This window comes from Parasutterella muris (assembly GCF_009767915.1).
Classification (GTDB): domain Bacteria; phylum Pseudomonadota; class Gammaproteobacteria; order Burkholderiales; family Burkholderiaceae_F; genus Parasutterella; species Parasutterella muris.
In genome coordinates this window covers 1-47,041 of the sequence record NZ_WSRP01000020.1, presented here as the reverse complement: position 1 = coordinate 47,041, position 47,041 = coordinate 1, and the positions used below count along the sequence as shown (strand labels likewise).

At 45.1% G+C, this 47,041-nt stretch carries 54 protein-coding genes and 1 pseudogene; 26 read left to right on the top strand and 29 right to left on the bottom strand.

Going from position 1 to position 47,041, the window contains the following annotated elements; all coding sequences use genetic code 11:
• From E5987_RS07495 to E5987_RS07480, 4 genes are all read right to left on the bottom strand, one after another.
• Window positions 1-1,144, bottom strand: a 1,144-nt coding sequence (locus E5987_RS07495) for an LPD3 domain-containing protein (RefSeq protein ID WP_160335483.1), incomplete at its 3' end; no start/stop codon positions are given.
• Window positions 1,141-4,536, bottom strand: a complete 3,396-nt coding sequence (locus E5987_RS07490; RefSeq protein WP_160335482.1) for an LPD1 domain-containing protein — start codon at window positions 4,534-4,536, stop codon at window positions 1,141-1,143. The genes E5987_RS07495 and E5987_RS07490, both read right to left, overlap by 4 nt.
• Window positions 4,537-4,538: 2 nt before the next feature.
• Complete coding sequence (locus E5987_RS07485; RefSeq protein WP_160335481.1) at window positions 4,539-5,054, bottom strand: hypothetical protein; 516 nt, start codon at window positions 5,052-5,054, stop codon at window positions 4,539-4,541.
• Between the two features lies 1 nt (window position 5,055).
• Window positions 5,056-7,752, bottom strand: a complete 2,697-nt coding sequence (locus E5987_RS07480) for a hypothetical protein (RefSeq protein ID WP_160335480.1) — start codon at window positions 7,750-7,752, stop codon at window positions 5,056-5,058.
• A gap of 95 nt (window positions 7,753-7,847) precedes the next feature.
• Between E5987_RS07480 and E5987_RS07475 the strand changes: the two genes are divergently transcribed.
• Window positions 7,848-8,162: a transcriptional regulator gene (locus E5987_RS07475; RefSeq protein WP_160335479.1), complete on the top strand. Its 315-nt coding sequence runs from the start codon at window positions 7,848-7,850 to the stop codon at window positions 8,160-8,162.
• Window positions 8,155-8,454, top strand: coding sequence for a helix-turn-helix domain-containing protein (locus tag E5987_RS07470; protein WP_202074582.1), 300 nt, complete (start codon window positions 8,155-8,157; stop codon window positions 8,452-8,454). The genes E5987_RS07475 and E5987_RS07470 overlap by 8 nt, the downstream gene beginning before the upstream one ends.
• Before the next feature lie 4 nt (window positions 8,455-8,458).
• On the opposite strand, the gene virB10 is transcribed toward E5987_RS07470, so the two are convergent.
• Genes virB10 through E5987_RS07455 form a run of 3 tightly spaced genes read right to left on the bottom strand, consistent with a single transcriptional unit; the run spans window position 8,459 to window position 11,217 of the window.
• The gene (virB10, locus tag E5987_RS07465) at window positions 8,459-9,643 is read right to left on the bottom strand and encodes a type IV secretion system protein VirB10 (RefSeq protein ID WP_160335478.1); all 1,185 of its coding nucleotides are present in this window, start codon (window positions 9,641-9,643) and stop codon (window positions 8,459-8,461) included.
• Window positions 9,644-10,489 carry a TrbG/VirB9 family P-type conjugative transfer protein gene (locus E5987_RS07460; RefSeq protein WP_237178763.1) on the bottom strand — a complete coding sequence of 282 codons (846 nt, stop codon included), beginning with the start codon at window positions 10,487-10,489 and terminating at the stop codon, window positions 9,644-9,646.
• Window positions 10,486-11,217, bottom strand: a complete 732-nt coding sequence (locus tag E5987_RS07455; protein WP_160335477.1) for a VirB8 family type IV secretion system protein — start codon at window positions 11,215-11,217, stop codon at window positions 10,486-10,488. The genes E5987_RS07460 and E5987_RS07455 overlap by 4 nt, the downstream gene beginning before the upstream one ends.
• Window positions 11,218-11,283: 66 nt before the next feature.
• On the opposite strand from E5987_RS07455, the gene E5987_RS07450 reads away from it, so the two are divergent.
• The 4 genes from E5987_RS07450 (at window position 11,284) to E5987_RS07435 (ending at window position 12,833) form a co-directional block, all read left to right on the top strand.
• On the top strand, window positions 11,284-11,556 hold the full coding sequence (locus E5987_RS07450) for an AbrB/MazE/SpoVT family DNA-binding domain-containing protein (RefSeq protein WP_160335476.1): 273 nt from the start codon (window positions 11,284-11,286) through the stop codon (window positions 11,554-11,556).
• A complete protein-coding gene (locus E5987_RS07445) occupies window positions 11,553-11,906 on the top strand; it encodes a type II toxin-antitoxin system PemK/MazF family toxin (RefSeq protein WP_160335475.1) in 354 nt (117 codons plus the stop codon). The genes E5987_RS07450 and E5987_RS07445 overlap by 4 nt, the downstream gene beginning before the upstream one ends.
• 266 nt (window positions 11,907-12,172) lie before the next feature.
• Window positions 12,173-12,556, top strand: coding sequence for a type II toxin-antitoxin system RelE/ParE family toxin (locus E5987_RS07440; protein WP_160335474.1), 384 nt, complete (start codon window positions 12,173-12,175; stop codon window positions 12,554-12,556).
• Complete coding sequence (locus E5987_RS07435) at window positions 12,543-12,833, top strand: helix-turn-helix domain-containing protein (RefSeq protein WP_160335473.1); 291 nt, start codon at window positions 12,543-12,545, stop codon at window positions 12,831-12,833. Before E5987_RS07440 ends, E5987_RS07435 begins: the two co-directional genes overlap by 14 nt.
• Before the next feature lie 75 nt (window positions 12,834-12,908).
• Here the strand turns inward: E5987_RS07435 and E5987_RS07430 are convergent, their stop codons facing one another.
• Together E5987_RS07430 and E5987_RS07425 are read right to left on the bottom strand one after the other, a co-directional pair.
• Complete coding sequence (locus E5987_RS07430; protein WP_160335472.1) at window positions 12,909-14,483, bottom strand: TrbL/VirB6 family protein; 1,575 nt, start codon at window positions 14,481-14,483, stop codon at window positions 12,909-12,911.
• Between the two features lie 9 nt (window positions 14,484-14,492).
• Window positions 14,493-15,212: a TrbJ/VirB5 family protein gene (locus E5987_RS07425; protein WP_160335471.1), complete on the bottom strand. Its 720-nt coding sequence runs from the start codon at window positions 15,210-15,212 to the stop codon at window positions 14,493-14,495.
• A 49-nt stretch (window positions 15,213-15,261) separates the two neighbouring features.
• On the opposite strand from E5987_RS07425, the gene E5987_RS07420 reads away from it, so the two are divergent.
• Together E5987_RS07420 and E5987_RS07415 are read left to right on the top strand one after the other, a co-directional pair.
• Window positions 15,262-15,525: a type II toxin-antitoxin system RelB/DinJ family antitoxin gene (locus tag E5987_RS07420; protein WP_160335470.1), complete on the top strand. Its 264-nt coding sequence runs from the start codon at window positions 15,262-15,264 to the stop codon at window positions 15,523-15,525.
• A complete protein-coding gene (locus tag E5987_RS07415) occupies window positions 15,525-15,791 on the top strand; it encodes a type II toxin-antitoxin system RelE/ParE family toxin (protein WP_160335469.1) in 267 nt (88 codons plus the stop codon). Before E5987_RS07420 ends, E5987_RS07415 begins: the two co-directional genes overlap by 1 nt.
• 14 nt (window positions 15,792-15,805) lie before the next feature.
• Here the strand turns inward: E5987_RS07415 and E5987_RS07410 are convergent, their stop codons facing one another.
• From E5987_RS07410 to E5987_RS07395, 4 genes are read right to left on the bottom strand one after another with little or no spacing between them, the layout of a single operon-like run.
• Entirely contained in the window at window positions 15,806-18,268 is a 2,463-nt protein-coding gene (locus E5987_RS07410) for a VirB4 family type IV secretion/conjugal transfer ATPase (RefSeq protein WP_160335468.1), read from the bottom strand.
• Window positions 18,261-18,590, bottom strand: coding sequence for a VirB3 family type IV secretion system protein (locus E5987_RS13485; RefSeq protein WP_160335467.1), 330 nt, complete (start codon window positions 18,588-18,590; stop codon window positions 18,261-18,263). Before E5987_RS13485 ends, E5987_RS07410 begins: the two co-directional genes overlap by 8 nt.
• A complete protein-coding gene (locus E5987_RS07400; protein ID WP_160335466.1) occupies window positions 18,591-18,872 on the bottom strand; it encodes a TrbC/VirB2 family protein in 282 nt (93 codons plus the stop codon).
• A 35-nt stretch (window positions 18,873-18,907) separates the two neighbouring features.
• Window positions 18,908-19,570, bottom strand: a complete 663-nt coding sequence (locus tag E5987_RS07395; RefSeq protein WP_160335465.1) for a lytic transglycosylase domain-containing protein — start codon at window positions 19,568-19,570, stop codon at window positions 18,908-18,910.
• Between E5987_RS07395 and E5987_RS13480 the strand changes: the two genes are divergently transcribed.
• Genes E5987_RS13480 through E5987_RS07380 form a run of 3 tightly spaced genes read left to right on the top strand, consistent with a single transcriptional unit; the run spans window position 19,518 to window position 20,470 of the window.
• Window positions 19,518-19,814 (top strand): type II toxin-antitoxin system HicA family toxin, encoded by a 297-nt coding sequence (locus E5987_RS13480; protein ID WP_363325334.1) that lies wholly within the window; start codon window positions 19,518-19,520, stop codon window positions 19,812-19,814. The two genes, E5987_RS07395 and E5987_RS13480, sit on opposite strands and share 53 nt — an antisense overlap.
• Window positions 19,811-20,149: a type II toxin-antitoxin system HicB family antitoxin gene (locus E5987_RS07385; RefSeq protein WP_160335463.1), complete on the top strand. Its 339-nt coding sequence runs from the start codon at window positions 19,811-19,813 to the stop codon at window positions 20,147-20,149. Before E5987_RS13480 ends, E5987_RS07385 begins: the two co-directional genes overlap by 4 nt.
• Window positions 20,150-20,173: 24 nt before the next feature.
• The gene (locus tag E5987_RS07380; protein ID WP_160335462.1) at window positions 20,174-20,470 is read left to right on the top strand and encodes an addiction module antidote protein; all 297 of its coding nucleotides are present in this window, start codon (window positions 20,174-20,176) and stop codon (window positions 20,468-20,470) included.
• 4 nt (window positions 20,471-20,474) lie between these two features.
• Here E5987_RS07380 and E5987_RS07375 read toward each other — a convergent pair whose 3' ends face one another.
• Entirely contained in the window at window positions 20,475-20,852 is a 378-nt protein-coding gene (locus tag E5987_RS07375; protein ID WP_160335461.1) for a hypothetical protein, read from the bottom strand.
• 71 nt (window positions 20,853-20,923) lie between these two features.
• On the opposite strand from E5987_RS07375, the gene E5987_RS07370 reads away from it, so the two are divergent.
• Both E5987_RS07370 and E5987_RS07365 read left to right on the top strand, forming a co-directional pair.
• Window positions 20,924-21,190 carry a type II toxin-antitoxin system RelB/DinJ family antitoxin gene (locus E5987_RS07370; RefSeq protein WP_160335460.1) on the top strand — a complete coding sequence of 89 codons (267 nt, stop codon included), beginning with the start codon at window positions 20,924-20,926 and terminating at the stop codon, window positions 21,188-21,190.
• Window positions 21,184-21,465, top strand: coding sequence for a type II toxin-antitoxin system YafQ family toxin (locus E5987_RS07365; protein WP_160335459.1), 282 nt, complete (start codon window positions 21,184-21,186; stop codon window positions 21,463-21,465). The genes E5987_RS07370 and E5987_RS07365 overlap by 7 nt, the downstream gene beginning before the upstream one ends.
• Window positions 21,466-21,554: 89 nt before the next feature.
• On the opposite strand, the gene E5987_RS07360 is transcribed toward E5987_RS07365, so the two are convergent.
• From E5987_RS07360 to E5987_RS07335, 7 genes and pseudogenes are all read right to left on the bottom strand, one after another.
• Window positions 21,555-29,468, bottom strand: coding sequence for an autotransporter outer membrane beta-barrel domain-containing protein (locus E5987_RS07360; protein WP_237178762.1), 7,914 nt, complete (start codon window positions 29,466-29,468; stop codon window positions 21,555-21,557).
• Window positions 29,469-29,501: 33 nt separating this feature from the next.
• Window positions 29,502-29,627 (bottom strand): annotated as a pseudogene (locus E5987_RS13475) (ESPR domain-containing protein); the annotation flags it as partial.
• A 209-nt stretch (window positions 29,628-29,836) separates the two neighbouring features.
• The gene (locus tag E5987_RS07355) at window positions 29,837-30,097 is read right to left on the bottom strand and encodes a hypothetical protein (protein WP_160335457.1); all 261 of its coding nucleotides are present in this window, start codon (window positions 30,095-30,097) and stop codon (window positions 29,837-29,839) included.
• 62 nt (window positions 30,098-30,159) lie between these two features.
• Window positions 30,160-30,447 (bottom strand): hypothetical protein, encoded by a 288-nt coding sequence (locus tag E5987_RS07350; RefSeq protein WP_160335456.1) that lies wholly within the window; start codon window positions 30,445-30,447, stop codon window positions 30,160-30,162.
• Window positions 30,444-30,659, bottom strand: a complete 216-nt coding sequence (locus E5987_RS07345; RefSeq protein ID WP_160335455.1) for a hypothetical protein — start codon at window positions 30,657-30,659, stop codon at window positions 30,444-30,446. Before E5987_RS07345 ends, E5987_RS07350 begins: the two co-directional genes overlap by 4 nt.
• A 223-nt stretch (window positions 30,660-30,882) precedes the next feature.
• Window positions 30,883-31,248: a hypothetical protein gene (locus E5987_RS07340; RefSeq protein ID WP_160335454.1), complete on the bottom strand. Its 366-nt coding sequence runs from the start codon at window positions 31,246-31,248 to the stop codon at window positions 30,883-30,885.
• An 11-nt stretch (window positions 31,249-31,259) separates the two neighbouring features.
• On the bottom strand, window positions 31,260-31,985 hold the full coding sequence (locus E5987_RS07335) for a TrbM/KikA/MpfK family conjugal transfer protein (protein ID WP_160335453.1): 726 nt from the start codon (window positions 31,983-31,985) through the stop codon (window positions 31,260-31,262).
• A 98-nt stretch (window positions 31,986-32,083) separates the two neighbouring features.
• Between E5987_RS07335 and E5987_RS07330 the strand changes: the two genes are divergently transcribed.
• On the top strand, window positions 32,084-32,554 hold the full coding sequence (locus E5987_RS07330) for a hypothetical protein (protein WP_160335452.1): 471 nt from the start codon (window positions 32,084-32,086) through the stop codon (window positions 32,552-32,554).
• 123 nt (window positions 32,555-32,677) lie between these two features.
• On the opposite strand, the gene E5987_RS07325 is transcribed toward E5987_RS07330, so the two are convergent.
• Both E5987_RS07325 and E5987_RS07320 read right to left on the bottom strand, forming a co-directional pair.
• Window positions 32,678-33,016 (bottom strand): hypothetical protein, encoded by a 339-nt coding sequence (locus E5987_RS07325; protein ID WP_160335451.1) that lies wholly within the window; start codon window positions 33,014-33,016, stop codon window positions 32,678-32,680.
• 4 nt (window positions 33,017-33,020) lie between these two features.
• On the bottom strand, window positions 33,021-33,206 hold the full coding sequence (locus tag E5987_RS07320) for a hypothetical protein (RefSeq protein ID WP_160335450.1): 186 nt from the start codon (window positions 33,204-33,206) through the stop codon (window positions 33,021-33,023).
• An 86-nt stretch (window positions 33,207-33,292) separates the two neighbouring features.
• On the opposite strand from E5987_RS07320, the gene E5987_RS07315 reads away from it, so the two are divergent.
• On the top strand, window positions 33,293-33,622 hold the full coding sequence (locus tag E5987_RS07315) for a hypothetical protein (RefSeq protein WP_160335449.1): 330 nt from the start codon (window positions 33,293-33,295) through the stop codon (window positions 33,620-33,622).
• A 700-nt stretch (window positions 33,623-34,322) separates the two neighbouring features.
• On the opposite strand, the gene E5987_RS07310 is transcribed toward E5987_RS07315, so the two are convergent.
• Genes E5987_RS07310 through E5987_RS07300 form a run of 3 tightly spaced genes read right to left on the bottom strand, consistent with a single transcriptional unit; the run spans window position 34,323 to window position 35,271 of the window.
• Window positions 34,323-34,709 (bottom strand): hypothetical protein, encoded by a 387-nt coding sequence (locus E5987_RS07310; protein ID WP_160335448.1) that lies wholly within the window; start codon window positions 34,707-34,709, stop codon window positions 34,323-34,325.
• Window positions 34,710-34,739: 30 nt separating this feature from the next.
• Window positions 34,740-35,027 carry a helix-turn-helix transcriptional regulator gene (locus tag E5987_RS07305; RefSeq protein ID WP_160335447.1) on the bottom strand — a complete coding sequence of 96 codons (288 nt, stop codon included), beginning with the start codon at window positions 35,025-35,027 and terminating at the stop codon, window positions 34,740-34,742.
• Window positions 35,020-35,271 (bottom strand): transcriptional regulator, encoded by a 252-nt coding sequence (locus E5987_RS07300; protein WP_160335446.1) that lies wholly within the window; start codon window positions 35,269-35,271, stop codon window positions 35,020-35,022. Before E5987_RS07300 ends, E5987_RS07305 begins: the two co-directional genes overlap by 8 nt.
• 148 nt (window positions 35,272-35,419) lie before the next feature.
• Between E5987_RS07300 and E5987_RS07295 the strand changes: the two genes are divergently transcribed.
• A complete protein-coding gene (locus E5987_RS07295; protein ID WP_160335445.1) occupies window positions 35,420-36,133 on the top strand; it encodes a hypothetical protein in 714 nt (237 codons plus the stop codon).
• A gap of 30 nt (window positions 36,134-36,163) precedes the next feature.
• Here the strand turns inward: E5987_RS07295 and E5987_RS07290 are convergent, their stop codons facing one another.
• Window positions 36,164-36,457, bottom strand: a complete 294-nt coding sequence (locus E5987_RS07290; RefSeq protein ID WP_160335444.1) for a hypothetical protein — start codon at window positions 36,455-36,457, stop codon at window positions 36,164-36,166.
• A gap of 108 nt (window positions 36,458-36,565) precedes the next feature.
• Here E5987_RS07290 and E5987_RS07285 point away from each other — a divergent pair, with 108 nt between their 5' ends.
• Genes E5987_RS07285 through E5987_RS07245 form a run of 10 tightly spaced genes read left to right on the top strand, consistent with a single transcriptional unit; the run spans window position 36,566 to window position 44,214 of the window.
• The gene (locus E5987_RS07285; RefSeq protein WP_160335443.1) at window positions 36,566-37,831 is read left to right on the top strand and encodes a hypothetical protein; all 1,266 of its coding nucleotides are present in this window, start codon (window positions 36,566-36,568) and stop codon (window positions 37,829-37,831) included.
• A 14-nt stretch (window positions 37,832-37,845) separates the two neighbouring features.
• The gene (locus E5987_RS07280; protein WP_160335442.1) at window positions 37,846-38,595 is read left to right on the top strand and encodes an ATP-binding protein; all 750 of its coding nucleotides are present in this window, start codon (window positions 37,846-37,848) and stop codon (window positions 38,593-38,595) included.
• Entirely contained in the window at window positions 38,592-39,554 is a 963-nt protein-coding gene (locus tag E5987_RS12935; protein ID WP_202074581.1) for a hypothetical protein, read from the top strand. The genes E5987_RS07280 and E5987_RS12935 overlap by 4 nt, the downstream gene beginning before the upstream one ends.
• Entirely contained in the window at window positions 39,542-39,829 is a 288-nt protein-coding gene (locus E5987_RS07275) for a hypothetical protein (protein ID WP_160335441.1), read from the top strand. Before E5987_RS12935 ends, E5987_RS07275 begins: the two co-directional genes overlap by 13 nt.
• Entirely contained in the window at window positions 39,826-40,452 is a 627-nt protein-coding gene (locus tag E5987_RS07270) for a hypothetical protein (RefSeq protein WP_160335440.1), read from the top strand. The genes E5987_RS07275 and E5987_RS07270 overlap by 4 nt, the downstream gene beginning before the upstream one ends.
• Window positions 40,453-40,476: 24 nt before the next feature.
• On the top strand, window positions 40,477-41,343 hold the full coding sequence (locus tag E5987_RS07265) for a ParA family protein (protein ID WP_160335439.1): 867 nt from the start codon (window positions 40,477-40,479) through the stop codon (window positions 41,341-41,343).
• Window positions 41,340-42,509 (top strand): ParB/RepB/Spo0J family partition protein, encoded by a 1,170-nt coding sequence (locus tag E5987_RS07260; RefSeq protein ID WP_160335438.1) that lies wholly within the window; start codon window positions 41,340-41,342, stop codon window positions 42,507-42,509. The genes E5987_RS07265 and E5987_RS07260 overlap by 4 nt, the downstream gene beginning before the upstream one ends.
• A gap of 46 nt (window positions 42,510-42,555) precedes the next feature.
• Window positions 42,556-43,122, top strand: coding sequence for a plasmid mobilization relaxosome protein MobC (locus E5987_RS07255; protein ID WP_160335437.1), 567 nt, complete (start codon window positions 42,556-42,558; stop codon window positions 43,120-43,122).
• Complete coding sequence (locus E5987_RS07250) at window positions 43,119-43,529, top strand: hypothetical protein (protein ID WP_160335436.1); 411 nt, start codon at window positions 43,119-43,121, stop codon at window positions 43,527-43,529. The genes E5987_RS07255 and E5987_RS07250 overlap by 4 nt, the downstream gene beginning before the upstream one ends.
• Window positions 43,522-44,214 (top strand): nucleotidyl transferase AbiEii/AbiGii toxin family protein, encoded by a 693-nt coding sequence (locus E5987_RS07245; RefSeq protein WP_237178761.1) that lies wholly within the window; start codon window positions 43,522-43,524, stop codon window positions 44,212-44,214. Before E5987_RS07250 ends, E5987_RS07245 begins: the two co-directional genes overlap by 8 nt.
• Window positions 44,215-44,285: 71 nt before the next feature.
• Here the strand turns inward: E5987_RS07245 and E5987_RS07240 are convergent, their stop codons facing one another.
• Together E5987_RS07240 and E5987_RS12930 are read right to left on the bottom strand one after the other, a co-directional pair.
• A complete protein-coding gene (locus E5987_RS07240) occupies window positions 44,286-46,412 on the bottom strand; it encodes an N-6 DNA methylase (RefSeq protein WP_202074580.1) in 2,127 nt (708 codons plus the stop codon).
• A complete protein-coding gene (locus E5987_RS12930) occupies window positions 46,366-46,905 on the bottom strand; it encodes a VRR-NUC domain-containing protein (protein WP_202074579.1) in 540 nt (179 codons plus the stop codon). The genes E5987_RS07240 and E5987_RS12930 overlap by 47 nt, the downstream gene beginning before the upstream one ends.
• Between the last annotated feature and the right edge of the window lie 136 nt (window positions 46,906-47,041).

Genomic DNA, 47,041 nt, shown 5'->3' with positions numbered 1-47,041 from the left:
CCTGAGGCAGGGGTTTCCCGGCTTGTTCCAACTCGGAGAATCTTTTGTAAAGCGATCGGATTTCGGCATCCGCGTCGGAGATCTTTGAATATTTTTTTGACAAAGCTTGTATATGAAGCCGTAATATTTTCTGTCCGTTTTCGCTCAAACAGGACTGAAAATTACCTTTGTCAACCGCCTGACTTGCTTCTTCAAAAACACTACGAGCAACTGGGTTTAGCTTTGGGTAGGATGCTTTGTTGGAAATGATTTTTTCCAAGCTCTTTTTGTCTGTTGTAAGGCCCTTCGTACTGATCCAAAAATCATCCGCAGAAATTTCAAAATTTAAGAATAGGAGCTGTCTATTTCTCTCGGAAAGAGAAAACTTATTCTTCTCCAATAAATGCCCATACTCATGTATGAAAGAGCGGAAGAGAAAACGATTTACATACAGCTGTCTAACATCACTTTGGTAAACACCATCCGGCTGGAACTCTTCCGAAGGAATCTTGTCAAAAAAATTTCTTCCGTCTGCTCTCTGATATCCCTGTAGTAGGTTCCCTAGGGATACTGAAGATGTTTCTTCATTTAAAATGTCTTTATAGCGTTCGTTGGTTGGTTGACCGGTTTTTTGCAAAGTGCTTTTCGAAGCCACCTCTTGGACCGGGGGTTCCCAAACGGACGCTTTTTCATATTCCTTGATGTTGATGCCATCTATAGAATGGATCATTTTCCTTTCGTGTTCTTTCTCAATGTAGTCACGAACAGTGAGCTCAACCCGATACAAAGTGTTTTCCACTCTAGTCGGAACAGCAAAAATATGAATCGCTTGAACTTTTTCATTTTCATGCAGTACATCAGCGTGAGATTCAATTAAAACTGCTGAGGATGCGATTACCTGTGCACTTTTAAATATTGCCTTTACAACAGGAGAGGAAATATCTTTCCGAAATAAAGTTTTCTTTGCATCGCTTCTTGATGCTTGAAGAAGAAATCCAGTGTCTTTGTTTATGACCCCAATAGAGAGGCATGAACTTAATCTGTCGATTACCTCCTTTTTTGACTTTATGTGACACTCAGGCTCAATCGAAAGTACAGGAATCTGTTCATTAGGATCAGCTTTTTGCGTGCCAAATACCCAATCCTTTTCACCGATAATTGTCATCTTTCATGCTCCTTGTTCTTTGAAAGTTTCGGTGCCTGAGGCAGGGGTTTCCCGGCTTGTTCCAACTCGGAGAATCTTTTGTAAAGCGATCGGATTTCGGCATCCGCGTCGGAAATCTTTGAATATTTCGTGCTCAGAGTTTTCACGTGCTCTGCCAGAACTTCCTTGCCTTTTTTGCTTAATTCGTACTGTTTCGGCAGTTTTGCGAGTTCCTTTACGTTGGCCTTCGCAATAGTGGCAATGTCAAGCGAAGTGAGTTTGCTCGAATCACGAACACCGTGTTTGACCAGCCAGACATTGACGGTTGATTTGAACTCATTGAAAAGGCGAATTACTGCTGGAGCTGTTGAATGTTGTTTTGCGGCCTCTTCAACCAGGTAGCCGCAAACTTCTTCTTTGTAGTCAACGTGGTGAGGAGAAATTTTGCTCTCCTGAAGCCGCTCGCTCACTCGCTTCATGAGCGGCTCACCCTTCTTGAGACCGGCTTCATATAGGCTCACTGCCGTTTTGATCAGGTTTTGTGTTTGATCGCGCAACTCTGAATCATTTGCCATGTGAACGCCGATTTCATGCAGCATTACCGCGCAGGCGCTTTCCCGGGTCAGATTGTCTGCAATCAAATATGTTTTGTGGTTAACCGGATCATGGAATCCAAGGACATGATGATCCTGAGGCAATGAAATCGATGACATGCCGCACTTGGCTTTTTGTTCAACCATTGCAGCAGAAAGCGCTTCTTTTTCTGTCTGCGCCAGGTAAAAGCGATCGCTGTCAACGAGACTGATAAGTCCTTCTTTCCCGAACGCCTCAACTAGTGCATCGCGAATGTCACTTTTCTTCGTGAAAATCGGTTCGGACTTCGATTTTGAGTAGAGGGCAATGCCTTTTTCGGTTTCCCGTGTTTTCAGTACTTTAAAAAGGCGCTCAAATTTGGAGGCGACTGTTTGAACGTCCTTTCCGTCCAGATACGGATAAAAACCGGCGTTTCCAAACGTTTTCTCAGAAAATGTATCGTTCGTGAGGAAGTCGTTTCTGACGTTCATCTCTTTGCTTCTTACCGACACAAAGGCCTCGAAGCTTCTGGCAGCTTCTTCGATCTTGGAGTGCCAGTAGTCATTTTTCCTAAGCATTCGTCGGTGCATATCTGAGTTTCTGATGCTGTTGATCGTATCGGCCCATGCGTCATGCAGCACTTCTCTGACAACTCCGTTGTCTCCGCGTTCTCTAAGGATCAAGTCACTGTTTCGCAGCGACACCGGAATAACTCTTTCGGGCCAATTTGAGCGTTCTTTGCGCTTGAATTCAAAATCGACGCTTGATCTTTCGCCGCAATTCAATTGCTCAAGCTCTCTGCGGATTTTCGCATCGGTTTTAAGCATGAACTCAATTTCTGTAGCGGCGCTCTGAGGAGCGTCAGCAGCAAACACCTTGGCTGCTTTTTCTGTGATTCTTTTCTTTGCGGTTTCGGACAGGAAATAGTCGATCCTGGAATCGGCCAAATCACTCATGAAGGATTTTTGCTGTAATTTGGTTTCGTAGTTTGTTCGTGCGATGTAGTGGTCCAGTGCATGGAACCATTCATGAGCCAAGCTTGAGTAACCCTTGGTTTTAGTGAGGTTAATGATTCGATTTTCCGGCTCATAGTGCGCTGATGCACTGCCAAAGCCTCTTGAACCGAAGCACAGTCCCAACTCTCCGTCCAGGGCAACCGCTTTGGGAGGAATGCTCAAAATCTTGGAGAGATCATAAAGTGCATCATATGCATTGTTGAGCATCCATTGGCGCTCTCTGCCGTTTTTTCCTTGTTTCACCCAGTTGCCGAATTCGACGCCTCTGAAACCGAAGGTGTTCATGAACATGTCGGGCGTTGCATCTTTGCCGTTTCGCCAATCTGGACCGATTCTCTCGCGAATGGGAGAACCGTTTCTCCAATCTTTTTCAGTTTTCGAGTATTCAGTTCTTAATTCTCGGTATTTGCTTTCGAGCTCAACCCTGTGGTTCTTGCAATAAGACCAGAAAGCCTCGTCCGATTCAAAAGAAATCTGCTCTGTAAGCTGAAGTTCAATGGAGCCTTGCTTGCCGTAGATTTCATAGGTGTTTGTATCGCGTCTGCCGCGTCCGAACAATTGAATCGGAAGTTCCGGTTTGGATTTTGGTTTTCCCTGTGAGGCTTTGTCGGCAGTTTTCTCCCAATCCGCAAAAGTAACGCTGAGCTGCTTTTCGATATTTTTTTCAAATTCCTCCGCAGTATTGCCAACAGCAACAGCGTAATAATCAAGAACCACTCCTTTGTGAGTCTTTAGACTCAGAAGATTGTCCTCTGGATTCGTGGCTCCGGGAAGGATGCACTGAAATTTGAAGGAATTAATGTCGGTTCCGTCTGATAAATTCAGACGGTTCCATTTGCAAACATCTTTGGCATCGTTGAGATGACTCGAATTAAAGAACCTCCAGTATTTCGGATTGATGTGTGAAAACGTTTCATATTTGTCACGTGCGTTGTAGAAGCTGTCGAAGGCCTCAGTTTCAGCTTCCGGTGCAAGCTTTCCGGTGACGACCTGCCGATGCAGATTGATGGCGGCTGCCGCCGTCTTCAGATAGCTTCGATACGGGTATGACCCCTTCTTAGGCCGTCTTTCGCCCAGAGATTCACGAACCAACCAGAGACAGGCTGCAGCTTTGGGATTTTTCTTGTGCAGCTCAATGATCGATTCTTTTGGCCAAACTTTTTCAAGTGAGTTCGATGCAAGCCGCTTTTCCAAATCGCCTGCCGGGTCATATGGCAGCTCTTGATCCGCACTTTTGCCTGCGCCTCTGCCTTTGCGCGTGTTGTTTAAATCCTCTCCGAAATCTTCTAGCTTTAGAGAACCGTCTTTATTGTGTTTGAGGGTGTCTCTGTGATTAAAAAACGCAGTGTCAGCTTCGTATGACAGATTGAAAAGTTTGCTTGCGTAATCGTTTGGCAAAGAAAGTTCTGATGTAGGGAGCTTCACAAATCCTACAAAATGAACAATCTCGCTAAGCATGCTCAAACGGGCAGCCTGCTCAAGAAGTCGTTCTCCTTCTCCGTCCAAAGACTTACCATTTTGGTAAGTTTTCCGCTTTGCTTCGTATAGCTGTTCAGGTTGTCTTAGAGAGTTCCCATTTTCTGTTTCCAACTGCTTAAGCAGCCCGGGAATTTCAAATGCTTTTAGAATTTTTTCACCGTCGATCTCTTTAACCGCAGGAGCGTTTTGCTTGACCCATTGATAAATCGGATGTGTGCTGAAATCGTCGTTGATGCGTTGGTTGTTTTCTTCATGAATTTTTTCGGTCTTCGCAGTATCTTCAGTGCGTTGAACTTCAGAAGCAAAGAAGAAGTCGAAACCTAGCTGTTCAGCAATGAGTGACATTTTCACCTCTCTCGGTTGATTTCTTTTGCCGGTGCTTCTTTTTCCGAGGCTTTCAATTGAATTCCACGGCGACTGGCATCAACAAACACGTCAGCAAGTTTTGATCGGAACGACTCAACGAGCTTCGGATGCTCCTTGAATTCCTTCTGATTGACATGCGCCTGGAAAACCTTTTCAAACGTTTCTCGGTTTTCTGCACTCATGCCGGAAATTTTTTCTTGAGTTGCGCGTCTTTGCTCTTCCTCTTTGACAGCCTCTTTGTTGATAAAAACTGCCGGAACAACTTCGCCCTGCATACCGGAAATGCTGCATCTTCCGAAATCAGGTGATTCGAGTCTGTTCTCGTCAAAACTAACGAATTCGTATTTTTCAAGGAACTGATCAATTTTCTGGACTTCGGCTTCGGAAACACTGTCGCCGAGGCTGTCCGGCCCATAGACTATGTAAGGAATGTATTGGGGAGAGATGGAGCTATCAAAGCTGAATTTTTCAAGCTGTTCCGAGTATTCGATCGTCATTTTATTTCTCCTTTTCTCTTGCCGGCTGCTTCATCTGAACCACTGTGGCGTTGCGGCTTGGAGCATCAATCGCAAAGCGATTGAGACAAACCACCTGACCGTTGGCCTGAGCCTGTTCAAACAACTGATGAAGGTTGGTTTTCAGGCTTGAAAGCAGTTTGGGGTTGTTTTGAAACTCGCTCTTTTCGGCATAGCTTTTGACAAGAACGTCAAATGCCTGCTGATTGGCTCTGTTGAGGCCGCCTGACGTGTCTTTTTCTTCGGCTAGAAGCTCTTGCTCATTGAAATGTTCTTTGGCAGGTTCAAAAATTCGGTTGACCGCGATTTCCCTCAGAGTTGTTTCGCCTCTGTGGAAATCTAATTGGATGCAATCTCCTTGGTCGGCTTTTTCACTCAACTCTTTTGCGACCTCTTTAACCTCCTGCTCGAAGAATTTTTCGACGTTTGGATTTGAAAAATCCTCCTCACGCAGAAGCTTTTCACTGATGAACCGATCCTTAACCAGATCGGAGATTTCTCTATCCATTGCCAGGTGTTCAACCTCGGTGCCAACGAGATTAGAACAGTCAATGTCCACGGAAAATTTGTTGTCACCATGACGAGTGAAATCAACAACCGGCGAGTATTCCTGATCGTAGGGATCAATACGGATTCTCAGATCGGCGCAGCGAATCTCGGCATTAAGAAGAAAAAGCGGAACGATATCGAGCTGCTTTTTTGCAAATTCCGGTGAATATTTTTTTTCAAAATGGTCATACAGCTGAAATTCCGCATTCTGAGTCATGAGCTCAAACGTTTCAGCGGGCTTTTTGAGGTTAATGCTGTTGTAGTCTCTCGGCAAAACAAATTGCTCAGGAATAACCTGTTGAACAACTTTCAGGTCTTCAGCATCCAGGCCTTCCGTACTCAGAGGTTTGTTGTTAACAACCCGAATCTCCTCAGTACCCCAACGTTGAATGTCGTCAATGAATTTTTTTTGATTCGACAGAATGTACTCTGTTTCATTTCGGCAAAGTTCTTTTATTTTCTGTGCGCAGTTGCGCAGATAAGTGTGTTCCACGCACTCTGTTAAAGTCTCTGCTTTCGGAGGAAGGATCAGTTCAATTGGATTAGTGAAATCAGTCCTCAGCTGTCGGTTGAGATTGTCGGCCTCACACGTAAGGATTCGCTTTAAGGGCTCTGCATCAAACTGTGAGCATGCAGGCTCCATACTCCGAAATTTCTCTGCAAGGCGCGGCAGATTTTTACTTGAAAATAAAGCCTCAATCTTTTGACATTCATTTGGTAAATAACAAATTTCCTTCACCTGGAAAACAAAACCGCCTTTTTCTTTGTCAAAACGAGCTTGATTGATTGATAACGTTTCGTTGCCCAAGTAGAACGGATTGTGTCCTTCCGGACGCAAACCGTTCTGTTCCTTTTGGGCGACAACCAGCTTCATGTTCCCCAGATGCGCTGTGATTTGGTAGTCCTTAATCAGTTTTTCAATATCAACGGCTTGTTTTTCGCCATTTTTTGTCGCAGTCTGAGTGATGGAGGCGTTGATTTTGTCAATCGCATTATGAGTGGAGGAAACAAGCTTTGCCCCGTCCTCAATCGACGCCTGCCCGAAGGCGTTTTTGATAGCTGCCTGTGTCCGGGACGAAAACTCTTTTAAAAAGTCGGCATTCAGATCAAAGTGAAGAGAAAAATATCCGATGGGCACGTCATTTTCATTCATTGCCGGCTCGGCAGCCGGAGCGGCTTTCAAACCAATGTCAAAGATATCCTTCGGGATTTCCTTTCCGTTGGCCTGTGCCTGTTCAAAAAGCAGATGAAGATGCGTTTTTAAACTTGAAAGAAGTTTCGGATTCTGACGGAACTCATCCTGCTCGGCATACCTGCTGATGAGTTCCTCGTAAGAATTCTGATTGATTTCATTCAATTTGTTTTCGGTTTTTTCTGACATAAGTTCATTTTTGTGTTTGCTGAAGAACTCTCTGGCAGGTTCAAAAATTCGATTGGAAACGGCCTCCGAGAGTGAAAATTCGTTGTTGTGCAGTTTCAGACTGAACTCCGGCTGAGCTGCTCTCTCTAAGTGCTCTCTGATGGGCGCTTTCACATGCTCCTGCCAAAATGCTTTGATCTTTTCGTTTGAAAAATCGTCGAAATCCAACAGATTTCTCACTAAAAATCCGTCTCGGACTCGCTCTTCCAGGTCTCTCCAATTCATCAGTTCGTCTCGATCCTGATCATGCAGTTTCTGTGTATTCAGAGTGAGCGCAAATTCGTTCCCGATCTTCTCAAAGGACTTGACAGGAGACTCCTTTGCATTGAGAGGAAAGCGGACACGCAAGTCGGCACATTTGACGAAGGCGTTTGCACCGAAATCAGGAATCTCGCTGAGCTTCTCGGAAATCTCATCTTCACTGACCGATTTGCCTTTGAGGAAATCTTCAAATCGAAGTTCCGCGGCCTGGGTCATTTTTTCAAGTGCCTCGGCAGCAGCTCTTGCGTCAAACTGCTGCGGAAGGACGAATTCGGAGGGAACGATTTCATCCAGCGCGTTCTGCTCTTCTTCTGTCAAGGAGCTTGCCCAGGCGTTGTAGTAGTTGTCCTCAACCACAAACACCGGCCCAATGGTAGTGTTCAAAGAAATTTCATCCTGTCTGGACAGAATGTCATCTGAAAATTTGATGAATTCGTCTTTTTCCGTCATTGTTTGTTTACTCCTATGGGCTTTGCTGAGTCGATAACGCTATTGACAACGTTCGTAAAAGAGGAATATGCTTCTACTACATTGTGGGAGTTGTTATGCTTTATACGGTCTGTGAAACACCTATTTTTTGCCAGCGGGCAAAGGATGTTTGGACAGATGCTGAACGCGAACAGTTCATTGTTTGGATTGCTTCCAATCCGTTGAGCGGAGATGTCATACCGGGCACCGGAGGCCTCAGAAAAGTTCGCTGGAATGCCAAAGGACACGGAAGGCGAGGTGGCGCCAGAGTTATTTATTACAACGTGCTTGAAGACGGCGAAATTTACCTGCTTATGGTTTACTCGAAGAGTAAATTTGATGATCTTCCGCCAGCTCTCTATAAATCCTTGATGGAGGTTATTAATGAGTGAAATGAAATATTCTTCAGATATTGAAGTTAACCGGTTCGCTGAAGACCTTCTCTTATCCGTTAAACAGATGAAGGCTCGGAAGGCTGAAAGAAGAACTTTTGTAATTCCCGTTGTTGAAACTCGCAATAAGACCGGTTTGACACAGGAAAAATTTGCACAGTTGTTGGGAGTTTCCGTCAAAACACTGGCGGCGTGGGAGCAAGGAGTGCGGACTCCTTCAGGCGCCGCAAGAACGTTGCTGAAGATTGCCGAAAAGTACCCGAAAATTGTGAAGGAAGCAGCATCAGCGTAGCAAGTCATGGCTGTTCTCCGTTCTTTATAGGATTCAGTCGATACACCGTGGAGAAATCGACATCACGCGCGACAAAAATTCCCACGCGCTCGCCTTGATTCTTTGTCAGCGTCGGCGGAATGTTTCCGCTCTGGCGCATCGCCTCACGGATTATTTCTTTCATGCCGTCTTCCGAATTTTGGTAGTAATTCACGCCGCCGTTGTTCTCGCTTTGTTTGGTCATGCCAAACTCAAACGCGTCCTGAACCAATGTGAAAAGGAGGGCATTGCCAAAACGAGCCCACCAGTGGAAATCTATGTCTCCGGCCATGCCGGCTCCTCCGAGCGAATCGGTTGCCGGACTGTCCAAATTGATTCGCACGCCTTTAGGCGTTTGAATCTGGGTCCAAAGCACGAAAATTCGATTGAGGCCGTTTTCAACTGCCCCTTTGTATTCGCCGATTGCTTTAGAACCTCTTTCCAGAAGCAGCACTTTTCCGTTTGCTGAATAAATGTCTCTGGGCAAAACGCAGCTCGTCATCCCGGGAACTGTTGTATCCAGCTTCGTTTCCAAGATGCAGTCAATGAATGTGCCTTTGGCCAGAAGAAGATTTCTATCTGGCATCATGGCCGCACGGGTTGCAGGCGTCGAGACGGATGAAAGCAGGTTGCCGAGCTTTCCTCCGCCCCCTTGACCTGAGTTGTAGCCTTCCTCTCGGAAGCTCGCAGCAAGACCCTTGGTTTCGGTATCGCTCGCAATCGAGCTGGCTTGACCCATCATCGGAGCCATGTTCCGCTTTTCTTCCAAAGTCGGTTCCTTTTTCTCTTCTTTCATCGCTATCGCCCGATCCGGAACGCTCAGCGGAACGATTTGAGGCTCTGGCTGCTGAAGCTGAACCGGCTGCGGTTCAGACTCCTTAATGACGGGCTTAGGCTCCTCAATCGGCTGAATTTCCGAGAGAGGAAGCAGCGTCAAAGATTTTGACGAAAAACCTCGTTCAACCTGCGGTTTGTCATCCGGCTTTGAGTTGGTTTTGTTTTTTTGGTAAAACCCAAAACCAATAACGATTAAAAGAACCAGAATCAGAAGCAGTGCAGAGAAAGTTCCGACTCTAGAGTTGTTTTGCTTTCGAGCTGCGACGCTTGGAATCCCAAGACTCTCTGTCTTCTCGGCTTCGGTTCCATTCGGTTTGTTTGTCGTGTCTGTCATTTAATTCACCTGCTTTATCAGTTCTCGTTTGAGCCCGGGCAGTGAAACGCCGGAATCACTGCTTTGACCGCCGCCTGTGAAGGCCTCGTTGTAAATTCCGACGACGGCAAACCCGGCGCGCAGCCTGAGTTCTTTGTAAACGCCGTGAATAACGAGCCAATCTCCCTTTACGTGACTGTTCAGCAGCGTTTCCACGTTGTTTTCAGCCACCCTGTAGACCGCAGGAAAATCTGTCTGGCGATCAAATTTCAGATATGTAAAGAGTCCGTCGTCATAAACCTCAAGCGGTGCAATTTCACGGCTCAGTTCTGACGACCCAAAGTTTTCGGTGTAACTTCTGTTAATTGCCTTGCTTTCTGCTGCGGCTTCAGGAGTTGTTTTGTCATCCAGTAAGGAGTCGATGACTTTTTTGCGGGCTTCTTCCTGAGCTTTTGCAGCTTCTTCCGCCGGGTAGCTGAATGCAAGACTGTATGTGGCGGACGGGCGGTTGCCCACAAGCCTCACATCAAAAAAGTAGGTGTGCTTGTTGGTAACCACAACAAGGTTCGTTGTGCCGTTGAAAGCTTTTGGCTTTAGAAAGAAGTGGTTCTCTCTTGCCATGAACTCCCAAGCAGTGGAGTACCCAGAACCGTAGTCCAAGACCTTTTCACCGGGGGAAAAAATGATTGTGGTGATAACACCGTTTACCGCATTTACAGGATAGACTTGGCCTTCTTTGTATTCAGTGTGCTGGATTCGGCGGTCCAGGCTGCTGACCTGAGTTTTTTCAAGAGCAAGAGCGTCGCACTCAAAAAACGTGAGAAATGCGGCGGGAAGCATCAGAGAGAGGAGCATTTTTTTCATCATTGTGCACCTCCCATGATGGGATCAACACGCCAAGAAGTGACTGTGAATCCCAGCGGATTGATAAGGCGCTGCGACTCACTCATTTCAAAGGTGGGGTTGTACTCGTAGCCGATCGTTGCACGCCAAGAATTTTTTGCCTCTTCCTGATTTGTGTACGTGTCGAGAAGGCGCTTGGTGAATCGGACGGTGGCAATGCCGTTGCCATTGGGAACGACAGATTCAATTTCGCAGACGATTTTCTTTTTGTCCTTGAGCAGGTTTTGAATAGATTTTTTGTTGTCTACTCCGTATTGGTTGTCGTACGGCGAAAAAACCTCGGGTACGCTCATCAGACGAACTCTGGCGTGATCGTTTTCGAGTGTTCGATAGTCGTAGCTTTCTCGACTTAAGGTGTAGAGGTTCAGCCAGTACTTATCCATCATCTCGTCAACCGGAATGTTTTGAGGGTCGCGAATGTCAATGACTCGTGTTGTTCCGGTTGATTTATCGAGCTCAACAATGAATGGATAGCTTTCCTTTTTGAGCGCAATCACGATTGCAACAATGGACACCAAAACCAACACAAGAGTGAGGATTTTGGCGACGTTCCAACCAAGCCTGGCCTGCTTCTCCTTCAGAGCGAGGCGCTCGGCGGTCCAATCCAATGCTTCCGCATACTTGTAGTCCTGAGCGTTCTTTTCCTGAGGTTTAGCCTCAATCTTGGGACTTGATTTCTTTCTTAAAAACATATTTTTTCCTAATATTGATATAATTTTTGTTAACTTTTAAATAACTTTTTGAGTTAAGAGGTACTTATGGCAACACTCGCATTGCGAAAGGTTGGAGGTTCTGTTGTCCTCACACTCCCGAAAACGCTGCTGGATCTGCTGAATGCAAAAGCCGGGGACAACGTTGAATACACGTTTGATAATGGGAAGCTCGTCATTGACTCAAAGCCAAAGCGCAGAAAACTTCCGAAATATGACTTGAACCAGCTGCTTGAAGAACACAAGCAAATCATGCCCTTGCTTGAAGAAGAGTATGCGGCGTGGGATCGAATGAAACCCGTTGGGACTGAAATGTTATGAACAAAGTTCTTCAGCAAGGCGACATAATTCGCATAGGCTTTGATCCCTCGATGGGACAGGAACAGCAGGGTGTACGTCCTGCTTTCGTTGTCAGCGTTCGACAGGTTAATGCTCTTTCTAATCGAGTTATTGTTGCCGCCATTAGCAATGGGGCTGCGTTTAATCGTGAACATGGCCTCACGGTCCCACTCATTGGAACCGGACTTCAGACATCCGGAGTCATTATTTGTGATCAAATCCGAACGATGGATGTCAAAGCTAGAAGGGCTGCTTTTGTTGAATCCGCTCCTCAATACATCGTCGATGAAGTTCTTGGCAAACTTGCTCTCATCCTTGGAATAGACGAGTAGGTTCTTCATTGCCCTGACTCCTTATTTCCATCCTCGTAACCGAATCGGAAATTTGTCTTGGTTTGATGTCCTGCTCGTGCGGCGGCAACCTTCAGTCGGTTTTCCTCTGAACGCTGTTGAGCAAAGGCCTCAATTGAAACCTTTTGGCCGGTTGGCTGTGGCGGCTTCGGGGCGCCGCATCCGAGCAAAGAAACACAAAGGATTACAGGTAGAATCAATTTGAGCTTCGTGGTACATTCCAATATCGCATTTTTGATATAATTTTCATGGATAAAGTTAAAACTTCTCTTATTGAGGCAGAAAAAGGTTCGCAACTCTTTGAGATTGAGTTTGCTAACCAAAAAGCATTGGACGAGCTTGTGATGTTGCCTACAGCGATTCGCGCTAAATGTTTCTATCTTTTGGAACGAATGAAGGTGGATGGTCCGAATCTCGGTGAGCCCTTTACAAAAAAGATTGCTGGAACCGGCTCCCTGTTTGAAATTCGTGCTAAAGCCCTTGAGGGGATTGGCAGATGTATTTACTGCGTTTGCGTTCAGAAAAGGATTGTTATTTTGCATTCTTTCGTGAAGAAAACACAAAAGACGCCTGCGAAAAACCTCGAAATTGCGCTTAAAAGGTATAAGGAGTTTATCAATGACAATTATTAAATCTTTTAACCAGGTACTGTCTGAGCAGAGAAAAGACCCGGAGTTTGAAAAGGCATATAAAGAAGCTGATCGCGAATATATTTCTTTCAAGAATGTAGTGAAAGCCAGAGAGTGCGTTGGTTTAACACAAGGTGAAGTTGCCGTCTTGATGGGAACAACGCAATCAGCTGTTGCTCGGCTTGAACGCAATTTAGCTTCAGGGATTCTTCCGTCACATAATTCACTTACCCGATACGCAAAAGCCCTCGGTAAAAGAGTTGTGGTTAACTTTTTGTAATTTGGATTATTTAACATTTCCTTCTCCCTTTTGTTTTGAGTTCTTCAAAATTTCGTCGGCGGCCTTTTCATTGGCCTAAGCGCGGATTTCTTGCTGCTGTTCCACTTGCTCGGCTTCTGTTGGTACAGATTGGGAAGCAGATGTGCCGGATGCTGATTGAGGCACTTCAGCCTCCGGAGCCTTGTGTTCAGACGCGCTGAAATCGGACTTGTAGTCGAACTGTGAGTGATCAGTGCTGAAATTAGAATCTTTATCCATTGCACTCGAAACACCTGAAACTCCGGCGGCTCCTGCTGCGCCTACAGCCCCGGCAGCGCCGACTGCTCCACTGGCCCCTGTCGCTCCCACTTCCCCTGTTGGTCCTGTCGTACCCGGTGCGCCTGCCGCCCCGGACGCGCTTTGAGAACCGCTTGCTCCGGCTGAAGGAGCGGACGACTCTCCAAATGCACCGGGAACGCCGACCGATGCGGCGTTTCGTGCCGCTTGAGCTTCCTCTTGAGGTGTCTGCTGCTGAGAGGGCGGCGCTGTTGTTGCCCCGTTTGTTTCTCCATTTGCATGGTCAAAGCCGAAAAGACGAGCCGCAGAGCCCAATGAATAGCCCATAGCTGCGGAGGCAAAAGACCCGGTGTTCGTCAATCCTCCCGAGCCAAGAATGTTTCGTGCTTTCTCCCGCAGCTCGTCATTGTGAGTTGCCGCTCCATAGCCGAGAATCGCTCCGCCGGTAGCTGCCGCCATGGTTCTACCGACACTTGAGAACATGCCTGCAACGCTTGCGGCCTGAAGCGCAACACCGCCCGTAATGCCGGAGGCAAAGGACGGAATCGATTTGACAACCGTCGCAACCGCAAGAACGATGACGGAAAACGTCGCAAGTTTTAGCGATAGAGTGGAAAAATTCTTAGCAGCTTGAGCTTCTTCAGCCGCCAAAGTTAACTCATCAATATTGGTGGTAAAAATTCCATCCAATAAGCAAAGCATCCCGGCAATTGCAACCAGAGTGAAAACCCAACAAATGATTGCCCTGAGCCAGCCGTCGAACCAGCTGCGTGTTGCTGGGAACATCAGGGTGCAAATAAACAGCGGTCCAAAGGAGAGCCCCATCACAAGAAATATCTCGTACAGCATGAGATAACCGACCGCGAAAAACATGAAGTAGATCGACACAAAAAAGATGAGCACGAGCATCGCTAGCACAAACGCAATCAGCGCCATTGAGTCTCCAAAAACACCCCAGCTCAATTTGCTCCAGATGTTTTGGATCGCAGAGACTCCTTTCATGAATGACTCCCAAGTCATATCAACTATCGACCAACAGTTATTCAGGTCTGCGAAACCTGATGCGCTTGAAAGTGCACCGAGAAGCATGCCTTCAACGCCGTAGACCGCCGGAATGACATAGGTTGCGAAATTCCCTGCATTCAAGGCAAAAAACGCAATCAGCACGATCTTTGCGCATTGAGTTACCAAATCAGGAATTGCACCCTCAATTCGCCCCGTCATCAGCAGATACGCACGGATCATGAAATAGAGAAGAACGCCGGTGTAGACGACAATCGCAATTTCTGAGGCGATTTGCCCGGAGGCAGCCTCTGCAAAATTAGTCAGGCTGCTTCGGATGCCTTCACCAAAAGTCGCGAAAACCCCGCTCATATTTGCTCCTTATCGCATCTTTATCGGTTTCAGGGCGTTTTTCACATCTTCCTGAGTCAGCTCAGGAAAGATTTGCTTCATCGCCTCTTGCCGAGCCTGTTCCTTGACGATCTCAGCTTGTTGATTCATTTGAGCCTGTTGGAACTCAGCGGCAAGTTTCGAGGACGAAAGAGCAACCTGCTCAGCCTGAATGCGGGCGGAAAGATCGGCAATCGCTTTGGCGTCTGTTGCGCTGTTGATCTGCTGCATTAAAAGTTCGACTTTTTCCAGCCTCTGAGTCACAGTTTTTTGAGTTTCTTCAAGAATTGCCTGCTGTTCAGCGACAAAACTTTGACTCTTAAGGCAGTTTTCTTTGACTTCCCCCGTATAGTTCTCGCAAGCCTGACCAAGGTTCAGCCTGTCAAAAACTTCTTTGCCGAGAGAACTCAAAGAACCGGTTCCGCGCACAATCGCGTTCAAGCGAAGCTGAGCGTCCAGCGGAATCAAATTCCTCAGTTTTGAGTCGTAATGGATCATTCCGAGTCCGCGATTGCCCGTGATGGCATTCAGCTGACTGACGGCAGTGTTGTACTGCGCCTGTAGCTGCGAATACATTTGTTGCAGCTGAGTCAATTGCTGGACCATTTGTGCAATAGCTGCGGCGTCAACCGTTGGAATGCCGCTGGCAAATGCCCCGGAAGTCAATCCGGCAGAAAGAACCGCTGCGAGTAATAATTTCTTGTATTTCATTTATCTTCCTTTATAATGTGTAGTAACATTGTTATAACGGAGGTCAAAAATGCCCACGACTGCTAGTAATGACTCAATCCGAATTCGAGTTAATAAAGAACTCAAGAAGGAAGCCTCAGAACTTTTAAGCTCCATGGGTTTAAATTTCTCTGATTTTTTTCGCATTTCTCTTCTCAAATTAGTCAATGAAAAGAAAATGCCTTTTTCAATCGACGTTCCAAACCAAGAAACGATTCGGGCAATGCAAGCTACTGAAAATGGGGACGTGACATACCACGAGGTGTCTTCATACTTTAAAAATCGAGGCAAGTAATGCTCCGCTTTGGAACGACCAGGCTTTTTGATAAGGATTTGGATTTGATGGAGAAACGCGGGAAGGACATTGGAAAATTGGAGCGCATCCTTCAGTCCCTTATCTGTGAAGAGGCTCTGTCTTATCAATTGCGTGATCATCCGCTTAAGGGCAATTGGAGAGGTTATCGGGAACTGCACATGGAACCTGACTGGCTTTTGATCTATAAGAAAACTGACAAAGAAATCATTGCGGTGCGTACCGGAACTCATTCCGATCTTTTTTGATTGGTTTTCTTTACTCATACTTCTTCCTTCGGCTGCGCAGGCAGCGTTTTCTCACCGAAAAAATACGGAATCCACGTGTTCGGTTCAGTTCCGACGAGCTCAAACAGCTTTTCCCCAAAGGCTGTCGTTCCTGCTGAGCCGCTTAAAACCTTCAGCGCCTTTCGGAAGTTCCCCAAGTCGTGCCTCAGCAGAACAGAAACGGAGCCCTGCTTAACCAGCATCATTCGGCTCTGTCGATCCAGGCCTTTGATCAAATTGAACTCGTCCTTCGTCGTTTTGAATCCCTCGACATAATCCCGTTCGTTCGCGTCCGGGTTCGGCAGGTAGATTTTTGTTGCCGTGTTGTCGATGAAGGCGCTTCCTCTCTCATTTTTGAGAATGTCCTCGGGGCTTTGAGAGGCGAAAACGAATATCCCGTTTTGCTTACGAATCGTTTTCAATTTGTCAAAGGCGTACTTCTCGGTGGCAGGGTCTGCCAAATACTTCCAGAACTCGTCCATGACAATGATCGTTCGCCGCTTGTCCTTCATCACCTGCGACTCGATCAGATACAAAATAATTTCAGTGAATGCACCGCGGCATTCTTCATTTTCAAGAAAATCCGTTCCGTCGATTCCGAAATTTTTAAATTCGTTCAGATCGAGCGTGTTCTCCTCGTTGTCAAAGCACCATGCCAGGGCTCCTGTTGTGATCCATTTGTTTAAGCGAATCTTCAGAGATTTTTTTGCGTCCTCAGCCCGATCTCCCTGTTGCAGAGATTGCGGCAAAACTGCTAATCGGCGGTACTGCTTCGGCATACTCATAACTGTTTGAACGGCGTCCGCAAGGCGTTTTTCGTCAAGCGGTTCAATCGGCAGGCCGTCTCTGGCAATGAGCCGTTTTGTCCATCCGATCAGAAACTGGATGTTTTCCGGCGTAGGTTCCATCTGGAACGGATTGATCCCGGAGGGCTTGCCGTTTTCGATGGACAGGTAGCCGCCACCCATTGCACGAATAGCGAGTTCAGCGCCCTTATCTTTGTCAAAAAGGATGATTGACAGATCGTTTTCTGCGGTTCTGAATTTTTGAGCGGAAAAAAGCAAAAAATTCAAAAGAACCGTTTTTCCGGCACCTGACGCCCCAAGAATTGCTGTGTTGCCGAGCGGCACATCTCCGGTTGAGTCAACATTCGGATCGGTGTAATGAAAATTGAAATAGTAGGGTTGGTTTGAGGGCATGCGCATTAGTGCAACCGCCTCACCCCAAGGATTTCGGTTTCGCTTTCCACAGGGGAAATTGTGAAATGAGGCAAGATGCGCAAAATTCATGCTCGTGATTTTTGCGATTCTCGCTCGTTCCTTGCTGCCGGGAAGCTGATGCAGGAAACACGCAAATAACGCTAGAGTTGATTTGATCGGCAAAAATCCTGCATCCTGCAATTTCTTGATTGAGTCGTTGGCGTTTTTGGTCGCGGCTTTCTCGTTTTCGCCGAAAACCAACAATGAATATGAGTAGTCACCCATGACGAGTTCGCCGTTTGCAACCATATCGCGCGCAAACGACAGCAGCTGAATTTGGGAAACACCGTCGTCATTGGCAGATTTCAGCTGATTCTGCTGCTGTTTGAGGACCTTCAGCCCCTTCAGTTTGCTCATGCAGGTAAAAGATTGAGTTTCAATGAAACAATAGGGGGCATCCTGCTGAACACTGTTGTATAGCATCACATCCAACAGCCGCGAATAGGTGGCTGTAGGGAAGTCCTTCAGCTCAATTGACTGAGCAAATTGAGTGGAGAGTGCGCTCTGAAACTGAAGCGTATCCGCTCCGCAAAAAATTTGGACATTGCCCAGCACTTCAGATAACGGCATGCACGGCACTCGGACAGGCTGCCAAAAACCCGTAAGCAAAAAGTTATAGAAACTTAATTGGTGACTGAAGGTTTCTTTGTTCTTTTTGTATTCACGCAGAATCTCCGGTTCATAATCCGCAAGCGAATCAACCAGGTTCGAAAAGACCTTTTTGAATATCGAAAGACGCTCTAGGATTTCTTCCTTGACTTCGTCAACATTTGCCTTGTCGAGTCTGACGCTTGTAGCTTTGTGGCTGATAAGCGACACGTACAGCTCTGTTGCCATTAGCGAATCCGTTGACAATCCCGAGTTGTAGGACCGGATGAAATCATTGACAAATTCGGTTTTCGGGTCCGACGGAGCTGAAAGTTCGTCATGAATGATTCTGCGAATACGATGAACTTTGATGCTCATTTCGTCCGTGCTGGACGAAGCAGCCATCACCTTCAAAAAGTTGTTTTGCCTTTCAGCGTCTCTCTGGAGAACCTCGTTGCTGACAGCCTCGAAAACGCGGCCGGAGATTCGGACGGTTCCTACCAGATCGCCGTTTTTGCAGATTACGACACCGCGGTCAATGACCGCACTAAACGGGATGTAGTGCGAAAGCGACCGTTCCCCGTTGGCCAATCTTCGTTTTTCTTCAAACATTCTTTTCTCTTTTTTCAAATACAAAAAGTTCTTTTTGCTGACGAGGACTGAACGAGCTGATTCCGTTCCAAAAGAGGCGGTTCTTATGTCCCAAGATGTTCAACCGGAAGTAGGAAAACAATTGGTTGAAAATCTGATCGTCCTTTTCAGCAAATTTGCTGAGGACGAAATGCGTGATTGGACACACCAGCATGAGTGGAATCCAGACGTATACTGCAAGCAGAATCCAAATCCCCAGATTCAGAACAAAAGGTTTGATTGGGACGCCCGCGATGCACGCGGGCCTCGTCGCCCCTTTGAACAAAGGACTCGACGTTTGCATTTAACCCACCAGCAGTTGGGCAAGCCACGGAGCAGCAGCAATCACAACGGCCCCCATGAACGGTCCAGCAACCTGCTGAAGCGCAACACCCATAAACAAAACCTTGTAGCCTGCCCACACAATGGCGACCGTCACAACAGCAAGAGATACGCCCTGAAGGGTTGAGAGAATCGTGTTGAACAATGTGTTTACGCTCTGTGTCCCAGCGGCTGCCAGTGCAGGCTCACAAATCATGAGCGAAACGAACAAAACGGGGGAAAGGATTTTTAAAGTTTTAAGCATGTTTTCTCCTTGCTTGAGAGTTAAAAAATTGAGAGTTAAAAAATGAGGCCTCTTTGAGAGTCTTGGGTTGAAACAATCAGAGTTGATTGAGTTGAAGGCTTCTCTTCTTCTGTTGAAGAAAGAGAAGGAATTTTTTTCAAACCTGCGTTTTTGCGAACAGAGTTCACGTAGCCGTGGCTGTAGCCCTGCTTGAAATTTCCGCTGTAATAACAAGACAGTGCGTCATGCAGGTTTTTAGATTGTGTGGTGCCGTTTTTTTGAGCTCTGGCATAGCAGTCGCCCAAAATCTGAGCCGCAACGCTCAGATTTGTGCAGGCGTCCAACGCCTTGGCTGCATCAATGCCAAAGGCTGCAAAATTACTTTTATTGATTTGTCCGAGTCCTACCGAGTAGTTGGCACCCGCGAGCTCCAGACGAGCAATTGCTGCCATTGCCTCGTGAAATGACTTGGGCTGAGGAATGCTGCCGCCGACAACGCCGATCGCATACGGATTGAAGTTCGATTCAGTCTTCACAATTGCTCTCAGGGTATCAACGGCAACACTCGGAGCGCAGCGCTGAGCAAGATCGGCAAACTCATCAGCCTGAGCGAGGTGCAGTGGTGCAGCAACACACAGAACGAAGATAAATTGCTTTAATATTGGTTTGTTACTAAAATTAGTAACGAGCGAAGGAAATATTTTGACTAAAAACGACAAATTGCTAATCCGTCTAACCAAATTTCCTACCGCATCGGATATAACCTTCAATGAGCTTTGCTCTGTGCTTAGTTCACTTGGTTTTGATTGGACAGGCGATCGTGGTGGTTCACACGGGCGTTTTGTTTCACGCAGTTCTAAAAGCGACGTGATTTTTTGTGCTCGCCCCCATCCCAGAAATGTTTTGGGAAGAGGAACCATACGTAATATTGTTGAATCATTGAGAACAATGGGGTATTTATGACAGTAAATATGCTTAGATACAAGGGGTATGAAGGGTCGGTTGACTGCGATTTTTCGGATAATCTTCTGACGGGAAGAGTTCTCGGGGTTCGTTGCGGTTTGGTTTACGAAGCTCAGACATTGATTGAACTCCAAAAGGCATTTCATCAAACTGTGGACGATTACTTGGCCTACTGTAAAAACGAAAATATCAGTCCGGAAAAACCTTTTTCCGGGAACCTCAATATTCGCCTGGGCTCTGAACGGCATCAAGCTCTTGCTGCCTATGCACGCAAGCACGGCATCAAGATTAATGATGTGATTCGTTCTGCTATCGACCGATTCGTACAAGAATAGGCTTTTACTTTCGCAATTGATTAAATGAGAAAGACAGAACTTGGCAAGGCCTATGATCCTACAGACTATCTGACGGACGAAAGAGACTACATCCTGTATCTTCGAGCCTGTTTTGATGAAGACCCGGGAGACGGTTCTTTGATCCGTTCCGCCGTTCTCGACATCGCCAAAGCTCAAGGCATGACAGAAGTTGCCCGTAAAAGCGGACTGTCTAGAGATGGACTTTATAAAGCACTGAGTCCTGAAGGCAATCCCGGCTTTACAACAATGAGCCTGATTCTGAAGGCTCTGGGGGTTCAGCTGGACGTTCAGCCTGCTTGATTTCTCATTCATGCAGACCTCCTTCATAATCGAGAAGACCTCGCCTGAACGATCTTGCCGTGTCTCTGACAAACCACAAGTCAAGACCAAAAGTTCTTGAAATAACCTTGTAGCCAAAACCGTCTTTGAGCAGAGGCACAATGAACTCCCTCTGGCTGGCTCGATCAAACAATCTGCAAACGCTGCCGTTTAAACCGCAGAGATAGACGTAGCGCCAGCCTTCGGCAGTGTGGCGATTGAGATTCAATGTCTCAACGGTTTCGTTCAGCGTTGCACCATGGGCAAAAAGCGCTTCAGCAATACAGCGGCGAACAGCTGCATCCGGAGTCATTTTTTGCCAACGGTCAGCATGTGTTTGTTTTGGGCAATGGATTGCTGGCATATCAATACCCCGCCATAGTCGCGTCTCTCAAAGTGCTACAATGTAGGCGCGAATTAAAACAGGAGGTTGATATGACAACAGCTGATTCTTTCATTCGAGTCCGACTCGACAAAGAATTGAAATCAGAAGCGAGCGAAATTCTTTCTGCTATGGGCCTGTCCATATCCGATTTAGTGCGGATGACTTTGACAAAATTGGTTGCTGAGCGAGATATTCCCTTTAGCACGTATGTACCTAATGAAGAGACTATTGCAGCAATGAATGAATTAGAAGAAGGCAAAGGCCGCAAGTTTTCTAATTTCCAAGAACTGCTATCCGCTGTAGAGAAAGAATGCTGACCCTTGACGCCTCTAAGTCTTTTCTGAAAGACGTAAAGAAAATGGAAGCGCAAGGAAAGAATATGGAACTTCTTTATGAAGTCATTGAAATTCTGATTAAAGGAACTGAGATACCTTTGCGATTTAAAGACCACTCTTTGACCGGTAACTGGAAGGGCTACCGAGAAATGCACATTCGTCCAGATTGGCTCCTGATCTACAAAATTGAGAATTCTTTTCTCAAGTTGGCTAGAACCGGCAGCCATTCGGAACTTCTGAGTAAAGTGAAAAGGTAATTCTTTCGTCTTGTTCATACTTTTCTCTTGTTTGTGGGATTTGTCGGGATTGAGCGGACTCCTTTCGGAGTCCGTTCTTCTTTTCATGGTTAGAAGCGGTAACGGCCTTCCAGCTTGATTCCGGTGTCAAGCTTTCCGGCTGAGCCCTTCGTCAAACCGAACTGAAGGCCGGCGGTAGCATCACCGTGTTCAACTTGGAACCCAGCCTGCAGCTTGGAAGAGAAGCGACTGGCAAACTCACTGCTCACCGAATCCATTTCACCAATCGAAACTCCTGAGACATTCGTGGAGTTCTGCAAATTCCCAATGTTGTAGGTCAGAGTCAGGTCTGCTTGCGGACGGACTGTCCAGCTTCCGAAACTGACTTCTCCCTGTAGGCCAACCCCAACCGGCACCTGCAGCAAGTTCGTAGATGTCTGACCATAGCTAAATGCCTTGTGACCGTTCAGCTTGGTGCTGTAGCCCTGCGTGTGGGTACGAAGCCAGCGAGCGCCGACATGAGGAATGAGTTGGAAGTTGTCCGTGATTTGGAGGTTCTTCTCTAGCTTTGTGGCAACATTGGCAACGGTATTCTTGATTTGAGCTTCAGCTTTGCTAAAGCCTGACCACGAAGGAAGCCCTTGCGAAGCTTTGCTGACGTTCTGACCAACGTTGACAGAACTGATCCAGTTCAGATCATTGCCAAAGTCCTTGGCTACATAGCCGTGGAGCATCCACTGACTGAACTTGTTCTTAGTGTCGATGTAATCACCGAGGGAATCAGCTTTACCTTTCTGGAAGGAAGCCGCAAAACCGAGTCTCACGGCCGGCATAGCTTCAAACTGATGATCAGCACCGAGGATAATTCCTCCGGCAGAGGCCTTATAGCCCCCGGTCATATTTCCGGCTCCTTCTAAGGACTTAGTCTTCAGATGAGTTCCAAGAATGTCAGTCCATAAATGCAGACCCGAGTAATCCTTCAGATAACCGTTGGAGTAGCCATAGTCACGGAAAGACAGGTGCTTTTCAACCGAATCCGTAGCATTGTCTGCTAAATCATTAGTAATAGATAAAGCGCCGGAAGCTTGGCCGATCATTACGACTGAATTCAACAGCTTGGTTTTCAGGTCACGTCCGGCTGTTTGATCCTTGAGGATCTTGCAGATCAGCTGTTCATCGACTCCACTGCTGCAAGGACCGTTGAGAGCTTTATTCACATTGTTTGGAATGACAATATCCGGATAAAGAGTTCTAACGTCCGCGAGCTGGGCATTTACCCAAATGTTTTTTGGGTCGCTGTGCAGCGTCAAAATCCATTCGAGGCCGGTGCCGACTTGGGCTAACGCTTGAAGATTGTCTTTAGCGATCCATCCGCCGATCCAGCCCGCCTCGTCAGTATTACCCGCCGTGTTAAAGCCGCTAACAATAGAATAATCTCCCGGCTCCTCGAGCCCTCCGAGAACCAGAGTAGCTCCGGGCTCCACTGTAACTTTGGCTATGTCGCTGGTGGTCGTAAAGATGGGTGTATCAGCTGCGACCGGAGCTTTAATCACCGTGTAGCTGTCATCTGCAAAATACAGGTCTCCGTTGCCTATCTGCACATGCTCATCTTCACTCATCCACACTTCAGGTCCAACGGCAATGCCACCGCCGGGACCCGTAACAACCGGTTCTGTTACCACAAGGCGGCTAGGAACATCCGGAATTCCCAATGCATGATTAACATCAGCAAAATCCAGAGCATCTTCACCCAAACCGAGATCGCCGTTGTTTTTGACATAAATATTGGTATCGATTGGTTTACTGTCGATCTTGAGTTCTAGCTGAACCTTGTTTTCATCTGCTGATGGTTTATCGTTGCCGATAATTAAATCGCCACCATTTAACTCAACATCTTTGAGAGTAAGTTCTCCTCCGCCGATCTCAACCTTGCCGTCATCAATTATTAGCTTGTCAGTTTCTACCTTCCCGGTGTTTACAAAGTCCCCTTCAATTTTGATTTCATTCCAAATTGAAATTCCGGAGTTCGAGTGAGAGCCGTTGACTGTCAGCCATTCACCTTTTTCATATCCGCTATTGGTTGAATTACCTCCGGCCAAAATGGTCATGTCTTTGTACTGAGCCTGCCCGGAGTTGTTCAAAGTACCGCTGACCTCAGTGTTTTCTACTTTGATGGCATCGAGAATTCCGGTTGCTGTATTGACAAATTCTCCGGCCACGTTGAAGCTCGAGCCCACATCTAAAGACCCCGAGTTTTCTTGTTTACCTCCCGCTGCTACATCAATGCCGTTCCAGATGGAAATCTTGCTGTTGCTGTGCGTGCCGTTGACTGTCAGCCATTCTCCTTTTTCATATCCGCTATTGGTTGAATTACCTCCGGCCAAAATGGTCATATTTTTGTAATGAGCCTGACCGGAATTGCTCAAAGTACCGCTGACCTCAGTATTCTCAACTTTGGAGGCGTCAAGCGTTCCGGTGGCAGTATTGACAAATTCCCCGGCTACGTTGAAGCTTGAGCCCACATCTAAAGACCCCGAGTTTTCTTGTTTACCCGTCTTTGCAACATCAATGCGGTTCCAAATTGAAACCTTACTGTTGCTGTGAGAACCGTTGACTGTCAGCCATTCTCCTTTTTCATAATTGGAGGTGGTAGAAGAGCCAGTGGCAGCAATAACCATGTCGTTGTAATTCGCCACTCCGGTATTGTCTAATTCACCGGCGATTTGAGACGTTTGAATACTAGACGCTGCTAAATTTCCCTTATTTTCGAATCGGCCTCCGACAGCTACTTCAAAAGCTTTCTGATCGGTGTCCGCATCCGTGTCCGGATCAGCTAATGTGGAAGTTGATGAGTCGCTTCCAATAACGAAGTCTTTGAAGTTCTGGATCAAACCGGCAACAGAGACTTTCTTAAAGAAAGAGCTGCCTTCATTGACGTGTTTGCCTCCTTCTTGGACATCAATTGCTTTACCGCTTTCTTCACCTTTATTGTGTGAAGAACCGTCTTTAGCAACCGTCAGGACTGAATAAAGCCCGGTGCCTTTATTCAAAAGTTCGTTGCTGACAATAAGATTGGTTTTATTAGCAGAGCTGAAAATAGCTCCTTCAGCATTTTCAAACTTACCTTTGATGTCAAACGGGATATGGTCTTTATCGGCAACTTGTCCGGAATGAGAGTTTCCTAACCAAATTTGCCCCTCATTGAGCCAGTCTCCCGTGCCCGTGTAATTGTGGGAATGGAGAATTGAATCCTTATTGATGTGGATTTTCCCGTTGTTTTCAATATCCCAGACCGCAAATTCACCATTTTTTGCTTCTACCTCTCCGGACTCATGGATCTGTATGGAGCCAATCCAGCCAATAGTCGAAGTATGAGCAGCAAAGCTGCCGTAAGTGAATTTGCCGGAAACTTCTACATGACCGCCGTCATTGTTGTCATTCTTGATAAGCGCCGTGTTTTCATTAAAGAGGACGCTGTCCGGCACACTATGGACATTGTTGCGGTCTTCATCGGTTCTGATATCGTCGTCATCGTGATGACCGACAAGGGTGAATTCCTTTCCGTTTTCAATATGGACTTGGTTTGCTCCTTCGACACTGAGAAAACCAATGCCGTTATTGACATCAATAACGTTTGCATTCTCGTGATTGTGTTCATTAAAGCCGATGACGAGGTCTGTATTTTGACCGTCCGGATCATTGACTGATTCGTTATAAAGCTTGGTGTGGCTCAAGACGACACCGGTTAAAGCACCGCCGCCGGTTTGTTCTGTATCAAATTGATTAGCTAAATCAACCGTCAGCTTCCCGTCGACCTGTCCAGTGAAAGCAAGATAGAGACCGTTGGAGGTGTCTGAAGGAGAACTCGGATTATCGAGATCAATATTTCCCGGGTTCTCTGCCTCCAGTGCAAAATGCAGCATTGCCTGAACAACACCGGACATCTTCAGGTACTCATCGTTGAAAACGACAAGTCCGCTGCCGCCTTTCACAGCGGTTTTAACGTCCTCGCGCAAAGAACCGACGCTGGTTGCACCAAGGACCTGAGTTGGGACGCCAATTTGTCCACTGGAATCAGTTCCGTCGATGGTGAGCAAGTCACGTTTAACGTCGTTAAATATTTGATCTAGCTTGGTTTCGAGTGCGCCGCCGGCAAGAACGACCGAGTCTTTAGTTGTACCGTCAAAACTTAATTTATCTGCTTGCAGTACACCGCCTTCGTAAATATTGACTGTAGTTTCACTCGTCAATTCAGGGGCATAGACAAGCGTTAAATGATCTTTCCAGCCTTTTTTGCTTTCAGCTGGATCAGTTGTAACGATAATTGGATTTTTGCCTGAGCCGCTGATATTGATCGTATTGTTTCCCAGACCGGCTGAATTGCCTTCTGAGTCTTTAATCAGGGAACCGTCTAGGCGGCCTCCGCTGATATTCAGTGTAGCATTTTCAAACCAACCTGAATCGGATTGGATAGAACCGCCAGTCTGGTTATAGACTGCGCCTTCGGATTGATTAATAGATGCAAGATGCAAATTAGAAGAATTGTTTAAAGTTGAACCGGCAGCAAGGTCTGCTTGACCTAAAGCGGCATCGCCTTTGACTTCTAATGTTCCTTTAACGTTAAGCTCTCCCGTCTGATCAGCTGCGTTGACGGCAAGTTTTGCTCCTTCATCAATCTCTACAGAACCGGAACCCGTAATTTTTTGCACTTCGTACACACCGGCAGCCGCAAGCAGTGAGGCGTTTGTCTCGGTAAGCTGCACTTCGGCTGCTTTTCCGGAATATGTTTCACTTAAACCTTTGGAGCCGAAAACGAGTTTTGAAAGTCCGTCAACGACAGTGTTCACCGCCGTCATCACGAAGGTTGAGTTCTCTCCTTTTTCACCAACAAGCTCAAGAGTCTTGCCGTCCTTTACCGTGATGGAGGCTGCATCGTTAATACCTTTGAAACCGGATGAGTGCTGAACTCCGCTGCCTCCTATTTCAATGGCTTTACCTTCACCTTCGAGGCTATGGCTGAGAATCGTCACATCACGGAGCTCGCCAACGTTGCTATAAAGTTCGTTGACCTTAGCAACTGTCAGTTTGTCGTCGCTTGAGACCCCGGAAATGTTGCCAAGTAGTTCTAGTTCAACGTTTCCGAACTGTTCCTTGAATGCTTTTGTGAGGTCATCCCTCTGAGTTTCTGTGAGGTTGACTCCGCGAATGACAACTTTTCCTCCGGAAAGTGTTGCGTGTTGAACCAGAGAGTCCGCCAGAGTTCCTACAACGTATTTTTTGAAAAATTCAGTCAGGCTTGTTCTTACTGCCTGCGGGGTTGTGGAGCCTAAGCTGACATAATTGAGTTCTTGGGGACCGCTGATTCCGACAGGGTCAAAAATATTCAATATATTGTTTGTATAAACGGTCCCGCTGCTCACTAATCGGCCGTCAGAGGAAAATGCAAAACCATCTTGGAAGTCCAGAGTTCCTTGATTGTTAATGGTTCCGCTAATGCTTTGTACATTCGTTTTTGTCAGAGTTCCTGTGTTATTGATAGTGCCGGAATTGCTTAAAATCCCGCTGCTCGTCACGTTGCCTGTCAGCGTGAGCTGACCGGTGTTGTTGAGAGAACCGCCAAACGTGCCGTTGGCCAACGTCATAGTTCCGGCATTAACAAAATTTCCTCCGTTCTGAGTCAGCGTCGAAACCGTGCTGTTTCCTGAGTTCTGGAAAGCAGCATTCGTCAGAGAAACAGAGTTCGACAGAAATGTTGCACCTGAGTTGACGGTTGTGGTGCCTGAGTTCGATGAGAGGTTCTGCACTTGGTAGTTGCCGGCAACAACATTGAGCTGACCTCCGTTTGTGAGATTCACTGTTGGCGCCGTGCCAACATACGAGGCGCTGTCTTGAACGGCCAAGCTGCCCAGAATCAGCTTTCCGTTTCCGGTTGCTGTGATTGTGCTGTCCGTCAGAGCAAAGCGATTTGCTGTTCCTGTCTTGCCGCCGATGAGGGTCAGCTCCTTACCGTCCTGAATTGTCGTCGCAGTTGCGCCGTTCAATCCTGTAAAGCCGGTATTTGCCTTCAGCCCGGAGTTTCCGACAAGAACGGAACTGTTTTGTGCTTCGAGCGCTCGATCGACATAAATGACGTTTCGCAACTCTGCGACATTGTCGTAAAGTTCATTGACCTTTGCGACAGTCAAAATATCATTGGATGAAATTCCGCTTATGTTGCCTTGAAACTCAATGTCTGTTGCACTCCCAAACTGTGCTTTAAATGCCTTTACAAGATCGTCTCTCTGAGTTGTTGTCAGGTTGACGCCCTTGACAATAATCTTGCCGCCCGTGAATTGAGCGTGATCGATAAGCGTTTTAGCAACTGTGCCCGGAACATACTTCCTGAAGAAATCAGTCAGACTGGTCCTGACTGCCTGCGGTGCGGACGCATTCAAACTGACATAATTCAGCTCCTGAGCACCGCTGCTTCCGACAGAGTCGAAAACATTCATGACATTATTTGTTTGGAGAGTACCGCCGTTGTTAATTAATTTAGCGTTTGTCCCGAACTTTAATAGATTGGAAACTGTTAGATAGCCTACATTGTTAATCGTTCCGTTAATAGCGACATCACGACTAACGCTCAGCGTTCCTGAGTTTGTAATACTGTCGATGTTCTTAATTTCCGCTAGTGCTAAGCTTGAATTTTGAGCAATGCTGAGATTACCGTTTCCTTGAACAGTACCGCCTGTCCAAGCTCCCTGTGCGACCTCCAACGTGCCGCCCGCAAAGGCAATGTTATGAATGGAACCGCCGTTAGTTCCAGCGGAAGAATGTCCTAATCGCAATATGCCGTTGTTAATTGACACATCTCTATCGACTGCATATCCTGACCCGCTCCCGGTGAGAGTTAGTCGTCTTCCATTTGTCACGGAAACTGATGAGGTGCCATTAATTGTCCTGAAGCCGATGTTGTTTGCAATACTTGAAGAATTACCTACACTGACACTTGCATTCTGAGCATTTAAATCGTTTTGATAAAAAACGTAATCATTAAAGCCTTCGTCTTGAATAGCTCTGATTGTGGCCAAGTTCCATTCGTCCGCTGCCATGCTGGTTCTGCTGCCGGAAAAGACGAGTTGGGCTCCGTTTTTTCCGTTGAACTTTTCTCTTAGTTTGTCAGCCACCGGGGAGGTTGATGCATAATCAATGATGTTTAACGTTCCTCCGTCAAAGACCATATTTGGATACCACTCAGGAGTCTCGCCTAACGATGATTCACCTCTATAGCTGTTTGCGGTAATAGTTGTGACGACATTACTTGGATCGATGACAGCTAAAGGAATCGGTGCTCCGGCCACAATGCTGACAAAATTAGCAGCAATAGAGTTAATTGTTCCTCCTTTGTTGGTTAACTTTCCATGACTGAAATTCCCTTCAAAGTTCATGGGACCCCAAAGGTTCATTGTTCCGGTGTTGTAGAAAAATTGATTGGAAGCGGTCTTTTTCCCGCCGTCATTTTTAATATAAAAAGTTCCTGAATAATGATTAAAGGTACCGGTATTCCAGAAACCATACATAGTTTTGCCTGTACCGTTGTAATCATTTTCATATCTCGGAATTGTGAATGTTCCGTAATTATCAAAAATTCCGTTATTTTGAAAACCTATGGCATTGCCATTGGAATAAGAAAACCAGTCCCTAACAGAGATAGTGCCTTTGTTGATGAGATGTCCATTATTGACCATTTGGAAGCCATCTCCGGCATGACTGAAGGAGCCATAATCTCCATTGCCGCCGTTGAAGTTCAATTCCCCATTATTGGTAAACGTTCCATCGTTTTTAAACCCGATATCAGTGATCGGTTGCTCCAGTCCGTTCCAAGAAGCGGCTCTGCGAAAATTTAAGCTGGCATTGTTTGTGACATCTGCCCCTGTGGCAATTAACAATCCAACTGTCTCGGTTGACGCATTAGAACCTGAGAACGTGAAGTCTTCGTTCTGAGAGATTGTTCCTCCAGTTAATGTCCGACCTATTGTTCCCACTTGTACCTGCATGGCATTTGCAGATGACAGAACAAGAGACAGAACGAGCCCGGGAATCACGCATTGTCCATTATTAGATGAATGCGAAGATACTGCCTCAGAAACTGCCACAAAGCAGCCTCTGCTATTGTTCCATACGGATTTGAAGATTTTGTTCATATTCGTTTTTTGATCAAAAACTTGGCCGGCTTTGTCGCTGACGAAATGAACGTTCAGAAAGAATCAACTATCACCGCTTCTTTCTTGCGGGGCCTTTCGCTGACGAATAATTAGTTAACATGGAGGATGTCCGAAGCGGCTGAGAGCCGCCGGCCAAGGAAGCGCTCACTTAAAATTCGTCAGCTACCGCTTCGGACAGAATCGACGCTTTACTCCTTCTCTTTCTTCGGAGTGAATGTCAGGCTCAAAACCTCGTACGCGGCGATTTCACTGATGCGTACTCCGATCATGCGTTCTCCGCCGAACACAATAGAGTGGTCCTCTTCAGGATCGAAGTCCGAAAAAAGCTGGACAAACTTTTCGATCTGCGGATTGATTTTTCCGTTTTCTTCAGCGTTGAAATCAATAGCAAACTCACCGCCGCATTTCAGCACCAGCTTTAATCTCTGAATGTATTTTTTGTCTGTCATTTTTTCTTCCTTGTAAATTCTTGGTTGAAAACTGTTTTGAAAAAAGAACCTCTGCCCGCGGGTCAAGTTGTTGATCTCGAGGTAGAAAAAGAGTTAACCCTCTCTTCAGCCCAACCCCCCGGAAGGGCTGACGTTTTAGGCAGAGGTTTTGCATTGCTCAAGGATTTGCAATCTGAAATCCATTCGAGCAGCTCAGAAAGGTTGTGGGATTGTTTCGTCAGAAACTTTTTTCCTCGTGCAACCTTTGCTTCAAAAAGCGTTACGCGTTTCAGTCCGTTTGCGGCTTGAATCTTTTTGTCTGAAACGATTGAAATTTGTGCATTGTCAATAACCTTGTCATTGATTCTCATTTTTCCTCTCCTTCACTGAGATTAGTTTTTGAGAGTTCTTTGTTCTGCATTTTTAGATGGTACGAATACAGCAGCCAGAAGTCTCCGTTCCTCTCAATAGCAATTGCATCTGATAACGCCGCACATATAACAAAACCTACAAGAGCAAAGAAATAAGTCCCCAACGTATTGCAAATTAGGAGGGTTTCCAGAAAGGTGTTTCCGTTTTCCATGATGAGTCCTTTCGAGGTTGTCATGAAGAGCAGATAGAATGAAATCTTCCACAAATCATTTCTAATCTGCCTCCATGACTAAAACTCTTATCGTTTGGCTTTTGGTAGTAGTTGGTCCACTTACTCTCATTGTTTTTTGTTACTTCTATTTCCATCGAGAAATTAGAAAACGAGTAACTTTCACTGTTTATCCCGAGCAAAATGGCCTTTTTAAAGTCATACTTCATCTTGGTCTTGACTCCTCTTCTATTTTTATTAAGGACATATCTGTACCAGGATTTGAAATTATTTCTTGTGCAAATTCTTCAGGCAGTCCTTTCTCTTTACCATTCGTTTTACCAATGGAAGACTTGGCCGATGACTTAGATTTGCAACATAACGAAACCTTAGTCATCCTCATCAGACCTTCTCCAGAAATGTCAGTTCTGCACCCCAACCCTCGAATTTTTCTAAGAACGGGATTTCTTGGATTCTCAATTCCTCTCAGCTGCCGAAACCTCGAAAAGACAATTGAATAGACATAAATCAGAAAAAGCCATTCCAAAAGGATGATCAGGCAATTAATGACAGTTTCCGAAGATATATTCATTGAGCTTCTCCCTACCAGTGAACGCGCGTCCAAGTCTGTCCGTTGATCACGACATCAATAGCCCTTCTTGATTGGAATTTTTGCCAGACGACTTCGTCATAAACACGCACTGTCCTGTAGCACGTTGTCCAGTAGCTGCTGTCTCCTGATTCCTGCTGGCAGCTATAAGCCTCAAGTGCGGTCCCCTGAAAGCCTTTGACGCAGGCTTTAGTGCCGCCCCAATAGCCGCTGTTATCAGATTCAAAATAATGTTCACCGCCGTAATTGAAGGTGGATTTTCCCTTCAAATACTTTTGATTTTTTCTGCCGGTTGAGAACTGTTCCGGATCATTCAAATTTCCCTGAACGACGAATCCGCGAGGCGCATCTTCCATTCCGCTGATCGAGCAGGGGTCAAATCCGTCATTCAGCTGCTTTGCGTAATTGCCGTCTCCAGCCATAGGGCAGGACGGAAATTTGCAGGGATGTCTCCAGGAGAGGCAGTCAAAAAGCTTGTCAATCGGAGGTCTGCATTCCGAAACCGCACGAGGACCGTTCGGATTAGCCAGGCATAAAAGCACTTCACAGCCCCAGCGATCATCCCCGCTCAAAAGATCAATTTTTGGCATTCCCGGAATCGACGAGTAATCCGTCAGGTCTTCAGCCAACGCATGGAAGCCGTATGCAAACAGCGCAGAACTGACAACAGCTGCACTCAAAAGTGTTTTAAGTTTTGGGATTTGATGGATTGTTTTCATTATTGAGTCCTCAAAACACGATAGGTAGTGGTCTCCGAGGAGAAGAATAGAATTTAGTTGACAGACTCAAATTGCTAATCAACCCTCGGAGGAGAAAAATGAGTGAACTCTCAACCGTTATTTCTGTCGGTGGTATTGCTGCATTGGTTACACTATTTTTTAATAGTTTTAAAGGCGGATATGAAATTCGCAGAAATATGTTTAGAGTCTCTGCAATGGCTGATAAAAATATCGGAAAATGGCACCGAAAAGTTCTTTTATCCATGTCAGCCAAAGACGAACAGGTCATTGTGCTGTCCATTACAAGTACCTCAGGAAGGTTCCTTTCAAACACCGGTGAAATTGTCAAGCGGATAGAACTGAATAAAACTCTCATAACTCATTCTCCTGCTTGGCAATTTGTAGTGGATTACCTACCCGATAGGTGGGAAACCCAAAAAGTGGGCCGGATAGATGTTTTTGTTCAAGCTGAAACCAGCATGAACTTTCGCTGTTATTTTTCTTTGCAGGAGTTTCAGTTGTCAGAGGTTCACAAGGTTCTTTCAGAGCTAAAACAACAAGAGCAATAAAGCAGATAAGAGCCCATGCTTTTAAAAATGATTCGATTAGATAGTCTCTTCCTATCGACCATAAGAAGAAAGCTATGGCTAGTGGCGCAAAAGCTCCGAGCAAGTAATAAAGACATTCCATCTTTAGCCTCCCATACCTATCGCAGCTTTAAGAAACAGCGCTCTATTAAGATTGCAGCCGTCATTGTGTAAATAAGCACACGAAGGCGCTGGCGAAAGAATTGCTTTAAAGAGAAAGTAGGCTCCAACGCTTTGTAGCAGGAATGTGGTGACAACCAGCAACTTTAAAAATTCTTTCTTGACCCTTTCCGCATTTTCTGATTGCAAAAGAAAAAAACAATAGAAAGTTTCAAATACTGAGAGCAACAAAAAACACAAAACAAAGAAGAACAAAATGTCAGGAATAATAGAGTTGACATAGGGAATAACCATGTCTCCTATCGGATAATTGAAAGTTTTCATCACATCAGCTCCCGTAACTCTCCAGCCCTACAAATCCGCAGCAGCCAATGAGGACAAACATAATGCCGATCAGCATTAGTCCCGGTGCAGTGAAGGACACTGGGTCTCCATCGTTTTGGAACAAAAACAGAGGCGCAATAGTCAGGCAGCACAGGCCGAGAATGATGAAGAAAAACAGTTCAGGCATCATCCGATCCTCCTGGCTAAGACCTCCGCGGTACTGGGTAGAATTTGACTATCCCTAAAAAAATCCCAACCCAATACGCGGAGTAAAAAATGAAAGTTGATTCCGTCGATAAATTTATGTTCTGGTCGTCTGCCAGCCTTATCGCGCTGATTGTTTGTTGGTATAAAGAACCCAAAATGACTGATTTCTTGTGCACTGCAATGTCTATGTTTTGCGCTTTGTTTTCGGCGATGACTGTTGCTGAAATGAGGAATGAAAAAAGTCAGACCGAGCAAAAGAGTTCTAAACCGGATTCGAACACTTCGAAGAGAATGAATACAAGGGCGCAAAGAAGGAGCATTAGCAGAAAATATAGAATAAATTCTATGTCTGTCCATTCTCGAAATCTGCGTGAAAAAAATGGTCGCAGAAAACCATAGGAATAAGCAAATAAAGCGAATAGCAATGTCGCCTCTATTATTAGAGGGACATAATCTTTTATCGTAAAGTACACTAGGCACGGTATCGTTCCCTGAAACAGCGAGACGATCCAAGCTATATTCTTCTTTAGTAGAACGGATAGAGAGACGGCTATCGTAATTGACGCTAATCCTACTAATGTCATTCTCTCGTCTTCCCCTGGCTGAGGCCTCCGCAGTACTGGGTAGAATTTGAAAATCCAATAAAAAATCCCAACCCAATACGCGGAGGAAAAGTTGATAAAGAAAACACTGTTGTACAGACCGGAAAGAGCTAATCGTGCGGATTATTTGTTTTTGATTTGGTTTGGAGTTGCTACTCTCATTGTTTATGGGCCAATTTTTTTTGGCCTCATCGCCCTCAGTCAAGATAAGGCAATTGCTTTTTTTAATGCGGTAATGGTAATAGCCACAGTCACTTACTCGTTCGTGGCAATATTGCAATACCGTACATCCCACGACTGCTATCAGCCAGTTATAGAACCCACATTTGTAATCACAAGAGAGTTTTGCTGTCTGAGCCTTAGAATCGTTAGAGCATCTGCTCCTTTTGTTCTGTATTCCGTGAGAACTGAACCTTTCGGATTGTTCGAGTCCGATTCGAAGCGAGAAAGGATTCTTTACAGGAATATCCCTTTTATTCTGGATGACGCTAAGGAAATTAGTCATAGCATCCTCCTGCCGCCTTTAAAAAGGAACATTGAAACTGAAGGAGTGATAAGGATTTCCATCTATACATCCTTGAGGAAGTCACCGTATGTCTTGTACGTAGTTCCTGTTTATGAAGCGGTTGAGCAAATGAAGAAAATGGTCTGACAGATGACTCAGAGGTTGGTTGTCTTTCTGCAATACCTATATACATTCCGGTTACATAAAAATTCAGAAGAGCCAAGAGAAAAGCTGCAATAACCCGTTTGTCATCATCCCATTTAACTTTATAGAAAGCGGCGTAGACCAGGAATCCAATGTTGAAAATCCATAAACTCGCAATTATCAGCGCCAAATGACTTTCAAAAAAGTTCGCCAATATTTCAAAGAAGTTCGTCATTTTTTATCGGGGGAGTGAGTTTTTATTTTTTTAAGCTGCCCCTATCTGATTGAATTGTTCCGATTGTTGTTCAGACTGCGGAGCGATTTCACGCAAATGACTCAGCAGAACTTCCGGCTCGACTCCCCTTTGTTCCGCTGCTTTACGCAAAATCCAATCATTGACCTCAAGCTCAAACCAAGCCACCCACCGAGATGAATACTTGATTGGTTTGGGAAAGCTTGTTTCAGTTTTGATTAAACGGTTGAACGTGGAGAGAGAAATCCCCAAGCGATCTGCAACCTGTTCTGCTCTGAGCTGCGCATATACATTAGGCATTTTTTCTGCGCTCCTCACGGTTAGAGAGTGCGTTCCACAGCGCATCCCAATCGTAGCCAGGATTGAGTTCTTCGCAGGTAACTTTTCCATCCGTGAATCTTTCAATCTTGGCGCAATGAGCAACCGGAATGTTACGATTGTGCCGCAGCCACCCGTAAACATTTGAAGGCAAAATTTTTAAGTACTTCGATAACGCATATGGTGTTTTCGCGCCTTCTGTTAAAAAGTATTCTTGCAACTTCATAAGTACTCGCTAAATTCAAGCTGATAACTAATACTGCTATTGTAGCAATTATACTATAAAAAATCTGTTGCTACTATAGTAAAGAATCGCAAATAGACTTTTGATTTTTTTCTTCTGCTAATAATTAGAGTTCCTGCTGGAGCAAGCCATGAAAGAAGAAATCAGGGAAAACAGATTACAAAATCTTTTGTTTCTTATCGAGCAATACAAAACAATTGCAAACCTTAATGTCGCGCTTGGAAGAAAACGTAAAGACGGAACGCTAAGTCAAATAAAAAACAAAGCAATAGTTCCTTCAACTGGAAAATCCCGCACGATGGGGACAGCTTTAGCAAGAGATATAGAGGCTCGCTTACGATTACCGTCTGGATGGATGGACAAGTTTCACAAAGAAATACAGCCTTTGCGTCCCGATTTAGAGAATATCCAGTCTCCAGTCATAACTCCATTAAACGAGAATAATACCGAGTCGATACCCTTGTACGAGATCGTCACTACTGAGTTTGAATCGCAATTGAATACTAGATTAAAAGGAGAAATTCAATTGACAAACTTTTTAGTAAATGCGATGAAGCAGTCTGAAAAAGCTGAGCTCGTCGGGTACTTAACTTCTGATAATGCAATGTATAAGACAATGCCTCGGAACTCGATAGCCATTGTTGACAGGGCGATTAATTCTTTCGCCGGAGATGGAGTCTACCTTATACAGACAAATGGAAAACCAAAATTCAGAAATATTTCTGAATTAATTGATGGGCGGCTTATTATTAAAAGCGACCTCTTAGAAGAGGTCGTGGACAATAAAGAGCAAATTGATTTTTTGGGGAAAGTAAAGATGCTTTGGGAATGTAAGCCTTTATAAAAAGACACCTCCACCTTGGCCACGTCCAACCTAACGTCTAAATAAAAGTTTTTGCTTCCTACATCCAACACGCTGTTTTGTAACTTTATTCATAATTAAAAATCTATTATCTAACGTAAGAGATTTTTTTTCGTTTAAAAATCTAGCCCTGTCAGCGATAGCTTCTAAATCCTGAACCTCACACTGATCTTTTTCCACCTTTAGTGAATTAGCGAGATTAATTAGTTCTGATGAATTGAGATTTGATATTTCAATCGTATGCAGCGAAGCGGCCTGCACATTGGATAGTAATAAAAACACAGATAGGGCTAAAACTCGATTCATATTTCTACTCCTTATTTTGACTAATTATAACAATTTATTGAAATAGTAGCAAAATTCCACTATTATTAATAGCAAAGATACTATAACTATGCCAACTGGAATTTAATTATGTTTAGGTCTGGATTGTCCTTCTCTTTGAAGGCTTACAGCATCACACCCGAGGAGTTCACGCAAGATTACATGCGCCTACCAGATGCTCAGTTAATTTGCCTTTTCAAACTAAGGCTTGGATACTCTCTGAAGGGCTCAGCATTAAGCGTTGACGATATAGAGGGCCTTTATCCGCAGTATACAAATGAGCAAAAGAGAACCTTAGAGAAAGTTCTCTCTAAATTCTTCATTCTTGAAAACGGCCTGTATGCTGATCAGCGAATAGAAAATATGCTCCTTGCTCAACAAGAAGCTGAAGAAAAATTTGAAGCCGCGATCGAACAGGAAGTTTTAAAACGTCTTGCTCGACGGAAAGCCGGATTAGCCAGCGCGGAGGCAAAAAAAATGCGTGCTGAGCAACAACCTTTCAACAAAACATCAACAGACGGGCAACAAAACATCAACAAATCGCCAACAAGCGAACAACAAAGCTTTAACAAACTTTCAACAAATAGACAACAAACTATCAACAAACTGCCAACAAACGAACAACAAAGGTCTAACAAAACGGCTACAAACACGCAACAAACTACCAACAAAGCGTTTGCAACTGATGAAGAAGAAACGCCCAACGCCTTTAATCACGGGCATTCTGAGGACTTAGCCGAAACCGCCGATGAAGGTGATGTCCCCTGCCCTCACCCTCGTACGCACACGCGCGCGTCGGAATCCGATTCTGATTCGGATAATTTTATTAATAAAAAAAATATAAAAAATAAATCGGTATCGGAATCCGTATCGGATAAACAAGTTGAACAACTTTTCGCGCAAGAAAATCGGGAATGTTCGGTAGATGAATTTCTATCGATTTTGAAGTATTTCGGTCTGGACGAAAAAAATCTGAAAGGCTGGATGAGACGAAAAGCGGAGAATCAGCAGGCGATTGACGATCTCGTTCGGGACTTTAAAAACTTTGATTTAGAAACTTTTCAGGCTGTTTTCTCTCGCTGTCAGGCAGCCAAGGACAAGGAAAACAAACCGCTCAGCTCAGCAATCGCCTTTGTTGTGAAATCTCTCCAGAGAGAATCTGCCGCACTGAGAAACCGAAGCAAACCCACAGCACCAAAGAAATTCGCCGAGCGCGATTATTACGCCGGCGTGGTCAAACTTCCGGACGGAACGCTTCGAGCCGCACCCAAACAAGGGCCGCAGCGTGATTACACGAAGGGCTTGATCCAACTGCCTGATGGAACCTGGAAGATCGATCCGAATTACAAAAAATGAGAATCGAGGTAGTCATGAACAACTTCACCCCAAGAGAAAAAATTGATGAAAGCCGCTACATAGCGAAGTGCTGTGAAAGGCATGGATGGTTTGCATCAATGCTTCGCAACGAAGGTCTAATCGGCGGGGGCATCGTTTTATCGGCTGAATGTCCTGTTTGCCGAGAAGAAAGCCGCATCCGGAAAATTTTCGGCGAGAGTCAAATTCCACTTCGTTTTGCTGAGAGGAGTTTTGAGAATTACGTAACCGCTTCGGGCAATCAGAAACTCGCGCTCGAATCCTGTCAAAGCTTTGCAGATAATTTCACCAATTCTCTGGCAGATGGGCGTGGACTTCTGTTGATCGGCACATGCGGGACAGGAAAAACTCATTTGGCGTGTGCCACTCTTTCTCAAGTCATTCGAGCCGGGCATTCCGGATTTTTCACCTCTGTGGACAAACTGTTGTGCAAAATCAAATCAACTTGGGCGGGAACAGGAACGACCCAGGAAGAAATGATTAGACAATTCACCGCAGTCGATCTGCTCGTTCTTGACGAAATCGGAGCTTACCGAAGTGCTTCCTCCAGGGATCGGGATTTACTTTTTGAGGTGATCAACAACCGATACGAGTCATTGCGTCCGACGATTTTTGTCTCAAACCTGAACCTCACAGGTGCAGATTCAATCGAGGAATATCTGGAAGAACGGTCGTTTGATCGTGTCTGTGAATCTTCTCAGATTGTTGTGTTCAATTGGCCGAGTTTTCGGAGGAAATCCCTGTGAACTCAAAAAATCTTAAAAAAATACCGGAACAAAACAACCGTCCCGGCATCGCACAACGCTATTGCTTAATCAAAAGCAAAAGCGCCGCTGCTCCAATGATCGCAAAGGAAATTGAGCCTTCAAAGTTGACAACAAAGTCAGCATTGACGGATAATTCCCTCAACACGATAAGGAGCAGAAGTAGTCGTGTTGTTTTGAGTGTTGGCACGACAAATCTCCTTATTAATCAGGGACTCTTCCCGCACCGGCAAGTGCGGGTTGAGTCCCGTGTTTTTCTTCCCTCCAGAAATTTAGAAGTTCTCATTTCTGGCGGGGCCTATGCTTCAGAAAGAAGCAATTCCAATAAAGAGATTGCGGGGAATTCTACCCGTCTTTTGCAAAGAAAAATGCCGGAACAAAACAACCGTCCCGGCATCGCACAACGCTATTGCTTAATCAAAAGCAATAGCGCCGCTGCTCCAATGATCGCAAAGGAAATTGAGCCTTCAAAGTTGACAACAAAGTCAGCATTGACGGATAATTCCCTCAACACGATAAGGAGCAGAAGTAGTCGTGTAGTTTCACGTGCTCGCACGACAAATCTCCTTATTAATCAGGGACTCTTTCCACACCGGCCAGTGTGGTTTGAGTCCCGTGTTTTTCTTCCCTCCAGAAATTTAGAAGTTCTCATTTCTGGCGGGGCCTATGCTTCAGAAAGAAGCAATTCCAATAAAGAGATTGCGGGAAATTCTACCTTCGGCTCGACTGTTATCAGCAGTTGGACCGTTGCCGTTTTACGGGGCCAAAATAAACACCCGTACCGCCTTTCATTCTTAAAAAGAAATCCCCGGCGAGAATCCTTTACCGGCAACGATCCAATCTGTTTTAAGCAAGCAAGGAAATCACTTGAAGATAGGCAGGTGCCGATTATTCTGCTCTGCGATTCTATCCGATTTCAGGAGGCGATATGTCTCGTTTAAACCTCGCTCACCATTGGGTAAAAATCGATTGGGCAAGGGTATCTGAAAATGATCTCAGTTCTTTGCCGCAGCCTTATGAACTTGTTTCAGTCGCCGTTAAATCCGACAGTGACGTCGGTTTCAAAACAACCAAAGGTTACTGGAATTGGACATTTTTTGATGATGTCTGCTTCACTATTGACTGCCTAACCCATAAAGGATTTTCCGAATATGCCTCGCGCAATGTGGTTGCGTGGGAGCCTCTTGAAACAACATCCACAGGAGAAAACGAATGATTGAAGTTGATCTCGAATCAAAATTTCATCCGCAGCTTTTAGAGATCATCCAAAGCGCTCTAAAGAATCACGCAGACCTGGACTCCATTCTGAGAGCCGCTTATGAGAGTCGCAATGCGAACGACATTGTTTTTGCGATCTCTGCCGAACAGAGTGTGACCAACAAACAATTAGCAATTGTCGCAGGCAGAGAACACCTTCGGGAGACACGCCAGTACGAGCCCGGAGTTTGGAACGATTGGCCGGACGTTATTCCACCTCGTCTGAACACAGAACCATTCATAGACGGAAAACCTCTGGAATGTGACTACTGGCTGCTTAGGTTGAAAAACGGTCGCTTTGTGACAGGAAAACTGACGAGTCAAAAAAATTGGATTCAAATTCCCGAGTTCATGATTCAGGCGTTTCGAGAGTTTTCTCCTCCCCCTAGTGAGCAATGGCTTGAAAGCCAAACGGAACCAGCTTCTGACGATTGGAACGCTTTTCCTCGATTCAAACCGGAAACTGAAGAAACATTCGAAGTTCTGCTGTCTGACGGCAGACAAAGAGCTGTTACTTGGCACAGCACTCATATCTGGACCTTTTATGCAAAAGAAATCGTTGCGTTTAAAAAAATCAAATAACTGTTCAATGTTCAAGGAGCAAAAATGAAAATCTTATCTGTAATCAATGAAAAAGGCGGTGTCGGTAAAACGTTTGTCACAACGCAGCTTGGGTATTTTTGTCGATACAAACTGGGAAATCGTGTTCTCGTGGTCGATCTGGATCAACAGAACAACACCGGAGAAATCCTGTCTCAATCGGGCCTATGCTCACTGAACCCCGCCTCCAGCGGTCAAATTTTGCGTGACGGTGAATCAATTTCAACTGATTCTGAATTCCTAGTGGTTCCAGGCGATGACACTCTGTTGGAGTTGGAAAGTCTCAATGAAGAAGCACGAGTTGCGATGAACCTTAACAACGCGCTTGAAACCGTTGCAGACAACTTTGATCTGTGCATTATCGACTGCCCGCCGAGCGCTGATGTGCGTCAGCTGGCGGCCCTTTCGGTGTCAACTAATTATTTAATCCCATTCCAGGCAAAAGCAGAAAGCATCAGTGGTGTTGACAAAACCATGACACGAGCCTCCATTATTTCTCAGGAGATCAACACTGAACTGGAGCTTGTCGGTTTGCTTCTCTCCATGGTCAAAATGCAGGGCATCCAGAAAGAAAATTTTGAACAAATTATGAAGAGCACGGGGAATCTTCTCCTAAAGAAATTCGACCCAAGAACGAAGGAAGAGAAGGATTTCTGCTTCATTCCAGAGCGCAGCGAGTTCACAGCCGCGCAGCAGTTTCACCGACCTGTTTTTTTCTCCGAAGGCGGGAAACCGAGAAAAGAAGCGGCGGAACTGGCAAGAGTATGGATTTCACTTGTTCACAAACTAGGCCTTCCGATTCATAAACCGTTACGAATTGGACAGAACCCGGAAACTAAAAAATTGTTTGAGATAAAGGGAGAAAATGAATGAATTTAGAAGCGTTAAAACGAAACAGTTCAAATTTCACTCACCGAGTAGTGAACTCAGAACTGACGATTCAGGAAATTGAACTCAAAAAAATCATTCCTGACCCAAACCAGCCGAGAAAGGAGTTCGATCCTGAGCAGCTGTCAGAGCTTGCAGAAAGCATCAAAGAGCACGGTTTGATTCAGCCGATCGTGCTCAGAAAAATCACCGCTGACCAATACGTCGTCATTGCCGGGGAACGGCGGTTAAGAGCAGTTTCGCTCAACGGCTCAAACACGATCAAAGCAATCGTTAAGAACAATACCGACGAAAAAGAACTTGGCTATTTGCAGGTAGCAGAAAACCTTAAACGAGCGGACCTGAACGTCAATGAATTAGCTGAATTTGTGTGCGGCAGAATCGAATTAGGCGAGTCCCAAACATATATTGCTAAAAACTTAGGGATAAGAAAAGAACAGATTTCAAAGTTGGCTGCTTGGGCAGAAATGCCTCCCTGTATTAGAGAAGCTGTAAGTTCTAAAAAAATTAACAGCATCCAGACGGCATATCTCCTATTTAAGAATTTTCTGACACATCCCGAGGAAACTCAGCAGTTCATTGAATCAAAGGAAACCATCACTCAATCGGACGCAAACAGCTTTGATCCAAGCCGCAAGCCGGCTGAGGAAGAGTCTCCTGTCGAAGAAATACAGGAGCAAAGGCAAGAAGAACAAGGAGCCATAGAAGAGTCTTCTCTGGAGACCGAAGAGACCACGAAAACAGAAACCGGGTCCGATACCGACATTGATTTTGAAGATGACTCTGAGACAGAGAGCAAGGTTGAAGCGGATCCTCAGGATGATAACAACGCTGATGATAGTTCTGAAGTTGGTTCTGACGACGAGGCTTTTAACGATGAAGAAAAGACCACAGAGACTGAACCGCTTGAGAATTTCGGGTCAGAAGAATTTTCAAACGATGTGGAAAAGGCCACAGATGATTTTTTGGAAGCAAATGAACCGAACTTGCTTTTCAAAAAACCCCTTATCCTTTGCTTGGTTGAGGGGCGCGAATGTGAACTTTTATATAAGAGGAAATCTTCTTTTGGAGTCTTCGTGAAATGGGACGACGGTGTTGAAGAAGAAATTCCTGCGGAAGATGTTCAAATCAACAGAATCATTGAAGCTTAATGATTTGGGCGGCAATTAGCCGCCCTTTTAAAACCGAAGAGTACGCATGAGAGAACGAAAAGAATCTGTTTCCTGTTGGGTGTCCCAAAAGGAAAAACTCCGACTGAAGGAGTTAGCCTTTTCAAAGGGAATGTCACTGAGTGCCTATGTCAAATTCGTTTTAGAGGGACCGCTTAAGGAGGATTGGAGTCCGAAGCTGACAGTTTTGGATGAAATCGAGGAGAAGACGCGTCCGATCAAAATCTGCACAACTGAAAGCGAAGCAGAGGCTTTGAAGAGAGTCTCTTTGCAGCGAGGCCAGAACGTTCAAACCGTTGTCATAGCAGCCATCAGAGAATTTTTGCTGAGCAAACCGCAGATTGATGAGAAGACAAAAAAGCAGATAGTTGACAGCACTTTGGCGATTAACAAAGTCGGAACAAATCTGAACCAAGTTGCCAGAGTTCTGAACGCTCAGAACAAAGGCGGTTCAATCACTTCCGAAGTAATCGAAACCGCCGTGAGCTCAGTCAACGGAGTAAACAGAAAGGTTCTCAATCACATGAAATTTATTGAAACCCTTCTGAAGGAACATTATTATCGATCCAAGATCGACGAGCGAGAAAAATCATGAAATACATCACTGGCATTCACGCATTGAATTTAAGGTGTAGTTTAGAGACTTGCGGAGACTGGCACCAACCGGGAATCCAGTGGAAAAACTTAACGATTAGAGAGTCGGAAGATTCGGTTTTCGGAGATTACGGCATTGAGGACAACAGCCTCGTGCCGGATCATCCGGGTACGCACAAGGTAGCAAACCACATTAGAGCATTACTCGATCTTGTCTCAGAAGGCAACTTTGGTTATGCCCAGGGCATGAACAAAGACTTCATTTGCAACGATATATACACTGAAGAAGTTTTTTCTAAATTACTGTTGCTGAAAAAATCTCATATATGGGAAAAAATTAAAGATTTCATAGGCAAAGAATATGGTGTTTCGTGGCTGAGGTTTTTAAAGGAGCATGAAAATGAATAATGAAACCGATAAATGGCAGTTACTTCACGGAAGGTTTATTCATAGTTTTCTTTTGCTTCTTAACAAGCAAACAGATCAATTTGTTTTAAAGGGAGGGACTGCTTTATCGATTTGCTATGGCTTGAATCGTTTTTCCGAAGACATCGATTTAGACGGCAGAAAGCAGGACATCAAAGAGATTGTCAGGCGTTTCTCCACACAGCACAACATTAAATTTAGAATCGCAAAAGATACGCCGACAGTGAAACGGTGTCTTATGGATTACGGGAATCCTCTGCACCCGTTAAAAATTGAAGTTTCCTACAGAAATAGAGACCTCGATATTAGCGAAGCGGCGAAGGACTGGACGAAAATTAACGGGATCAACGTTTACACAATCGATGCGCTTGCAAGAATGAAGGCAATGGCCTATCAAGGCCGTGACAAAATTCGTGATTTATATGACCTGTCGTTCATCTGCAATAACTATTACGAGAAGCTGTCTTATCCAACCAGAGCAACGATCCGAGACACATTATCCTATAAAGGGATAGAACAGTTTGATTACCTTGTGGCAACTCAGAACGATCCTTTAATCGACAAAGATAAATTAGCAGATGGTTTTCTGAAGATGCACGAAAAATTAGGACTTCTCATGGATCAGTTTCCAGAAAAGAAAAAACAAGATAATGAACGCTCCCGGTGAGGCAGAAAACGTATTTTTAACGTTGACCCAGCCGAACCTTAGCTTACGACTTGTGGCCAACGCAGCTTCTTTTATTCTCCGATTGTTTGTTTTGCGGCTGTTCTTTTCTTATCAAAATCCTTCAAATTTGCGACAGTTAAATATGCCTCCAGCTTCGCCACTCGTTCTGTCTCCAATTCCTTCACGAGAGTGTCAATAAACTCAAAATCAATTTTCCCATTGGCTGTTATTGGAAGTGTTACTTTGCTATTGATAAAGACTTCATTAACATGGCGCACCAAAACAGATAACAATTTAGGTTTCAGTTTATTTAGTACAGTAGTAAAAAAGAGAATGGATGACCTTGTCAGTTCAATTTTTGGAACGATATGTCTGACAAATTGCCCGGCATACCATGGTCTTTCACGATAAAAAAAATCCATTTGAAGCAGCCCTAAACTCCATCCTCCGGCTTTATTTATATTTGACTGGTTAACAAACCCTGTCTTTCTTAATATCCCTTGGTTATTGGAAGTACGGGTTACATAATCATACGCATCTCCATCGGTTAGCTCGTCTGAATCGAAACTTGTGGTTTTTTGTATATCAAACAAATCTCCTAATTTAAACTCGCTCCATTTAACATGTTCCAGTTTCATGTTAAGAGGGGTGAGTTTTCTCAAGGAATCATCCTCTCTGGCCTGATGCTTGAGTAGGGTAGAAACCTCCCAAGCTAAATAATCCGCGACGGTCTTTTTGAAATCTTCGAGAGTAGGTTTTGTGTCGATCGGGGCGGTTTGGTTCCAGTCAGCTCCGTTGGTAGGGTCGATGGTTCCCTCGTAGTATTCTTTCTTTGTCAGAAGCTTTAACTTGCTTTCTCCAAAGCGAACAAGCTGTACGACTTCTTCATATCTTTCTTTAGCATGATTGGTATCCCTAAGATTTACACTTGCCTTTTTACGGCTTGTTCGAGTGTACCCGTCATTTGAAAAATCAATAAACTTAACCTTATCATCAGGATGATGCGCTTCATTGACGCGGAAAACATAGACGTAAGTCTGGACGCTGGATTTGCCTATAAAAAGGTCATCGGGCATCTTAATGCTCGCCAGCAGTGTATGTTTTTCTAAAATTCTGCGATTGTAATCAGCCGCTTTCCCGGACCCTGCCGAACCCTGAATAATGATTGCAGCGTAACCTTTTGTCATCATTCCAAGAGCTTTCTCAACAAAAATCATTCCGTTTCCATCAGCAGAGTACGGAGGATTAAGAATAAAAGCAGTTGCCGGAAAGTCTTCTTGAGTTCTTCCAAAACCGTATTTGCCATCAAAATCATTTAATGAATCTTTATTGATGATGTTGGAGCTGCCGTCTCCCATAAGAATCATGTTCAAAATGGCAAGCATGTAGACACTCGGAAGAACTTCCAAACCAAGGAGCTGTTCAGCTTTGATTTGTGCCTCTTTTAGCGCCAGTTCTTTAGGTGATTTGATGTTGTTTTTGGCATCAATCAGCATCTCATTCATCGCTGCTACAAGAAGTCCGGCAGAGCCGGTAGCAAAATCCCAAACATAGGAATTTCTGTCAACCCTGGCTAATTTTGCCAAAAGTTTCGCAACATAAGAAGGAGTAAGAACAACGTCATTAAGCTTGTCCTGTGAGAAACCAAGCCAGCTGTACATTTCATTGAATAATTTGCCGGTAAAGTCAGTTGTCAAACCGATTTTGTAATAACGGCCCAGATCGTCAACAATCTTATTAAATACTCTTTTAAGCTGAGTTTCTCCGGCAGTCACTTTGTTCAGGTTGTCGCTAGTAAGCGTGTTCTGAAGGGTTCTGATGATGAGGTCTCTTTTACTGCTTGGTAAAGATTTCTCTTTCAGAAATGATCGAATCTTTCTAAGAATAATCTCCCCGTCAGTGTTTTCAGGTTCCTGAGAACACTTCAAATCATCTTTTTCAAGAGGTTTGACCTTGCCTGGAACTCCCAGAGTTGCAATGATAGATGAGGCAACAAGATAAACTCGGTCATCTTCACTCAACCCTTTTTCATTTTGGTAAATATCATTGTTTAACTTGGTCAAGCTGGCCTGAATTTCTTGTTCTTTTAGTTCCCTTAGTCGCTCGATTTGCTCGGGGCTTAAACTTAACTGTCTAATTTTTTCAATAAAATTATTGAAGTCGGGGGGGGGGTAAAAATGATAAGTCAGTATATTCACCGACTTTTTGTCCGACACCTAAATTTTTCTTTGAAACGTAATAAACCGAAATTTGATGCTGTAACTGTCCGAGTTCATCACGGAATCCGGTCATGCCGATGGCAATAACATCCGTATAGCTTGTGTGATGAAGCAGCGCATTCGCATAATGAACGGCCCCGTTGACAGCGTAAGATTTAATATTTTGGTAATTAGGTTCTCCTTTGCTTTTTGTGTTGTCAACGTTTCCGGCAGCATCAAGCTTCACTAGTTTGTCTTTATAACCCTTGTATTCGATAAGGATAGGCCAGTAGTTTAATTCCTTGTCTTGTAAAAGCAGTTTTGCGTCGGGCCGGTTACCTCCTTTTCCGCCGCTTTTTGACAAGTATTCATCTAAGGCCTTATCTATCTCGGAGTTAAGACTTTCTTGTTCCAGCTTGTAGTCAAGTCCATAAGATTTCAACCAACCGTTAGCTAGATCAGCAATATTAGGTTCAACAGATTTTGTTTTCATAAATTTCTTGACGGGGATTATTTAATGTTTTGCTGACAATATTAATCGAACCAAAGCGCAATGTGCACAGCTTCTCGCAGTGTGCGGTGTTGACCACAAGCCGTTAGGCGAAGCCCGGCTGTGGACAACACCGAGG

Coding starts and splice junctions, on each gene's coding strand:
- E5987_RS07340 (WP_160335454.1), bottom strand. CDS start 31,248: ATGAATATATCTTCGGAAACTGTCATTAATTGCCTGATCATCCTTTTG.
- E5987_RS07380 (WP_160335462.1), top strand. CDS start 20,174: ATGAGAAAGACAGAACTTGGCAAGGCCTATGATCCTACAGACTATCTG.
- E5987_RS07470 (WP_202074582.1), top strand. CDS start 8,155: ATGAGTGAAATGAAATATTCTTCAGATATTGAAGTTAACCGGTTCGCT.
- E5987_RS07285 (WP_160335443.1), top strand. CDS start 36,566: ATGTTTAGGTCTGGATTGTCCTTCTCTTTGAAGGCTTACAGCATCACA.
- E5987_RS07325 (WP_160335451.1), bottom strand. CDS start 33,016: ATGAAAACTTTCAATTATCCGATAGGAGACATGGTTATTCCCTATGTC.
- E5987_RS07415 (WP_160335469.1), top strand. CDS start 15,525: ATGCTCCGCTTTGGAACGACCAGGCTTTTTGATAAGGATTTGGATTTG.
- E5987_RS07375 (WP_160335461.1), bottom strand. CDS start 20,852: ATGCCAGCAATCCATTGCCCAAAACAAACACATGCTGACCGTTGGCAA.
- E5987_RS07400 (WP_160335466.1), bottom strand. CDS start 18,872: ATGCTTAAAACTTTAAAAATCCTTTCCCCCGTTTTGTTCGTTTCGCTC.
- E5987_RS07300 (WP_160335446.1), bottom strand. CDS start 35,271: ATGAAGTTGCAAGAATACTTTTTAACAGAAGGCGCGAAAACACCATAT.
- E5987_RS07450 (WP_160335476.1), top strand. CDS start 11,284: ATGGCAACACTCGCATTGCGAAAGGTTGGAGGTTCTGTTGTCCTCACA.
- E5987_RS07475 (WP_160335479.1), top strand. CDS start 7,848: ATGCTTTATACGGTCTGTGAAACACCTATTTTTTGCCAGCGGGCAAAG.
- E5987_RS07370 (WP_160335460.1), top strand. CDS start 20,924: ATGACAACAGCTGATTCTTTCATTCGAGTCCGACTCGACAAAGAATTG.
- E5987_RS12930 (WP_202074579.1), bottom strand. CDS start 46,905: ATGAAAACAAAATCTGTTGAACCTAATATTGCTGATCTAGCTAACGGT.
- E5987_RS07485 (WP_160335481.1), bottom strand. CDS start 5,054: ATGACGATCGAATACTCGGAACAGCTTGAAAAATTCAGCTTTGATAGC.
- E5987_RS07295 (WP_160335445.1), top strand. CDS start 35,420: ATGAAAGAAGAAATCAGGGAAAACAGATTACAAAATCTTTTGTTTCTT.
- E5987_RS07250 (WP_160335436.1), top strand. CDS start 43,119: ATGAAATACATCACTGGCATTCACGCATTGAATTTAAGGTGTAGTTTA.
- E5987_RS07305 (WP_160335447.1), bottom strand. CDS start 35,027: ATGCCTAATGTATATGCGCAGCTCAGAGCAGAACAGGTTGCAGATCGC.
- E5987_RS13485 (WP_160335467.1), bottom strand. CDS start 18,590: ATGCAAACGTCGAGTCCTTTGTTCAAAGGGGCGACGAGGCCCGCGTGC.
- E5987_RS07490 (WP_160335482.1), bottom strand. CDS start 4,536: ATGTCACTCATTGCTGAACAGCTAGGTTTCGACTTCTTCTTTGCTTCT.
- E5987_RS07420 (WP_160335470.1), top strand. CDS start 15,262: ATGCCCACGACTGCTAGTAATGACTCAATCCGAATTCGAGTTAATAAA.
- E5987_RS07455 (WP_160335477.1), bottom strand. CDS start 11,217: ATGTTTTTAAGAAAGAAATCAAGTCCCAAGATTGAGGCTAAACCTCAG.
- virB10 (WP_160335478.1), bottom strand. CDS start 9,643: ATGACAGACACGACAAACAAACCGAATGGAACCGAAGCCGAGAAGACA.
- E5987_RS07245 (WP_237178761.1), top strand. CDS start 43,522: ATGAATAATGAAACCGATAAATGGCAGTTACTTCACGGAAGGTTTATT.
- E5987_RS07410 (WP_160335468.1), bottom strand. CDS start 18,268: ATGTTTGAAGAAAAACGAAGATTGGCCAACGGGGAACGGTCGCTTTCG.
- E5987_RS07435 (WP_160335473.1), top strand. CDS start 12,543: ATGACAATTATTAAATCTTTTAACCAGGTACTGTCTGAGCAGAGAAAA.
- E5987_RS07265 (WP_160335439.1), top strand. CDS start 40,477: ATGAAAATCTTATCTGTAATCAATGAAAAAGGCGGTGTCGGTAAAACG.
- E5987_RS07365 (WP_160335459.1), top strand. CDS start 21,184: ATGCTGACCCTTGACGCCTCTAAGTCTTTTCTGAAAGACGTAAAGAAA.
- E5987_RS07345 (WP_160335455.1), bottom strand. CDS start 30,659: ATGGAAAACGGAAACACCTTTCTGGAAACCCTCCTAATTTGCAATACG.
- E5987_RS07335 (WP_160335453.1), bottom strand. CDS start 31,985: ATGAAAACAATCCATCAAATCCCAAAACTTAAAACACTTTTGAGTGCA.
- E5987_RS07330 (WP_160335452.1), top strand. CDS start 32,084: ATGAGTGAACTCTCAACCGTTATTTCTGTCGGTGGTATTGCTGCATTG.
- E5987_RS07310 (WP_160335448.1), bottom strand. CDS start 34,709: ATGACGAACTTCTTTGAAATATTGGCGAACTTTTTTGAAAGTCATTTG.
- E5987_RS07260 (WP_160335438.1), top strand. CDS start 41,340: ATGAATTTAGAAGCGTTAAAACGAAACAGTTCAAATTTCACTCACCGA.
- E5987_RS07275 (WP_160335441.1), top strand. CDS start 39,542: ATGTCTCGTTTAAACCTCGCTCACCATTGGGTAAAAATCGATTGGGCA.
- E5987_RS07480 (WP_160335480.1), bottom strand. CDS start 7,752: ATGACGGAAAAAGACGAATTCATCAAATTTTCAGATGACATTCTGTCC.
- E5987_RS07320 (WP_160335450.1), bottom strand. CDS start 33,206: ATGATGCCTGAACTGTTTTTCTTCATCATTCTCGGCCTGTGCTGCCTG.
- E5987_RS07430 (WP_160335472.1), bottom strand. CDS start 14,483: ATGAGCGGGGTTTTCGCGACTTTTGGTGAAGGCATCCGAAGCAGCCTG.
- E5987_RS07290 (WP_160335444.1), bottom strand. CDS start 36,457: ATGAATCGAGTTTTAGCCCTATCTGTGTTTTTATTACTATCCAATGTG.
- E5987_RS07350 (WP_160335456.1), bottom strand. CDS start 30,447: ATGAGAATCAATGACAAGGTTATTGACAATGCACAAATTTCAATCGTT.
- E5987_RS07355 (WP_160335457.1), bottom strand. CDS start 30,097: ATGACAGACAAAAAATACATTCAGAGATTAAAGCTGGTGCTGAAATGC.
- E5987_RS07445 (WP_160335475.1), top strand. CDS start 11,553: ATGAACAAAGTTCTTCAGCAAGGCGACATAATTCGCATAGGCTTTGAT.
- E5987_RS07385 (WP_160335463.1), top strand. CDS start 19,811: ATGACAGTAAATATGCTTAGATACAAGGGGTATGAAGGGTCGGTTGAC.
- E5987_RS07425 (WP_160335471.1), bottom strand. CDS start 15,212: ATGAAATACAAGAAATTATTACTCGCAGCGGTTCTTTCTGCCGGATTG.
- E5987_RS07460 (WP_237178763.1), bottom strand. CDS start 10,489: ATGATGAAAAAAATGCTCCTCTCTCTGATGCTTCCCGCCGCATTTCTC.
- E5987_RS07280 (WP_160335442.1), top strand. CDS start 37,846: ATGAACAACTTCACCCCAAGAGAAAAAATTGATGAAAGCCGCTACATA.
- E5987_RS07255 (WP_160335437.1), top strand. CDS start 42,556: ATGAGAGAACGAAAAGAATCTGTTTCCTGTTGGGTGTCCCAAAAGGAA.
- E5987_RS07440 (WP_160335474.1), top strand. CDS start 12,173: ATGGATAAAGTTAAAACTTCTCTTATTGAGGCAGAAAAAGGTTCGCAA.
- E5987_RS07315 (WP_160335449.1), top strand. CDS start 33,293: ATGAAAGTTGATTCCGTCGATAAATTTATGTTCTGGTCGTCTGCCAGC.
- E5987_RS07270 (WP_160335440.1), top strand. CDS start 39,826: ATGATTGAAGTTGATCTCGAATCAAAATTTCATCCGCAGCTTTTAGAG.